The organism is Agromyces seonyuensis (assembly GCF_009789225.1).
Taxonomy (GTDB): domain Bacteria; phylum Actinomycetota; class Actinomycetes; order Actinomycetales; family Microbacteriaceae; genus Agromyces; species Agromyces seonyuensis.
This window is the reverse complement of the sequence record NZ_WSTA01000013.1, coordinates 1-55336: the sequence shown is the minus strand read 5'-3', so window position 1 is coordinate 55336 and position 55336 is coordinate 1. Positions and strand designations below refer to the sequence as shown.

The window sequence follows — 55336 nt, the reverse complement described above, 5'->3', positions numbered from 1 at the left end:
GTAGACGGCGTAGGCGAGGTCCCAGGCGCGCGGGCCGGGGGAGGCCGCGTCGAAGTCGATGAGTCCGGCGAAGCGGCCGTCGGCGCCCAGCAGCACGTTGTAGGGCGCGACGTCGTTGTGGCAGACGACTTCGGCCGGTTCGTGCGCGGCGAGGCGCCAGGGACCCGGATGCCCGGCGAGGCCGACGCTCGCCTCGTGCAGCCGGCCGAGCAGCGCGCCGAGATCGTCGAGCACCGCGGGCGCCCAGGCGTCGGGCGCGGCCTCGGCGAGTGCTCCCGGGAGGAACGCGAGCACCTCGCGGCCGTCCTCGTCGGTGCCGAGCGGTCGCGGCACGCCCTCGATGCCGACTCGGCCGTAGGCGTCGAGCAGTGCGTGCACCGACGGAGTCCATAGCGCGGCCGTGCGGCGGACGGTGTCGCTGACCCGCACGACGTCGCCGCTGTTCCCGCCGCTCAGGGGCGTCTCGTCGGCGTCGGTCATGCTGCGATCCTTCCGCACCGGGCCGACGCGCGGGCGGAACGCCCCCGGAAACGACGAACGGCCGGATCCGATGGGATCCGGCCGTTCCGTCGACGTGCGCGAGGGGGGACTTGAACCCCCACGCCCTTTCGGGCACTAGCACCTCAAGCTAGCGCGTCTGCCATTTCCGCCACCCGCGCGAGCACGTCCCCGAGTTTCGATTCCGAACAGAGAAAGAGGCCGGATCCATGGGACCCGGCCTCTTCCGTCAACGTGCGCGAGGGGGGACTTGAACCCCCACGCCCTTTCGGGCACTAGCACCTCAAGCTAGCGCGTCTGCCATTTCCGCCACCCGCGCATGCACGTTCCGGAGTCGAAACTCTGGGTTTGACCCTCCGGGCTTCCTTGCGGTGTCCCTCGGGCCGAAGAAGACTCTAGCACGCTTTTCCGGGGCGTTCGTCCACGAGCCACCCTGCCGACATGTCGAGGATGCCTCATCCGCACGGCCGTGCGGACGCCGCCCGCGCACCCGCGCGAACCCGCGCCGCACGGACGAGCGCCCCGCGGTCGGGCCCGGTCAGCCTGTGCATGGTCGTGACCCCCGTTCCGGGAGATCTGCCATCATCGGAGCCATGAGCGACCCGACCTCTCCTGCTTCCAACGCGCCTGCGGCCGGCTGGTACGACGACGGCACCGGCACGATCCGCTACTGGGACGGCGCGACCTGGACGGAGCACGTCGCGCCCGCACCGGCGGTCGCCGAGCCGGCCCCTGCTCCAATCCCCGTCTCGGAGGCGGCCCCCGCGCCGGCGGCCGAGGCCGCGCCCGCGTTCACGGCTCCCGCCGCCTCGGCTCCGGTCGCACCCGCTCCGTCGGAGGCCGGTCAGGGCGCGTCGTACGGTCCCGCCTACGGCGAGGCTCCCGCCGCGCCGACGCCGGCCGTCCCGTCCTACCCGGCGCCGCAGCCCTCCCCGGAGCCGCAGGCGTTCGCGGCGGCGGGGTACCCGGAGCCGCAGTACGCCGCGCCGGCCTACCCGGCTCCGCAGCCGTACGGCGCGACGCCCTACGGCGCCTCGCAGTACGGCGCCGCGCCGACCGGCGACTCGAAGCTCCTCGGCATCCTGGCCCTCGTCGCCGCGGGCGTCGGCGCCCTCGTCGCGTGGGTCCCGTACGTCGGCTTCCTCGGGTACCTGCTGTTGCTGACGGGCATCGTGCTCGGCATCATCTCGCTCGTCAAGCGCCAGCCGAAGTGGATGGGCATCACCGCGATCGCCGTCTCCGTCGGCGCGACGATCATCAGCGTGATCGTCTCGATCATCCTGGCGGTCGCGCTCATCGGCGGCGCGGTGGAGTCGTCCGACTCGTTCGTCGATCAGCTCGACGAGCTCGAGCAATCGCTCGAGGACGGCGGATCGGGCACCGGCGGCGACTCGCTCGGTTCGCAGATGCAGTCCGCCGAGTTCGGCGAGACGCTCGTCGGCGCCGAATACGAGATCGTCGTCAACTCGATCGAGCTCGGCGCGACCGAGGCCGTCCTCGCCGCCGACGAGTACAACGACGCGCCCGAGCCCGGCACGTCCTACGCGATCGTGAACGCGACTTACACGTACACGGGCGCAGGCGTCGGCGACGTGTACAGCGCCCCGATCACGGTCGTCGACGAAGAGGGCTGGCCCGTGTCCTACGCGTTCCTCACGGCGCCCGAGCCCGCGCTCGACTTCGTCGAACTGACCCCCGGCGTGCCTGTGACCGGCAACCTCGTCGTCGTCCTCGCGGACGACGCGGTCAACTCCCTGGAGATCCTGCCGGACGACTTCGACGGCGACGGCTACCTGATCGCCCTCGACTGACCGATCCGCCTCATCCGCCCGTCGGCGCTCCGCGTCGTCCGGGCGGATGAGGATGCCGCTTCGGATCGGGCGACCTGCGGGCTGGCACTAGCGTGGAAGCCATGCAGCGCCCCTCCGACCGTCATCCCGACGCCGAGCTCGAGGCGACGGCCCGCATCGCCCGGGACCTCATCCGGTTCGATACCACGAACCACGGCGAGGGCCGTTCCAACGGCGAGACCGAGGCGGCCGGGTACGTCGAAGCCGAACTACGGCGCATCGGCCTGACCCCGCAGGTGTTCGAGTCCGCTCCGGGGCGCACGAGCGTCGTCGCCCGCGTTCCGGGCGCGAATGCCGAGAAGCCGGCGCTCGTCCTCCACGGCCACCTCGACGTCGTGCCCGCCGACCCCCGCAACTGGAGCGTCGATCCCTTCGCGGGCGAGATCCGCGACGGGATGCTCTGGGGCCGCGGCGCCGTCGACATGAAGGACATGGACGCCATGATCCTGACCTCGCTCGGCGACATCCTCGGCTCCGGGCGGCTGCCCGAGCGCGAGCTCGTCGTCGGATTCTTCGCCGACGAGGAGGCCGGCGGTCTCGCCGGCGCCCACTGGCTGGTCGACCACCACCCCGATCTCTTCGCCGGGGCGACCGAGGCGATCAGCGAGGTCGGCGGCTACTCGATCCATGTCGGCGGGCAGCGCGCGTACCTCTTGCAGACGGGGGAGAAGTCGCTCATCTGGGTGCGGCTCGTCGCCCGCGGCACGGCCGCCCACGGCTCGCGCGTCATCCACGACAACGCCGTCACGAAGCTCGCGGAGGCCGTCGCGCGGCTCGGACGCACCGAGTGGCCCGTGCGGCTCACCCGCACGACGCGCGAGCTCGTCGCCGCGGTCGCGGGCGTGCTCGGGGTCGACCCCGAGACCTCCGACCCGGACGAGATCGTGCTCGCGACCGGTTCGGCGTCGGGCTTCATCACGGCCACGCTCCGCACCACGACCAACCCGACGGTGCTCGAAGCGGGCTACAAGCACAACGTCATCCCGGATCGGGCCGAGGCGCTCGTCGACATCCGCACGCTGCCCGGCGAGGAGGATGCGGTGCTCGCCGCTGTCGCCGAGATCGTCGGGCCCGACATCGAGATCGAGATCGTCCACCAGGACGTCGGCCTCGAAGCGCCGAGCCGTGGCCCGCTCGTCGACGCCGTCACCGCCGCGCTCGGCGCGCACGACCCCGGCGCGCAGGTCTTCCCGTACCTGCTCTCCGGCGGCACCGACAACAAGGCGCTCTCGAAGCTCGGCATCGCCGGCTACGGGTTCGCGCCGCTGCGGTTGCCCGCCGAACTCGACTTCCCGGCCATGTTCCACGGCGTCGACGAGCGCGTGCCCCTCGACTCGCTGTCCTTCGGGCGCGCGGTCCTGCGCGACCTGCTGCTGGCATACTGACCCGCGCCGGGCGGCGTCGCGCCCCCGGCCACTCCACGAGAATCCGGAGCACCGTGTTCGAAGCCTTCATCCTGGGTCTGGTCCAGGGCCTGACCGAGTTCCTCCCGATCTCCTCGAGTGCGCACCTGCGCATCGTCGGCGAGTTCTTCCCGAACGCCGAAGATCCGGGCGCGGCCTTCACCGCGATCACGCAGCTCGGCACGGAAACGGCCGTCGTCATCTTCTTCTGGCGCGACATCGTGCGAATCATCTCGCACTGGTGGCTGGCACTCTGGGGCCGCATCCCGCGCAACGACCCGGATGCCCGCATGGGCTGGCTCATCATCATCGGCTCGCTGCCGATCGGCATCCTCGGCCTGCTCTTCCAGGACCAGATCGAGACGACGTTCCGCTCGCTCTGGATCGTGGCGACGATGCTCATCGTCTTCGGCATCCTGCTCGGCGTCGCCGACTGGGTAGGCGCGAAGCGGCGCACGCTCGGCGACCTGACCTACGGCCACGGCATCCTCTACGGCCTCGCGCAGGCGCTCGCGCTCATCCCGGGCGTCTCGCGTTCGGGCGGCACGATCACGATGGGCCTCTTCCTCGGGTACAAGCGAGCGGATGCGGCGCGGTACGCGTTCCTGCTGGCCATCCCGGCCGTGTTCGCCTCCGGCCTGTTCCAGCTCGTGTCGAGCCTCGACGAGCCGTCGGTGTTCTCGGGCATCGAGACCGCCGTCGCGACGGTCGTCGCCTTCATCGTCGCGCTGCTCGTGATCGCCTTCTTCATGGGCTACATCTCGAAGCGCAGCTTCCTGCCGTTCGTGATCTACCGCATCCTGCTCGGCGGAACGTTGCTCGTGCTGCTGTCGATGGGGATCCTGCAGCCCTGAGGGCTCGGCCGCTGGTCGAGCTCTGCCCGCTGGTCGAGTAGCGACGAAGGAGCGTCTCGAGACCGGGCGCCGGGGTCTCGATACGCTTCGCTACTCGACCGACGAGGGTGCCGGGGTCTCGATACGCTTCGCTACTCGACCGACGAGGGTGCCGGGGTCTCGATACGCTTCGCTACTCGACCAGCGGGGGTGCCTGCGCTGGTCGAGGAGCGACGAAGGAGAGTATCGAGACCGGGGACCGCGAGCGGCCGCTCAGGAGCCGGGGCGCTGCCAGGGCTCGACCGGCCCGTCGCCGCGCCGGCGCAGGTACTGCTCGAACTCCTCGGCGATCGCGTCGCCGCTGGCCTCGGGGGAGTCGACCGCGTCCCGGTGGCGCTCGAGCTGCTCGATGTAGGCGGCCATGTCCTCGTCCTCCTCGGCGAGGGCGTCGACGTTGGCGACCCAGTCCTCGGCCTCGCGCTCGAGGTCGCCGCGGGGGATCGACCAGCCCGTGAGCTCCTCGATCTTCGACAGCAGCGCGAGCACGGCCTTCGGCGAGGGCGACTGGTGCACATAGTGGGGCACGGACGCCCAGAGGGTGAGCGTGGGCAGGCCGGCCTGCTCGGCGGCGGCGGCGAGCACGGAGAGGATGCCCACCGGGCCCTCGTACTCGCTGCGCTCGAGCCCGAACGAGCTGCGGACCTCGGGGTTCTCGCTCGAGGCGAAGACCGTGAGCGGGCGAGTGTGCGGCGCGTCGGCGAGCATCGCACCCAGGAAGAGGACGCCGTCGACGTCCGCGGCGAGCGCGGCGTCGACCAGCTCGGCGGCGAAACCCTTCCACGTGCGGGCGGGTTCCTGGCCGACGAGGAGGTGCGCGGCGTCGGCACCCGGGCCGGTGAGCTGCGGCTCGCCGGGCTCCGGCGTGGCGCCGGTCGGGCCGTACAGCACGGCCCCCGGCCACTCGAGGCTCCGGGTTCCGTCGGGCGCGGTCGTGACGGTCGGACGCGTGAACTGATAGTCGAAGTAGAGCTCCGGGTCGACGGCCGCGATCTCGACGAGGTCGAGCGAGCGCCGGATCGCGCGCAACGCACCCGTCGCGGCATCGCCGGCGTCGTTCCAGCCCTCGAATGCGACGATGAGCAGCCGCTTGCCGAATGCGCCGTTCGACTCCACGCGTCCTCCGTGTTCCCGGCCCGTCCGAGCCGTCGATCCAGATTAGTCCCGTGGGGCCCGCGGCGACCCCGTGGGCGGCGGGCGTCCGCCCTGAGCGGACAACGGCGGATGCGGTGCACGTGCAGCCGGGCGACCCGGGCGGCGCTCGCCCGGGGCGCGGCGTCCGGCGGTCCACGACGCTCAACGGCCGACGAAGATCGGAGCGCCGAGTTCGGCCCAGCAGGCGAGCAGGACGAAGACGGCGCCGATGATGCCGGCGGCGCGGAGGGCGATGCGACCGAGCCGTGCGAGGCGACTGCGCTCGCGCGGGGTTTCCGATGCGGATGAGGTGTCGGTGTCCATGCACCCCAGCGTGCGCTCGGACGCGATCGCGGTGCGCCGGTGCAACCCACTGGGCCCGTGCCCGGGCACGGCCCGGGGCCGTGGCCAGGGACCGGCACCGGTGCCTTCGAGCGGCCCGGCGCGGGATCGTCGGAGTGCGCCCGGAAGCACCGGTCGCCTCGCAGAAGGGAATGGCCATGCCCGTCATCCGATTCCACCTCGACTCCACCCTCAGCCCCGCCGAGGTCATCGGCGTGCTGACCGACTTCACGCCCGCCCGCGCTGAGGCGTGGCCGACGATCGACGCCGAGCACTTCGAAGTGCACGGCATCGGATCCAACTGGGCCGACATCACCGAGGGCACCGCGTCCGCGTGGGAGCACGCGCACTACGAGTGGGATGCCGAGGCCGGGCGCGTCGACATCACGACGCTCGATTCCAAGGTATTCGGCCCCGGCGGCGGTTGGTCGTTCACGGTCGTCCCGACGGACTCCGGGTCGCGGGTCGACGTCGAACTCACCCGGCATCCGGCGTCCGTCAAGGGCAAGCTCCTCGCGTCGCTGCTGCCCCTGGTCGCGCCGAACTCGCTGCGCAAAGCGTTCAGCGGCCCGCTGCACGCGACCGCCTGACCGATCCGGCGACCGGACGGGAGGCTGAACATGGCCACGGCGACGACGCACAGCGGCGCCCGCGCCCGAGTGCGGGGCTCCGCCGTTCCGACGCGCGCCGCCGACCGCACGACGCCGTTCGAGATCTTCTTCGACCTCGTGTTCGTGTTCGCCCTCACCCGCGTCGTCGCGCTGGTGGAGGCGAACCCGGGTGCCAAATCGCTCGTACGGGCGCTCGTCCTGCTCCTGATGCTCTGGTGGGCGTGGTGCGCCTTCATCTGGCTCGGCAACCAGGTGCGCCTCGACCGCGGGTTCGTGCGGGTCGGGATGCTCGTCGCGATGGCCGCGCTCTTCGTCGTCGGGCTCGTCATCCCCGAGGCCTGGCACGAGCTGCCGGGCCGGATCGCCCCCGCCGTCATCCTCGCCATCGCCTTCACGGTGGTGCGCGGCTGCTACCTCGTCCTGTTCGCGCTGATCGCCTGGCCGCATCGGCGGCTGCGCACGCAGATCCTGCTGGATGTCGTGCCGCAATCGGTGTCGATCGGCCTGGTGTTCATCGGCGCGGGGCTCGGCGGCACGTGGCAGACCGCGCTCTGGGCCACAGCGTTCGTCGTCGACTTCGTCGGCGGCCGTTCCGCTTCGCAGTACCGCGGCTGGCGGGTCGGCAGCGCCCGGCATTTCGCCGAACGGCACGACCTCGTGCTCATCATCGCCCTCGGGGAGACGGTCCTGGCCACCGGAGCCCGCGTGGACCTGTGGACGTCGGCTCCGGCGGCGCTCGCCGTGGCGCTGCTCGGATTCCTCACCACGGCGAGCCTGTGGTGGGCGTTCTTCGGGCGGCTCTCGGCCGACGCGGCCGTGGTGCTCGGCAGCAGCGACCGGGCGCGTCGATCGGCGCTCGCACGCGACGCCTACACCCTCGGCCATTTTCCGATCGTGGCCGGCGTCGTGCTCGTCGCCCTCGGGAGCGCGCTCGTCCTCGACGACGTCTCGGTCGCCCCGAACGCGCCGGCGGACGCCGTGTCCGTCGTCGCGCTCGCCGGCGGTGCCGTGTCGTTCCTGCTCGGCCTGGAGACGTTCCGGTGGGTCCTGTTCCGCAGGCGGCGCCGGGCCTCGATCGTCGCGGCCGCCGCCGTGCTGGTCGCCGCGGCGGCGTCGCCCTGGATTCCCGCGTGGACCGTCGCCGCAGCGATCGCGGCCATCGTGACCGTGGCATCCAGCCTCGTCGGCAGGACGACGCCGCCGACGGCCGCGCGCGGGCAGCATCCGCTGTCATGACGCTGAAATCGCAGCTCCGGCTGCAACCGGAAGGAGAAACCATGTCCATGTCCATCGAACCCGCCGTGCCGAACCCACCGACGGGCGGCGTCCGAGCGCAGGAGGAGTCGACCCGCACCGCACCGCTGCTCTTCGGACAGACCATGAGCTTCGTGGCGGGCACCGCCGTGCTGTTCACGGTCGGCGCCTACGCCGGTCGGGGATTGAACGGCGTCGCGGGCATCGTGGCGTTCGTCGGGGCCTTCATCGCCCTGATCGCGATGAACGCGACCTCGACCCGCTCGCGGAACGGCACGATCGCGTTGCTGGGCGCGGTCGGTCTGCTCCTCGGCCTGGCACTCGCGCCGACGCTCGCGTACTACGCATCCGTGAACCCGGATGCCGTGTGGCATGCGGGCGGGGCGACCGCGCTGTTCATCGCCGGGTTCGGCGCGTACGGGTATGCGACCAGTCGCGATCTCGCGCCGCTGGCCCGGGTCTCCTCCTGGGCCTTGCTCGCGCTGCTGGTGTTCGGGATCGTGATCATCTTCGTGAACCTCCCCGGTGCGGACGTGCTGTTCTCCGTGATCGGCCTCGCGATCTTCGCGGTCTACACGGCCTGGGACTTCCAGCGACTCCGGCGCTCGAGCGACGTCGACTCGGCCCCGCTGCTGGCGGCATCGATCTTCCTGGACATCCTGAACGTGTTCACGTTCTTCCTGTCCCTCTTCACCGGCGGCCGCGACTGACGCGGACGAGGACGGACGGACGCCCGCGCGCTGCCGGAGCAGCGCGCGGGCGTCCGTCCGTTCCGGTTCAGCGGTCGACGGCGGCGAGCGTCGTCGCGGTGGCGAGCCCGAAGATCGTGTGCGCCCCGAGATCGCGGGCGAGCGTTCGGGCGTCGTACTTCCAGATGGGTCGGTAGACGCCCAGGAGCGGCAGGGTCGCGTACGAGGTGAGCCAGGCGGCCGGACCGAGGGCGGCCGCGGCGGCCTCCGAGCGGACGACGGAGCGCCGTGCGAGCGCGTAGGCGACCCCCCAGCCGGCGCCCGTCGCCCAGTGCACGAGGTTCGTCGTCGGGCGCGCCCACGTGTCCGGCGGGGTGCGACGGAGTGCGACCCGGAATGCCCGCAGCCCGACCTGCCCGGGCGCAGACGCGGTCTCCCAGGAGGTCGTGTCCTCGGCGAACTCCCAGGCCAGGAAGCGCTCGGTCCCGCCGGAACGGCGGTAGCGCCGGTACCAGACGAGATCCATCGCGAGCGTGCCGACCGCGCCGGCGAGGACGCCGGCAGCGGCGGTCGTGACGAGTTTCATGGTGTTCCCTTTCTTCAGAGGTTGGTGCGTGCGAGATCGATGAGCTCGTCCGCGCGACCTGACAGCACGCTCCGCGTCGCGTAGAGGGCGAACCCCTCCGCCTGTCCGAACGAGATGTGCGGCGGCAGGGAGAGTTCCTGGCGCGCGGTCATGACTTCGACGAGCGCGGGGCCCTCGTGGGCGAATGCCGCCCGCATCGCCGGCCGGACCAGATCCGGCCGGTCGACGCGCTCGGCGTGGATGCCGATCGCCGCGGCGATCGCCGCGAAGCTCGGGTTGTCGAGGTCGGTGCCGAAATTGACGAATCCGGATGCCTTCATCTCGAGCTCCACGAATCCGAGGGCTCCGTTGTTGAAGACGACGACGTTCACAGGCAGCGCCGACTGCCGCAGCGTCAGCAGTTCGCCGAGGAGCATCGCGAGTCCGCCGTCGCCGGAGAGGGCGATGACCTGACGATGCGGCTCGGCGGACTGCACCCCGATCGCCTGGGGGAGCGCATTCGCCATGCTGCCGTGGGTGAACGAGCCGATCAGACGTCGGCGGCCGTTCATCCGCAGGTGCCGGGCCGCCCAGACGACCGGGGTTCCCACGTCGGGCACGAGCACGGCGTCGTCGGCGGCGAGTTCGTCGATCGTGCGCGCGACGAACTGCGGATGGATCCGACGACGCGATCCGCCGGACGCCGCCGCGTGCTCGAGCCCGTGGACGTCGTGCGCGTGGGCTCGGATGGCGGCGTCGAGATGGCTGCCGTCGGATTTGGCCGCGACGCTCGCCGACAGCGCGGCGAGGGTCTCCTTCGCGGTGCCGACCAGCGGCACGTCGACCGCGATGCGACGCCCGATCTGCTCGCCCCGGTCGTCGATCTGGATCACCGTCGCGTGCTCCGGGTAGAAGTCCCGGTACGGGAAGTCGGAGCCGACCATCAGCAGGGCCTCGGCGCGGCGCATGGCGTGGTAGCCCGCGGGCATCCCGAGCAGCCCCGTCATCCCCGCATCGAACGGGTTGTCCGCTTCGACCGCGTCCTTGCCGCGCAGCGTGTGCACGATCGGTGCCCGCAGCCGCGCCGCGAGCGCCACCAGTTCGTCGTGGGCGCCGGCGCAGCCCGCGCCCGCGAGGATCGTGACGCGATCGACCGCGTCGAGGGCCGCAGCGGCGGAAGCGATCTCGCGATCGCTCGGCCGAGCGGTCGACTCGCTCGCCCGGATCGGCGGGATCCTCGCCGGTTCGGCGATCCGGGCGAGGAGGACGTCGCCGGGGACGACGAGCACCGCGACGCCCTGCCGCTCCACGGCCGTGCGCACGGCGATGTTCAACACCTGCGGGAACTGCTCCGGGGTCGAGGCCAGCTCGCAGTACACGCTGCACTCGCGAAACAGCTCCTCGGGGTGCGTCTCCTGGAAGTAGCCCGTGCCGATCTCGGCCGACGGGATGTGGGCGGCGATCACGAGCATCGGGACACGGGAGCGCTGGGCGTCGAAGAGGCCGTTGACGAGGTGGAGGTTGCCCGGGCCGCAACTGGCCGCGACGACCGCGAGCCGACCCGTGAGAGCCGCTTCGCCCGCGGCGGCGAACGCCGCGGCCTCTTCGTGGCGCACGTGCACCCACGCGATGTCGGGACGTCGCCGCAACGCATCCGTGAAGCCGTTGAGCGAATCGCCGGGCAGGCCGTAGACGCGCTCGACACCGCAGGCGGCGAGCGTGTCGGCGATGAGATGGGCGACGGTGAACGACATGGTGGGCCTCCGATCGACTGGGTACCCCGTCAGGTTCGCGCTCGCCGGCGCGCGGGGGCACCCGTGGGACACCCGGGTCCGACGACGGGCTCCCGAGCACGCGCACGTGAACGGGGGTCGTCGCGCGTGGACGCAGGTCGGTGCACGTGGACGGGGGTGGTCGCACGGGGTCGGGCACGTGTATCCGACGGGCGCGCCCGGACCGGCGGTCGGCGCATCCTCGAAGCCTGATTCGAAAGGAGCACTCCCATGGTCGACACCACGATGCGCACCGCTGCCGCCGATGCGGCGACCCGAGACGAGGCGCCCGCGCTGAAGCTCGAAGTCGTCGTCATCCCGGTCTCCGACGTCGAACGCGCGAAGGCGTTCTACGCCGGGCTCGGCTGGACCCTCGACACCGACCTCCACGTCGCGGACGGCTTCCGCGTCGTCGAGTTCACCCCGCCCGGTTCGCCCGCCTCGATCATCTTCGGCGACGGGGTGACGGAGGCCGCCCCCGGCAGCAGCCGAGGCCTCCAGCTCGTCGCCTCCGACATCGGGGCCGCTCGCGCGGCACTGCTCGAAGGCGGCGCCGCGGTGAGCGAGGTCTTCCACGACGAGACCGGCATCTTCCACCACGCCGCCGGCGCCGCCAGAGTGCCCGGCCCCGGCACCGGTCGCCCGTCGTACGGCTCCTGGGTCGCGTTCGCCGATCCGGACGGGAACGAATGGCTCGTGCAGGAGGTCACGACCCGCCATCCCGGCCGCATCGTGCAGACGCGCTACGACTCGGTCGCGGAGCTCGCGGCCGCCCTGCGCGCGGCCGCTGCCGCCCATGGCGAGCACGAAACCCGCATCGGGCACGAGGACCCCGACTGGCCCGACTGGTACGCCGAGTACCTCGTGCGCGCGGCAGCCGGCCAGGAACTGCCCGAGTAGCGGTCCGGCCTCGGCGAACGGAGGGCAGCGGATGAGCGCCGAACGAGCTGGGACCGCGGCCGGCGGGCCGCCCGCGAGAGCGGACGTGCCGCTGACCGGGCGCCGGCGCCGGCAGGCCTACTGGGTGGCGGTGGCGGTGACGACGCTCACCATCCTCGACCTCTCGAAGGTCAACGTCGCCCTGCCGTCGATCGAGACGGCGCTCGGCGCCGGACCGACCGAACTGCAGCTCGTCGTCGCCGGGTACACCCTCACCTTCGGTCTCGTGGCCGTGGGCCTCGTGGATGCGGGTGCCCGACGGCGCTCCTCCCGTCTCGGCGGGCGGACAGTGCCCGCAGGCGTACGAACCGACGAAGGGATACCACGATGACGAACCGGACCAGTGAACGACCGAGGCCGCGGACATCGGGCGCCGCGCCCCGATTCCCCCTCATGGAGCGGCCGACGACCGCCGCGCTGCTCGCGGTGCTCTCCGGCTTGTTGGACGCGTGGAGCCTGACCCAGGTGCAGTCGTTCGCGACCGTGCAGTCGGGCAACATCGTCACCGCGGGCTACCGTCTCGCAGCCGGACAATGGCCGCAGTTCGCCGCGGCGATCATGTCGATCGTCGCGTTCGCCGCCGGTGCGTTCCTCTGCGCGCTCGCCGTGGCGCTCCTGGAGCGCCGCGGCCGCAACTACTCGCGCGTCGTCCTCGGCGTCGAAGCCGTGTCGCTCTCGGCACTCGCGGTGCTCGCCGCACTGCACGCCGTCGAGCCGATCTGGATCGCCTGCGGCCTCGGATTCCTGGCCGGTGCGCAAGGCAACGCCTTCCACCGCGATCGCGGGATGCTCTACGGCAACGTCGCCGTCACCTTCGTCCTGCAGGCGGCGTTCTCCTACTTCGCCCGCGCGCTGGCCGTGCGGCGGTACGACGACGGCGAAGAGCACCTTCGGCCCGGCCTCGTGTACGGCGGCGTCATCCTGGCCTTCGCCGGCGGGGCGGCCGCCGGGTTCGCCCTCGGCACGATCGCGGCGGAGCTTCCGCTCGTCGTCGCCGCGCTCCTCGCGGCCGGCATCGCCGTCCCCGCCGCCGCGCACGGCCCCGGCATCGATCCGAGCCAGGGCGCACCGACGCCCTGAGCATCGCCGCGGGCGTCGCCGCGTCGCGCGCCCCCGACGCCGTGGGGCTCGAGCGCCACTCCGGGCGGCGCCGCACCGCGCATGGGATGGGACGAGGCCCTCGCAGTACCCGAAACTGCGAGGGCCTCGTCGGCGCGGGATCAGCGGGCCGATCGGCCCGGGCTTCCTCCCGCGCACGGCCGGTCGGCGCGACGTCGAGCACCCGAACTGCGACGCGCACCGCCGGCCACCGCGCACCTCGACGCGGAGCCGTTCCCCCGAACGGCCCCGCGGTCCCGAAGGACCGAGCGGCGGAGTCCGAACACGGCGGGACCCGACGTCGACGCGGCGCCGGCGCCGCAGGAGCGGCGGGGCGAGGCTGCAATCGAGTTCATGGGTTCCTCCGTTCGGTACGGCAAGTACACCGCAGGCCCGCCGGCCGCCGCCTCGGTCGGATGACTCGATCCGTCGGCCGGCCGGAACCCCGGGACCATCCGCCGGGGCCCCGGGGCGACCTCGCCGGGCCCCCGGGCGTGTCACGGGGTCACTGGTCGAGCCGGTCCAGCACGTCTCGCAGGCCGGCCCGGCTCGTCACACCGAGCTTCGGGAACGCGCGGTAGAGGTGGCCGCCGACCGTACGGGGCGAGAGGAAGAGGCGCACCGAGATGTCGTGGTTGCTGAGGCCCTGGGCCGCGAGTTCGACCACCGCGCGCTCCTGGGCGGTCAGCGCCTCGCCGGTCGCGGTCCCGCGCACCTCCGGGTCGTACGCGGCCCGGAGCGACTCGTTCGCGCGCTCCGTCCAGGCACGTGCGCCCAGTCGTTCGAAGGCGTCGTGCGCGAGGTGGAGCTGGGGCCTGGCGGCTCGGCTCTCGCCGCCGCGGCGAAGTCGGTCGCCGTACGCGAGGCGCACTTTGGCGAGGTCGAAGATCCACCGCTCCGCGCTCGGCACCGAGACGGCCCGCTCGAACGCCGCGGCCGCCTCCTCGGGCTCGGCGACGAGCGAGCGGGCGCCGTGTGCGATGAGCGCCATGCGCGGCGACACGTGCTCGAGTCCGACGTCGTCCATGGCCCGAACATGCGCCTCGGCCTCGGCCCGGCGCCCCGTGCGGAGCGCGGCTTCGACGAGGTCGAAGGCCACCCACATCGCATGCGGCGTGTAGGCGCGGAACTCGCCGGCGGGGCTGAGCGCGGAGGCGTGCCGGAACGCGGCCTCCCAGTCGCCCTGCGCGATCGCCGCGAGGGTGCGGGCCTGATGCCCGAACCGTTCGCCGCCGAGTGCGTTCCGCGCCGCGGTGATCGCGGTGACCTCGTCGGCGAGCCGGAAGGCCTCGGCCGGTTCGCCCCGGACCGACTCGATGAGCGCCTGGTTGAACACGAAGTACCAGGCGATGTAGTCGTAGCCGCGGTCCCGGCTGACGGCGAGTCCTTCGTCGGCGAGGGCTCGCGCCTCCTCCCAGCGCCCGGTCACGAAGTCGTCGAGGCAGAGGTGCATGTAGCCGCCGATGCTCGAACGGACCGCGCCCCCGGCACGCCCGTCCTCGACGATGCGCCAGGCGGCAGCTCGGCAGCCGCCGAGCAGGTCGAGGTAGACCGCCGAGGTCTGCAACCGGATCATCTTCTGCGGCTCGTAGACCGACTGCTGGGTGTCGATCAGTGCGGCGAGCCGGTCCCGCACGGCGGCGCCCGTGCGGACGGTGTCGGGAAACGCCTTGCTCTGCACGTCGAGCAGTTCGGGCAGGTCGTCGCCGAAGCGCTCGAGTGCGCGGTGCAGCGGCTCCCAGAACTCGGGGCGGCCCGACCACCAGCACAGCAGCACGAGGGCGCTGATCGCTTCGACGAGTTGGTCGTTGCCCGAACTCCAGTCGTGGTCGCCGTGCTCGATCGCGGCGACCAGCAGGCGGTGGAGGGAGTCCACGTCGCCGTCGGCGTTGATGCCGGTGAGTGCGCCGGCGGTTGCGGCGAGCAGCGACGTCGCCGATTCCGGGCTCGCCTCCTCGGCGCGCGTGAGCAGCTGCGTGGCCTGGCCGATCTCGCCGGTGACGTGCGCGCCGAGGTAGGCGGCCTCGGCGAGGCGACTGCTCTCGACGGCCCGGGACTCGCTGAGGTGGGCGGCGCGGATGAGCGCGCGCACCGAGCTGCTGGCGTCGCCGCGTCGGAGCAGCCGATGCGCCAGTGCGGCGAGTTCGTCCGCGATGCGGTCATCCGGCCCCGTGGCGGCGTCCGCGAGATGCCAGGCCTGGCGGTCGGGGTATGCGGCGAGCGCCCGCGCGAGGTCGCCGTGGGCCGCGCGCCGGTCGGCGGGCTCCGCGCGCTCGACCACGGCGGCGCGCATGAGGGGATGCGTGAAGACGACGCTCATCCGGACCGTGTCGATGGTGACGAGGCCCACGCGCTGCGCGGCCTCGAGGTCGTCGGCCGTGATGCCGATCGATCGCAGCTCCCGGAGGCCGGTCCGGGCGTCGAGTGCCGCGGTGAGGAGGGCGCGGCGGGCATCCGCGGGCAGCGCGTCGATGCGATCGGCGAAGAGGGCGAGCAGGCGCTGGGGGAGGGTGCGGGTGCGGGGGAGCACGGCCGGCCAGCGGCGGTGTTCGTCGGATGCCCCGCGCGAGAGCTCGACGAGGGCGAGCGGATTGCCGCTGGCGTCGTCGAGGATCCGTGCGCGCAGATGCGCGGGTAGGTCGGGGCGGCGAGCGGCGAGCAATTGCCGGGCAGGATGCTCGTCGAGTGGCCCGACGTCGAGCACCTCGGCGTCGGGGAGCTCGACGCCCGGTCCGTCTTCGGAGCGGTGCGCGATGAGGATGCCGATGCGCGTCCCGTCCAACCGCCGCGACAGGAACGCGAGGATGCCGGCGCTGGCGGGGTCGACCCAGGGCAGGTCGTCGACGACGATGAGGATCGGGCGCCGCGCGGCGGCGAGCGTGAGCAGCGAGTGGACGGCCGAACCGAGCACGAGCGGTCGAGGGGTCGGGCCGTCGTGCAGTCCGAGGGCGACGCCGAGCGCTTCGGCATGGCCGGCCGGCAGCTCGGACCGGTGCTCGAGGTGCGGGGCGACGATGATCTGCAGCACCGCGAAGCCGATCTCGGCTTCGAACTCGACTCCCGAGGCCGAGATCACCGAGGAGTCGCGGGAGCGCGCGGCATCCGCCGCCTCGCCGAGGAGCCGCGACTTGCCGACGCCGGCCGGCCCGCGCACCACCATCGTGCCGCCGCCGCCGCGCACCACTCGGTCGACGAACTCGTCGAGGCGGGCGACTTCGGCGGCTCGTCCGAAGAGCGTGGCTCGACCCGGCCCTGAGACCCGAACGGCGCTCACGGGCGGAGCTCGGCTGCGAGGGCGGTTTCCGTTCGGGGGAACCTCGGAAAACGCATGCCTGTATTGGATCACCGGGCACGCCGCCGACCACGCACAGCGGGACATGATCAGCAACAAATGTCGGTTTCCCGCCGCTTTTCGTCCGATATCGGGAGCAGCCCTCCGAATCGGACCTCCGGCGTCACTGACCGCGCAGCGGCGTGATCCCCTGAGTCGTCCGCGGGAACGTCGCGAGCACCTCCGGCGGAATGTTCAGATGCGCGGCGGCGAGCGCCGGCGGGACGTGGGCGAGCCAATTCGCGAGCGAGACCTCCTCGTAGCGGCTCGACCGGAACGTCTCGAGGTAGACGAGCGGTTCGTCACCGGTGTTCTCGACGTAGTGCCCGAGATTGCGCCGCACCACACCGACGTCGCCGGCCCGGAAGTCGGTGGTGTTCGCGTGCGGACCCGTGTTGAACACGGTCATCCGCCCCTGCCCCTGCAGGTAGTACTGCCACTCGTCGGCGTTGGGATGCCAGTGCAGTTCGCGCATCGAGCCGGGATTGACGACCGTGAGCGCGGCGGCCACCGTGGTGGAGGCGAAGTTCGAGGAATCGGCGATGCGGATGCTGCCGCCGCTGTTCTCGAAGCGAGGAGCCGTCCGGGACATCCGGAAGATCACGGCTTCGGAGCCCCACTCGACGCCGGCGGCGGCCTGATCGTCCTCGAGCGGGCCGGGCTCGTCGCCGGGGAAGATCCAGAGGCCGTGCAAGGGGATGTCCTGGAAGGCTTCCTGGGCGACGCCGAAGTTCTTCGCGAGCACGTCCGGCGGAGTGTGGGCGAACCACTCCGAGAGCAGGAGGGTGTTGGATTCGGACTGGTCGCCGTCGTCGAAGGCGAGCACGAACTCGGCTCCGTCGGGGCCGAGGCCCTGCAGCGAGTGCGGGGTGCCGGCGGGGAAGAACCACAGGTCGCCCTCTTCGACGTCCTCCACGCTCGGCAGACCGGTGCGCCCCAGGGTGGTGACCCGGCACCGACCGCGGGTCATGATGGCCCACTCGGCGGTCTGATGCCAGTGGAGTTCGCGGATGCCGCCGGCCTCCAGGTACATGTTCACGCCGGCGATCTCGTCGGAGATCGCGAAGTCGTGCTGAGTGAGCTCTCGGGCCCAGCCGCCGCGCTGCACCCGCCTCGGGGAGATGTTGAACGAGGACCAGAAGAACGCCTGCGTGCCGACGTCCGTGGCCGGGGCGTCGATCTGGTTCGGGAACTGGGACTCGATCACCGGATTCTGCGGACCCGGCATCCTCAGGCTCTGCGGATCTCCAGCCGTGTTCACCTCGCCTTCCGGCGGCAGGTCGGGGTTGCCGAACGTGGGCGTCTCGTGATGGGGCGCATCGGTCATCGTCGGTGTCCTCTCTCCGTGGTCGGCCTCGATCGAGAACCGTTCGATGCCTGACAGTCAACGCGGCGCGGGGGCGATGGGGAAGGGCCGGACGACGCGACCAGTCGACTGGCACTCCCTGGTCGCTCCCCGGGGGGGTGTTCAGCCGGTTGCGGCGGCGGGGTCGCGCAGGGCTGCGGCGAGTTGGCGGCGGGAGGTGACGGCGAGTTTGCCGAACACTTTGCGCAGGTGCCATTCGACGGTGCGGGGGCTGAGGAAGAGTTGGGCGCCGATCTCGGGGTTGGTGGCGCCGCCGGCGGCCAGGCGGGCGATCTGGCGTTCCTGGGCGGTGAGTTCGTCGACGGGGCCGACGGCGGAGCGGTGCACGATCTCGCCGGTGGCGGACAGTTCGCGGGCGGCGCGTTCGGCGAAGGCGTGGGCGCCGTCGGCGACGAATCGTTCGTGGGCCAGGCGGAGGCTCTCGCGGGCTTCGACGCGACGGTTCTGCCGGCGCAGCCATTCGCCGTAGAGCAGGTGGGCGCGGGCTTGTGCGGTGCCGATGCGGGTGCGTGCGAGGGCGTCGATCGCGGCCAGGTAGAGGGCCTCGGCGTCCGCGTCATCGGCCAGCAGCGCCGCCGACCGCGCCGCAAGACCGACCGCCCAGTCGGTACCGGTCGCCTCGGCGATCTCCTGGAGGCGGCGCAGCGCCGCTCGCCCCGAGTCGGGTTCGCCCGACCGTGCGGCCGCCTCGACCTGCTCCGGCAGCACCCAACCGGCCAACCCGAGATCGAACGGATGCCCGTCGGCCGACGCCGTCGCTGCCAACGCCTCGGCATAGCGCGCCTGCGAGTTGTGCAGGATGCCGTCCTGCATGCGGTCCGAGAGCCGCCACTGGGCTTCGCCGCGCTCCGCGACGCGATGCGCGACCGCGGCGGCCGACTCCTGTTTGGCCGCATCGTCGCCGCGGTACGCGGCGAACCATCCGGCCCGGTCCGGTCCCTCCGGCACGTCGCTGGCCGCCATGATCTCGCGGACCGCGTCGTAGAGCTCCTCGGCCTCGGCGATCCGACCGCTCATGAGCAAGGCGGGGTAGTGCTCCGACATCGCCATGGCGAGCGTCGAGAGCGCACCGTTGCGGCGGGAGGAATCGACGAACCGCCGCGACGCATCGACATACGCGTCGTCGTCGAGCAGGATGCGGGCGAGCAGGCAGATGAGGGGCTGCCAGCGCATCTCCCAGACGTCCTCGCTGAGATCGGCGCCGTACCCGCGGACGTCGCTCGTGCGCTCCGGTGCGGTCGGGGCGACATCGACGAGGGAGCGCAGGGTCGCCAGCGCCGCCCGCAGGGAGGGTGCGGCTGCTCCGTACCCGTGGAGGACGACCGTCGCGATCCCGTGCAGCGCGTCGAACGCCGCCGCCGAACCGACGCTCATCGGCCGCGCCGGGGAGGCGGCGATGATCGCGGCGGCAGTCTCCCGGATGCCGACTTCGCCCGCGAGCGAACCGGCGAGGACCGCCGCGATGACCGCGTTCGCATACGTCGCCACGGCGGCGTCGCCATCGAAGGGCTCGAGACGTCGGGCGGCCTCGAGCAGCACGCGGGCGCCGTCCCGGCCGGGGGAGACGTAGAACCGACTGTGCCCGCGGACCAGGTCGGCACGCGCGCGCTGATGGTCGTCGAGCAGCTCCGGCTCCACTCCCTCGATCAGCCGCAGCGCGTCCTGCACCGCCCCGGACCGGAGCGTGTCCTCCGCCGCCATGAGCGTTCGGCGCGAGCGCATCCGACGATCCGGCGTCAGCTCGGCACCGCGGGCGTGGAAGCTCGCGGCCGCGAGCATGCCGCCCCGCACCCGGGCGCGGTCCGCCGAGCGGACGAGTTCGGCCGCCACCTCCTCGTCGTACCCGAGGGTGCTCTCCGCGAGGTGCCACGCCCGCCGGTCGGGGTCCGATTCGGGATCGGTGGCATCCGCGAGCGCGCGATGCGCCGCCCGGCGATCCGAGGCGGACTCCGCGGCGACGACCGTGGACCGCACGAGCGGGTGGCGGAACCGCAGCAGACCGGCGAACTCGATCAGGTCGTCCTCGATCGCCGGGGCGAGCGCGGCGGCATCGAGGTCGAACGAGGAGGCCGCCTCGAGCACGAGCCCGGGGTCGCCGACCGGTTCGAGTGCGGCGAGGAGCAGGATGCGGCGGGTGGCGGCCGGCAGCCGCCGGATGCGGCCGAGGAAGGCCTCCTCGAGCTGCGTGCCGATCCCGGCCCGGCCCGACGCCGACGGCTCGAACTCCCCGGCGCCCCGGTGCAGTTCGACGAGCGCCAACGGGTTCCCGCGAGCTTCGGCGACGATCCGTTCCCGCACCGCGCGGTCGAGCGGCCCCCGCGCCGAGGCATCCAGCAGGGTCCGCGCGTCGACGTCGTCGAGGGGCCGGACGACGAGTTCCTCGATCGCGGCGAAACGCTCGTCGACCGGCTCGCGCATGGCGAAGACGACCGCGACGGACTCGGCGTGGAGGCGGCGCGCGACGAACGCCAGCACTTGGGAGGACGCCTGGTCGAGCCACTGGGCGTCGTCGATCAGGCAGATCAGCGGCTGGGCCTCAGCCGCGTTGCTCAGCAGCCCGAGCACGGCCAGGCCCAGCACGAAGCGATCCGCGGCCGGCCCGGCGCGCAGGCCCAGGGCGACGCCGAGGGCGAGCGACTGCGGCTCGGGCAGCGCGTCGATGCCGTCGATGATCGGGCCGCAGAGCTGCTGCAGGCCCGCGAGGGCGAGCTCCATCTCGGATTCGACGCCGACGACCCGCAGCACGCGGCAGCCGGATGCCCGTTCCGCGAGCTGATCGAGCAGCATCGTCTTGCCGAGTCCCGCTGCAGCGCGCACCACGAGGGCACGGCTCTCACCGCCTCGGACGCTCGCGACCACCCGATCGAGTCGGTCCCGCTCGCGCCGACGGCCGATCAGACCGGGTCGGCGCTCGCCCGGCGTCGAGCTCGTCGAGTTCGAGGGGCGCGGCGGCAGCGCCCGCACGGTCGGCGTGCTCGCGCCGCTCAGAGACACCGGGGGTTCCGTCGCGCGCTGCGTCCAAGGCGACTCGGGGGTGGGGTGCATGGTCGGGGATCCCTTCCGGTCCGGGCGCAGTCGGGCGTCCGTGCGTGTTCTCCGGAAGTCAACTCCCGCACCGGGTGCGCGCACCAGGGACGAACGACTCGATTCCCCGAATCGTGCTCCCTGGTCGCTCCCCGGGGGTGTTCAGCCGGTTGCGGCGGCGGGGTCGCGCAGGGCTGCGGCGAGTTGGCGGCGGGAGGTGACGGCGAGTTTGCCGAACACTTTGCGCAGGTGCCATTCGACGGTGCGGGGGCTGAGGAAGAGTTGGGCGCCGATCTCGGGGTTGGTGGCGCCGCCGGCGGCCAGGCGGGCGATCTGGCGTTCCTGGGCGGTGAGTTCGTCGACGGGGCCGACGGCGGAGCGGTGCACGATCTCGCCGGTGGCGGACAGTTCGCGGGCGGCGCGTTCGGCGAAGGCGTGGGCGCCGTCGGCGACGAATCGTTCGTGGGCCAGGCGGAGGCTCTCGCGGGCTTCGACGCGACGGTTCTGCCGGCGCAGCCATTCGCCGTAGAGCAGGTGGGCGCGGGCTTGTGCGGTGCCGATGCGGGTGCGTGCGAGGGCGTCGATCGCGGCCAGGTAGAGGGCCTCGGCGTCCGCGTCATCGGCCAGCAGCGCCGCCGACCGCGCCGCAAGACCGACCGCCAGGTCGGTGCCGGACGCGGCCGCGATCTCGTCGAGGCGCTCGGCTGCGGCTCTGCCCAGTTCGGGGTCGCCCGACCGAACGGCGGCCTCGACCTGCTCCGGCAGCACCCAACCGGCCATGCCGAGGTCGAACGGATGCCCGTCCACCGTGGTCGTCGCCGCCAACGCCTCGGCATAGCGCGCTTGCGAGTTGTGCAGGACACCCGCCACCACGGCGTCCGCAAGCAACCACTGGCGCTCCCGCCGCGCGGCGACTCGGGCGTGCACCGCCTCCGACGAGCGACGCGCGGCCTCGTCGTCGCCGCGGTAGGCGGCGAACCAGCCGCCGCGGTCCGGGTGGGCCGGCACATCCGTCGCCGACATGACGTCGCGGACGCGTTCGTGCAGCCCTTCGGCTTCGGCGATCCGGCCGCTCATGAGCAGGACCGGATAGTACTCGGCCGTCGCCATCGCGAGCCTCGAGAGCACCCCGTCGGCCAGGCAGGCGTCGACGAACTCGCGCGAGCACTCCTCGAGCACGGCGTCATCGAGCAGGACTCGCGCGACCAGGCAGGTCAGCGGCATCCAGCTCATCGCCCGGATGCCCTCGCTCACGTCGGCGCCGAGTCCACGACGCGGGTCGGTTCGGCGCCCGCTCCCGGCGACCGCGGCCGGCGACCGGAGGGCTGCGAGCGCCGCGCGCAACGTCGGGGCGGCGGCCGCGTATCCGTCGCGGATGAGGATGGCGAGACCGCGAAGCGCCTCGAACGCGGCGCCCGAGCGGGCATCGAGGTCGCTCGGGTCCGCTGCGAGAATGCCCGCCGCGACCTGTTCGATGCCGGCGTCGCGATCGGTCGAACCGGCGAGCAGGGCGCGGATGAGCGCGTCCGAGTACGTCGCGACCGCGGCGTGGCCGTCATACGACTCCAGGCTTCGCGCGGCTTCGAGGAGGATGCCGACGCTGTCGGTCCCGCGGGTGTAGAACTGCGCATGCCCGCGGACCAGCTCGGCGCGAGCGCGTTGATGCGCGTCGAGCAGACCCGGCTCGATGCGGTCGAGCAGTCGGAGCGCCTCGTTCGCGGCGCCCGCACGGAGTGTGTCCTCCGCGGCCATGAGGGTGCGTCGGGAGCGGAGGCGTCGGTCGGGGGTCAGTTCGGCGCCCCTCGCGTGGAACCTCGCGGCCGCGACCATCCCACCGCGGAGGCGGGCGCGGTCGGCCGAGTGCACGAGCTCGGCGGCGATCTCCTCGTCGAACCCGATCGTGCTTTCGGCCAGGTGCCAGGCGCGCCGGTCGGGGTCGCGATCGGGGTCGGTGGCCTCGGCGATCGCCCGGTGCGCTGCTCGCCGATCCGCGGCCGATTCGGCGGCGAGCACGGCGGATCGGGCCATCGGGTGCCGGAAGCGCAATCGACCGCCGAGTTCGAGGAGCTCGGCTTCGATGGCGGGCACGATGGCCGAGTCGTCCAGGTCGAACTCGGCGCCTGCCGCGAGGACGAGCGCGGGGTCCCCGACCGGTTCGAGCGCCGCGATGAGCAGCATGCGCCGCGTCTCCGGCGAGAGCCGTTCGATGCGGCGACGGAATGCGTCCTCGAGCTTCGCGCCCATCCCGGTCCGCCCGATCGCCGGCGGTCCGAACTCGCCGACGCCGCGATGCAGTTCGACGAGGGCGAGCGGGTTCCCGTGCGCTTCGGCGATGATCCGATCGCGCACCGCGGGGTCGATCGGCCCGCTGAGGACCGAGCCGAGCAGCGTCCGTGCGGCGTCGTCATCGAGCGGTCGGACGACCAGGTCCTCGATCGCGGCGAAGCGTTCGTCGACCGGCTCGCGCACCGCGAAGACGAGTCCGACGGACTCGGCGACGAGGCGTCGGGCGGCGAACGTCAGTACTTGGGAGGAGGCCTGATCGAGCCACTGGGCGTCGTCGACGAGGCAGAGCAGCGGCTGCGCCTCGGCGGCATGGCTGAGCAGTCCGAGCACGGCCAGGCCCAGCAGGAAGCGGTCGGGCGCCGGCCCGGTGCGCAGGCCGAGCGCGACGCCGAGGGCGAGCGACTGCGGTTCGGGCAGCGCGTCGATGCCGTCGACGATCGGCGCGCAGAGCTGCTGCAGGCCCGCGTGGGCGAGTTCCATTTCGGACTCGACGCCGACGACCCGCAGCACGCGGCAGCCCCGGGCCTGCGCGGCGAGGTGATCCAGCAGCAGCGTCTTCCCGAGCCCGGCTTCGGCGCGGATCACCAGCGCGCGGCTCTCGCCGCCGCGGACGCTCGCGATGAGCCGATCGAGCCGCTCCTGCTCGCGGCGGCGCCCGATCAGACCGGGCCCGTGCTCCCTGGGCACCATGGGTAGGGAGTGTATCGGGCGCCGCAGCGGCGCGGGGAGCGCCTCAAGCCGGTTCACGTGCGGTCCTGGTGTACTCGGCGGTCGCGATCCTCCACTGTCCGTCCTCGCGTCGATACCCGAGCGCGAGCGACCCGGCGCCGTGCACCGCCCGATCGCCGTCGTCCGCGTACCAGGAGTCGTCGATCGTCCAGGTTCCGTCGGCGCGATCCTCGGCGAGCGCGTCGAGTTCCTCGTCGCTCGAGCTCAGGACGACCCGCCCAGCGCCGACCGCATGCTCGAGAGCCGCGCCGATGCCGGGGCTCGACGTGAAGCAGGCCAGTTCGCCTCCGATCTCGTACGCCCGGAAGCGGCCGTCGGCGCTGAACAGGGCGTCCACCTCGGTCCACTCGCGGGCGACGGCCGCGTCGCAGAGCCGCGCTTGCAGGCGACGCAGTTCTTCGAGCACGAGCAGCCGGTCGAGGGGCGGCAGCGCTTCGGTCATCCGTGTTCCGCCGACGAGAACGTGGGGGTGGTCATCATCGGGTGGTTCCTTTCCATGGGGGCCCGCCACGGCGTCCCGGGCGGCTCGTTCGAGCCTGCCGTCCCGAACGCACGCAGTCACCAGGGCAACCCACTGGTCGACTCCCTGGTCGTCGTGGCCGTCGGCCGATGACCGCGGCGGGTGCGCGAGCCCCCGGGGGCGCCCCGGGATCGGCCCGCGTCGACCACGGGCGCGGCCGGCCGGCCCTCGGACGGAGCATGGAGGCCGGTACGGCCATGAGGTCGGCGCGAACGACGAATCGACGGCGCGCGGCCGAGACCGGAGAAAGCGGAGGAGTGCGGACATGAGCGACGTCGGCGGAGGATCGTCGGGACGGACACGGTGGACCGGACCCGAGCTCGGCGCATTCCAGGCGGCGTTCTCGCTGCATCTCACCGCGGGCGCGAGCGGTCCGGACGCCCCCGAGGTGGAGATCGGGATGGTGGTCTCGGGCGGCGAGGTCTACGTCCGCGCCCAGCGCGGAATCGCTTCGCAGTGGTATCGGGCCTCGAAGCGGCACGGCTCCGGGAGGGTCCGGCTCGGCGACGTGTCGTTCGACGTGCTGCTGAGCGATGCGGCACCGTCGGCGTTGCCGGCGATCGACGACGCCTACCGGCGCAAGTACGGGGGGCTCGCCTCCTTCGGGCCCGGCGCACGCGCCGCGACCTTGCGCCTCGACCCGCGACGTCCGGCCGGCGCGATCTGACGTGCGGGCTCACGGCCCGCTCCGCCGATGCGTCGATCCGCGTTCCCGCGACCGCGCGATCCGGGTCGGGGGTTCACCGGCTGCCCGAGCCGTGGGAGTCTGGCCTCCGCGCAGAGGGGATGGAACCAGCATGGATGCCGCAGCACGGGCGGACGGAATCGACGCGGCCCTCAGCAACGCCGTACGCGACGGGCTGGTGCCCGGCGTCGCCGCGGCCGTGACCGATCGGAGCGGGACGATCTACGAGGGAGCCTTCGGTAGCCGCGTGCTGGGTCGCCCCGAGGCGATGACGCCCGACTCGGTGGTGTGGCTCGCCTCCATGACCAAGGCGATCACCGCGGTCGCGGCGATGCAGCTCGTCGAGCGAGGCCGGCTGCACCTCGACGAAGCGGCATCCGTCATGGTGCCCGACCTTGGGGCCGTGCAGGTGCTGGAAGGGTTCGACGACGAGGGGATGCCGCGAACGCGGCCGCCCCGGAGGCCCGTCACGCTCCGCCATCTGCTGACGCACACGGCGGGCTTCGCCGACGAGATCTGGGCCGCGGACATCACGCGCTTTCGTGTCGCGCGGGACGTGCCGCCCCTCATCTCGGGCCTGGATGCCGCACTCGCCACGCCGCTCCTGTTCGATCCCGGCGACGAGTGGCGCTACGGAATCGGCATCGACTGGGCGGGCAAGATGATCGAGGCCGCCAGCGGACAGTGCCTCGGTCACTACCTCGAGGAGCACGTGTTCGGGCCCATCGGCATGGGCAGCACGGCATTCAGGCTGACCTCGGACATGCGGTCCCGCCTCGCCGCCGTGCATCAGCGGGAGGCCGCCGACGTCCTCGCTCCGCAGCTCGAGTTCGAGATCCCCCAGGATCCGGAGTTCGAGATGGGCGGGGGCGGCCTGTACAGCACCGCCCGGGACTACCTCGGCTTCGTTCGCATGATCCTCGACGGCGGACGCGCGGCGGGCGCTCAGGTGCTCGCTCCGGAGACCGTGCACGCGATGTCGAGGAATGCGATCGGGCGGACACGGGTGCGGGCCATGAGGTCGGCCAACCCGGGGTACTCGCTCGACGCCGAGTTCTTCCCCGGGGTCGACAAGACATGGGGGCTGAGCTTCCAGATCAACGAGCAGCCTGCGCCGACCGGCCGCCCCGCGGGCGGACTGATGTGGGCGGGCTTGGCCAACACCTACTTCTGGATCGATCGGACGAGCGGCATCGCCGGAGTCTTCATGACGCAGATCCTCCCGTTCGCCGACCCCGCGGCACTCCGGCTCTACTACGACTTCGAGCGCGCGTTCTACGCCTGAGCCGCCGCGACCCCCGTGCGCCCTGCCCAGTGGGATGCCCGTAAGGCCGACGGGCGCATCGGGTCCGGGCCTGCGGTCATCCTCGAGTGGTGGGAAGCACGTCCTCGCACCGGAGCACCGAGCACCGGTCGCTGCTCCGGCAGGTCGTCGCGGCCGTCGACCGCGGCGGATCGCCCCTCGTCGTGCGCGCCCGCGGCGAGCACCGGGTCACGACCCTCGAACTGTTCTTCGATCTGCTCTTCGTCTTCGCATTCACGCAGGTGACGCACCTCGTCGTCGAGCAGCCGGATGCGATCGGCCTGATCCATGCGGTCACCGTCCTCGGCCTGCTCTGGTGGACGTGGGAGTCGTTCGTGTGGCTCTGCAACGAGGCGCGAGCCGATCGCGGCGTCATCCGTATCGGATTGATCGTCGCGATGGTCCTCGTCCTCGTCATCGCGCTCACGATCTCGCAGGCGTTCGAGCAGTCGTCGTCGAGCCGGGGCGCGGCGCTGGCGATCGCGGTCGGGTACACGGCCGTGAAGATCGTGCACGCGGCGTGCTTCCTCGTCGCTGCCGGCGACAGCCCGCTTCGCCGGCAGCTCGTCATCTCGCTCGTCGCCTCGGTGATGCCGACCGGGACGTTGCTGGTCGTGGGTGCGGTCGTCGGCGGCGACGCGCAGACCTGGTTGTGGCTCGCGGCCTTCGCCGCCGATGTGATCGCCGCCTACGCGACCTCGGCGCTGGGCGGTGAGCATCTCGCCGCAGCCGGCCATTTCGCCGAGCGCCACGGCCTCATCGTCCTCCTCGCACTGGGGGAGACGCTCCTGGCGATCGGCACGAGCGCAGTCGGCGAGCTGAGCGCGCCGGTCGTGCTCGTCGTGGCGCTGAGCCTCCTCATCTCGCTCGCCCTGTGGCGGTGGTACTTCGCGTCGTTCGCCGATGCCCTGCGCGCCCGCCTCGCGCGGCTCGGCGGTCCGGCGCGCTCCCACCTCGGTCGGGACGCGTACGCCTACGGGCACTTCCCACTGATCGTCGGCATACTCGCCACGGCCGTCGGCGGCGAGCGCCTCGTCGAACTGGTCGGCGCAGGCGAGGGCCGCACGGGATGGTTCGCCGCGGCGGCACTCGCCCTGGGCCCGGCGCTCTTCCTGCTGGCCGGCGCCGCCGTGGCCGCACGCGCATCCGCCGGCGCCATCCGCATCCGCATCTCCGCGGCGGCGTTTCTCCTGGCGCTCGTCCCCGTGATCTCACTGCTGCCACCGGCCGCGACGGCGGCAGCGGTCGCCGCAGCGCTCGCCCTCGCGGCTCTCGCCGACCGGCGGCCGGGTCGCAGTGCAGACTTCGAGCTCGGATGACCCGCAGCCGGAGTACGACCGCCGCAGCGCGGCCCCCGATCCTGGCGCACCGTGACGGGATGCCGACTCACCGCGTGCGGGAGGACGATCGAACTGTTCGCGGCCCCGACCAGCCGCTTGCGCCGTGCCGGCCGGTTCCGACGAGGTCGTGATCCTGGTCGCGATAGTGTGGTTCGTCATACCCCGGAGGTGCACCGGCGGCTTCGCCCGACATCCACTCGCCGCCCAACGCGCGGCCGTGAGCGGGACTGCTTCCAATGCACGCGACCCCCGATCTCGGGTGGAGAGTCGCACGGATCGTCACCCGGAACACTTCGAAAGGCATCGTGAGCACCGCCGAATCTCCTGAAACCGCCGGTCAGCAGTCGCACGCACCGCGCCGCCTCCCCGCCGCCGTCCTGTGGGACATGGACGGCACCCTCGTCGACACGGAGCCCTACTGGATCCGCGCCGAGACCGAGCTCATCGAGTCGTACGGCGGCACTTGGACTCATGAGGACGCCCTCGAGATGGTCGGCAAGGGCCTGTGGGATTCCGCGGCGATCATCCAAGCGAAGGGGGTCGAGCTTTCCGCCGACGAGATCGTCCACCGGCTGACCTCCGAGGTGCGCACGCAGATCGAGCAGTACGGCGCCCCCTGGCGCCCCGGTGCGCTTGAGCTCCTCCGCGCTGCGCGCGAGGCGGGCATCCGCGCCGCCCTCGTGACCATGTCGATCCGATCGATGGCGCAGGATGTCGTCGACGCGGCGGGCTTCGACGCCTTCGATCTCCTCGTCACCGGTGACGAGGTCGCCGAGCCGAAGCCGCATCCGGCCGCGTATCTGAAGGCGGCCGACGAGCTCGGCGTCGACATCGCCGACTGCATCGCGATCGAGGACTCGGTGACCGGCGTGACGAGCGCGCACCGCGCCGGCGCGATCGTCATCGGCGTGCCGAACGTCGTCTCACTGCACGACGCCCCGACCGACGTGCTGCTGCCGAGCCTGACCGAGATCGACGTCGACGGCCTGATCCGCCTGGCGAGCGAGCGAGCGGCCGGCACGGCCGCCGCAGAGAACGTAGAGAAGGAGCGCGCATGAGCGCCCACCGATCCGGCCCGTTCGCCGACGGCGACAAGGTCCAGCTGACCGGCCCCAAGGGCAAACTGCACACCATCACGCTCACCCCGGGGGCCGAGTTCCACTCGCACCGCGGCGCGATCAAGCACGACGACCTCATCGGCCTGCCCGACGGCTCGGTCGTCACAAACCACGTGGGGGAGTCGTACCTCGCCCTTCGCCCGCTGCTGAGCGACTTCGTCATGTCGATGCCGCGCGGCGCCGCGATCATCTACCCGAAGGACGCCGCCCAGATCCTGGCGAAGGCCGACATCTTCCCCGGCGCGACGGTCGTGGAGGCCGGTGTCGGCTCCGGCGCGCTCTCGCTGTGGCTGCTGCGCGCCCTCGGCGGGCAGGGCAGGCTGCTCTCCTTCGAGCGCCGCGAGGAGTTCGCCGACGTCGCCCGCGGCAACGTGATCTCCTTCAACGGCTTCGAGCCCGAGAACTGGTCGATCGGCATCGGCGATCTCCAGGATGCCCTCCCGGCCGCGGCGCCCGAGGGGACCGTGGACCGCGTCATCCTCGACATGCTCGCGCCGTGGGAGTGCCTCGACGTCGTGGCGACGGCGATGAAGCCGGGCGGCGTGCTGCTCTGCTACGTCGCGACGGTCACGCAGCTCTCCCGCGTCGCCGAGGCGATCCGCGCGACGGACGCGTTCACTGAACCGTCCTCCGACGAGACGATCGTGCGCGGCTGGCATGTCGAGGGCCTCGCTGTTCGCCCCGATCACCGCATGGTCGGCCACACGGCGTTCCTCATCACCGCCCGTCGTCTGGCGCCCGGTGCCGTGCTGCCCGAGCTCAAGCGCCGCGCGTCGAAGAGCGATTTCAGCGACGAGGATGTGGAGCTCTGGACTCCGGGGGCCCTCGGCGAACGCGAGGTCAGCGCGAAGAGCCTCCGCAAGCGCGTGCGGGCCGCCGGGGCGGCCGCCCGCCGCGCGCTCGGCGACGAGGATGCGGCTCCGGCGGACGTCGAGGATGCCTCGACCGAGCAGTGAACCCGTGGCCGATCGGCGGCGCATCGAGGCGCGGTGCGCTGCCGGTAGGCTGTGACCTTGGTCGGCCCAGCCGGCCTGCCCGATGCGTCGTCGTAGGAATCGAGGATCCGTGCGCAAGTACTTCGCGCTCATCGCCACCGGCGGGCTGATCGCCGTCGCCCTGACCGGTTGCGCGGCCCCCGCCGAGCCGCAGGCGACGAGCGGTGCGACGGTCGACGCGGTCCACGTGAGCGGCGAGTTCGGGGAGACGCCCGATGTGGAGTTCCCGACGCCGCTGACCGCGCAGGACACCCAGTGCCGAGAGGTCATCGAGGGGGAGGGCGACTACCTCTCGCCCGGCCAGTTCCTCGAGCTCGGCCTGTACTGGGCCAACGGCACGACCGGCGAGGTCATCGCGACCGCCGGTTTCGACGACGAGCAGACCCAGGTGCTCACCCCGAGCGCCTCGACGACCCCGGCCCCGCTCGTCGAGGGCCTCAGCTGCGCCCGCGACGGCAGCCGCGTCGTGGTGACGACGACCGCCGAGGAGTTCTACGGCCCCGACCGCGGCAACGACGCGCAGGGCATCGCCCCCGGCGACACCCTCGTGTTCGTGATGGACGTCATCAAGGCCTACCCCGATCGCGCCGACGGCGCCGTGCGGCTCTCGCGCGACGGCTTCCCGGCCGTCGTGCTCGACGGTGACGGGCGCCCCGGCGTGACCGTCCCGAGCTCCGGCCCGTTCGAGGACCTCGAGGTCGAGACGCTCAAGCAGGGCTCCGGCGCGACCGTCGAAGACGGCGACCTCGTCGTCGTCAACTTCACCGGCGTCCTCTGGGACGACAACACCGTGTTCGACACCACGTGGAAGGACGAGGGCACCTCGCCCACCGTGTGGAGCGTCGGCGAGGGCGGGAACATCCCCACGGGCCTCTCCGATGCGCTCATCGGCAAGACCGTCGGGTCGCAGGTCGTCGTCGTCGTGCCGCCGGACCAGGGCTACGGCTCGAGCGGCTCGGGCGAGATCCCGGCGGACGCGACGCTCGTGTACGTCGTCGACATCCTCGGGATCTACGGCGACGAGTGATCGGCGTCCGGGCGACGGGCGCGTGCGCCCGGGTCCGGCTCCCCGTGCGCTCGCTATGATCGCTGACGTGCCCGACGAGCGAGCTTCGCAGGACCGAGTCCCCAACGAGGACCGGCTCTTCAATCTGGTCCTCGCCCTCGTGGAGACGCGCGGCGGACTGCTGAAGTCCGACCTCTTCGCGCGGGTCCGCGGGTATCGCGGACGCGCCGGCGCAGGCGTGTCCACGGAAGCCCTCGACAAGCAGTTCGAACGCGACAAGGCCCTCCTGCGCGACCTCGGTATCCCGCTCGAGACCGCGGACTCGCCCGACCACGTCGGGGACGGGCGCTACACGCGCTACCGCATCCCGCGCGAGGCGTTCGAGCTCCCGGCCTCCGTGCGGTTCACGGCCGACGAACTGCCGCTCCTGCTGCTCGCCGCCCAGACGTGGTCCGGCGTCGGCGCGCTCTCCGCGCCCGCGCGCCGCGCCGTCATGAAGCTGCGCGCGTTCGGCGTGGAGGGTGCCTCGCCGCTCGTCGGCTACGCCCCGCGCATCCGCGTGCGCGACACCGCGTTCGACCCGCTGCAGCAGGCGCTCGATCGCGGCCAGGCGGTCTCGTTCCTGTACTTCACCCCCGGCACCGACGGCCCCCGGCTCCGCCGGGTCGACCCGATCGCCCTCGTCGAGCACGAGGGTCGCTGGCACCTTCACGGTCGTGACCGCGATCGCGACGCCGAGCGCACCTATCTGCTCAGCCGCATCAGCGGCGAGGTCAAGCCGATCCGCGGGGCGAGCTCGCCGCCCGCGCCCGAGGGCGCCGGCGAAGCCGTGAAGGAACGTCTCCGCGCGCTCCGCGCCGCGCAGTCCGCGACGGTCGAGGTCGCCGCCGGCAGCGAAGCCGCACTCCGGCTCGGACGCCGTGCGTACGCGCGGGACGGCGACCTGGTGCGACTGCACTACACCGACCTGCTCGTGCTCGCCGACGAGCTCGCGGGCTACGGGCCGGAGGTGCGCGTGCTCGAGCCCGCGGCTCTCGTGGACCGCGTCGTCGACCGGCTGCGCCTCGTGGCGAGCGCCCACGGGGCATCCGCCCCCGACCCGGAGGGAGCCCGCTGATGGCCGGCCGCGCCGACGACAAGCTCTCCGTGCTGCTCGCGCTCGTGCCCTATCTCGTGGCGCAGCGTGTCGTCGCCGTCGAGGAGGCCGCCGAACAGCTCGGTCTCACCCCCGAAGCGATCCGCGAGGCGGTGCGGCTCATCGCGCTGACCGGCATTGCGGCTACCGCGGGGGAGGAGCCGATGCACGACGAGATGTTCGACATCGATTGGGACGCGTTCCTCGACGAGGACGTCATCGTGCTCTCCAACGCCGTCGGCATCGGCGAGTACTTGCGCTTCTCCTCCAGCGAGTCCGCCGCGCTCATCAGCGGCCTCACCTACCTTTCGCGCCTGCAGCTCGGCGAGCGGGCCGCGATGGACGACCTCGCCGCACGGCTGCGCGAAGGAACCGTCGGCGACCCGATGCCGCTGCTCGTGTCCTCCGCGACGAACGGGGTCGGCACTGCCGACCCGGACCCCGACGACGGCGTACTGGCGCTCGTCGTCGCGGCGCGCGACGCCGGGCGGCGCCTCGAGTTCGAGTACCGCAGCGGCAAGGACGAGACCCTGCGCCGTCAGGTCGACCCGTTGCAGGTCTACTCCGACGGCCCGGACTGGTACGTCCGCGGCTACTGCCACCTCCGCGAGGGCCTGCGCAACTTCCGGCTCGATCGCATGATCGGACCGGTCATGACCGACGTGCCGGTCGACGACCACAGCGATCTGCCGCTCGAGGACGGCCTGTTCCACCCGTCCGACTCCGACCTCCAGGTCGTCGTCGACGTCGCCGCGGGCGGTCTGCCGTTCCTCGTCGACTACCTCGCCGACGACGAGCGCGCAGTGGTCGGCGATCGCACCCGCGTGACCCTGCGCATCGCTCACCTGCCGGGCCTCGTGCGCCTCGTCTCGAGCCTGCCGGGTCTCGTGCGCGTCGTCGCTCCGGAGCCTGCGCGCCTCGCCGTCGAGCACTGGGCCGCCGCCGCTGCGGCGCGCTATCCGAGCGAGGATGCCGGGACGGCAGCCGCGGGCGACTCCGCCCGCTAGACTGCCGCAGACCGCTTATTCACTCAGGAACGGATCCCGCCTGATGTTCGCAAATCTCACCGGATGGCACTTCCTCATCATCCTGGTCATCATCCTGCTGCTCTTCGGAGCGCCCAAGCTGCCCGCACTGGCGCGGAGCCTGGGGCAGTCGATGAAGATCCTCAAGAGCGAAGTCCGCGAGAACGACGGCGCCAAGGACGGCACCGCCACCTCCACGAACCCCGACTCGACCGCCAAGGACGCCGCACCGAGCACCGCCGACGACACGTCGAAGCCCTCGGCCGGCGGACCGTCGGCCTGAACGGATGACCGCCACCGCGGCCCGCTCCGACGGTAGGAACCGCGAGCGGCGCATGTCGCTCGGCGAGCACCTCCGCGAGCTGCGCAAACGGCTCTTCATCGCCGCGATCGGACTCGTGGTCGGCATGGTCGCCGGCTTCATCGTCTCCGACTGGGTGTGGTACGCGCTGCAGGGTCCGATCCGCCTCATCGCCGAGGCGCAGAACGCCGAGCTCGTCTTCCCGACGATCACCGGTGCGTTCGACCTGCGACTGAAGATCTCGCTCTACATCGGCGTCGTCGTCTCGGCGCCGGTCTGGCTCTACCAGATCTTCGCCTTCCTCGTCCCGGGGCTCACGAAGCGCGAGCGCGGCTACGTGTTCGGCTTCTTCTTCTCGGCCGTGCCGCTCTTCGCGGCCGGTTGCGTCGCCGCCTGGTACGTCCTGCCGCACATCGTCGAGCTCATGACGAGCTTCGTGCCGACGGGCGCCTCCTCGTACCTGTCGGCCGACTACTACGTCGACTTCGTGCTGAAGCTCATGATCGCCGTCGGCGTCGCCTTCGTGGTGCCGGTGTTCCTCGTGCTGCTGAACTTCGCGAGCATCCTCTCGGCCGAGACGATCATCAAGTCCTGGCGCATCGCGGTGCTCGTCATCGCGCTGTTCTCCGCGATCGCGACGCCGGCCGCCGACGTGTTCTCGATGTTCCTCCTCGCGGTGCCGATGGTGGTGCTCTACTTCGTCGCGTGGTTCATCGCGTTCCTCCACGACCGACGTGCGGCCCGCAAGCTGGCGCAGGAGCTCGGCACCGAGATCGAAGCGACCTGACGAGACGGCGGGTCGGCATCGCCGCCGACCCGCCGTCTCCGTCGGTCCGGCGGCTTAGGCTGAACGGGTGACCGACCTCTCCCCGGCCGAACGCTACGCCCGCTCGCGGCAGCAGCGCCGGCAGCCCCGTCTCGAGTCCTTCGCCGCAGGGCAGCGCTTCGACCTCGACGAGTTCCAGCGCGCCTCGTGCACCGCGCTCGACGAGGACCGCAGCGTGCTCGTCGCGGCGCCGACGGGCGCGGGCAAGACGGTCGTCGCCGAGTTCGCGGTCTACCTCGCGATGCAGGAGACCGACGCGAAGGTCTTCTACACGACGCCGATCAAGGCGCTCTCGAACCAGAAGTACCAGGAGTTCGTCGAGACGTGGGGCGCCGAGCACGTCGGCCTGCTCACGGGCGACACCAACGTCAACTCGACGGCGCGGATCGTCGTCATGACGACCGAGGTGCTGCGCAACATGCTCTACGCCGAGTCGCCGCTGCTCGACCGGCTCGCCTACGTGGTCATGGACGAAGTGCACTACCTCGCCGACCGCTTCCGCGGCGCCGTGTGGGAGGAAGTGATCATCCACCTGCCGGAGCGAGTGCGGCTCGTGTCGCTGTCGGCGACGGTCTCCAACGCCGAGGAGTTCGGCGATTGGCTCCAGGCCGTGCGCGGCGACACCGACGTCATCGTCTCGGAAGACCGGCCCGTGCCGCTCGAACAGCACGTGCTGCTCGACCGCAAGCTCGTCGACCTGTTCGACTCGTCGGGTCAGGCCGCGACGCATCGCGTCAACCCGGAGCTGAAGCGCCTGGCATCCGGTCGCAACCTCGGCGAGCGCTCGCGCCGCGGGCGCCGCGGCGGCGACCGGTCCCAGCGTCAACGCCCCACCGCCCATCGGGCCGACCGCGTCGAGATCACCGGGATGCTCGCACAGGCGAACCTGCTGCCCGCGATCTGCTTCATCTTCTCCCGCGCCGGCTGCGACCAGGCCGTCCGGCAATTGCTCCGGGCCGACGTGCGCCTCACCGACCGCGAGGAGCGCGATCAGATCCGCGAAGTGGTCGAAGCCCGAGCCCGGATGCTCCGCGACGAGGATCTCGCCGTCCTCGGCTTCTGGGAGTGGCGCGACGGGCTCGAGCGCGGCATCGCCGCGCACCACGCCGGGCTCCTGCCCGCGTTCAAGGAGACGGTCGAGGAGCTCTTCCAGAAGAAGCTCGTGAAGATGGTCTTCGCCACCGAGACGCTCGCGCTCGGGGTGAACATGCCGGCCCGCACCGTCGTGCTCGAGAAGCTCGAGAAGTTCAACGGCGAGGCCCGCGTGCCGATCACGCCGGGGGAGTACACGCAGCTCACCGGCCGCGCCGGCCGCCGCGGCATCGACGTCGAGGGCCATTCGGTCATCCAGTGGGTCGACGGACTCGACCCCGAAGCGGTCGCATCGCTCGCATCGCGCCGTTCGTACCCCATGAACTCGTCGTTCCGGCCGACCTACAACATGGCGGTCAATCTCATCGACCAGTTCGGGCGCGAGCGCACGCGGCAGATCCTCGAGCAGTCGTTCGCGCAGTTCCAGGCCGACCGGGCCGTCGTCGACCTCGCCCGCACGCTCCGCAAGCAGGAGGAGTCGCTCGCCGGCTACGCCGAGGCCATGCGCTGCCATTTGGGCGACTTCGGCGAGTTCGCCGCGATCCGCCGCGACATCGGGCGGCTCGAGAAGGAGAACACCCGCGGCAACCTGTCGCACGTGCAGCGCGAGCGCATCCAGCACGAGCTCGGCGTGAAGCGCAAGGCGATGCGGGCGCATCCCTGCCAGGGCTGCGCCGAGCGGGAGCAGCACGCCCGCTGGGCCGAGCGCTGGTGGCGTCTCGAGCAGGACCACGACAAGCTGCGGGGGCAAATCCGCTCGCGCACGGGGCAGGTCGCGAAGATCTTCGACCGCGTCGTCGATGTGCTGCTGGAGTGCGGCTACCTCGAGCGCGACGAGCACGGCGTCGTCCGTCCGACCTCGGCCGGTCGCGCGCTCAAGCGCATCTACGGCGAACGCGATCTCCTCGTCGCCGAATGCCTGCGCCGCGGAATCTGGGACGGCCTGGACGTGCCGCAGATCGCGGCGATGGCGGCGACGATCGTCTACGAGCCGCGGCGCGACGACGCCTTCGACCCGCGCGACCTGCCCCGAGGACGCTTCCGCACGGCGCTCGACGCCACCCTCGACGCATGGAGCGACCTCGACGACGTCGAGCACGACGCGAAGCTGCCCGGCACCGACCAGCCGACCCCGTCCCTCGCCGGCCCCATGCACGCGTGGGCGCGCGGCCTCGGCCTCGGCCAGGTCCTCGAGCTCGCGGGCCTCGCCGCCGGCGACTTCGTGCGCGTCACGAAGCAGGTCATCGACCTCCTCGACCAGATCTCGATCGTCGCCGAGCCCGAGCTCGCGACGAACGCCCGGGCGGCGATCGACGCGATCCGACGCGGCGTGGTCGTCGACGTCGTCGACGCGTACGCGGGGTGAGGGGGATGACGGCCACGACCACGCTCTCGGCGAATCCATCGGCGCCGCGGCCTAGGATTTCCCCCGTGCTCCCGACGCCCCAGGTGCTGCGCACCGATTCGCGGCTGCCGCTCTGGCTCGCCGTCCTCCTCGCCTTCGCGGCCGGTATCGCGTTCGACGCGAGCACGCCCGACCGCTCGTGGTGGATGCTCGCCCCCGTCGCGCTCGTCGCGCTGTTCGCGGCGCTCGTCGGACGCGGCTTCTGGTCCGGGGCGCTCGTGGGACTCGTCGCGGGCGGCGCCTTCTGGCTCACGCACATCGAGTGGCTGACGCTCTACCTCGGGCCGCTCCCGTGGGCTGCGCTGGCCGGCGTGATGATGCTCTGGTGGGGGCTCGGGCTCGGCCTCACCGCGCTCGCCCTCGATCGCGGACCCCGGGCGTGGCCGACGCGGTTCGGCCGCCTCGTGCTCGTGCCCGCGGTCGTCGCGGGACTCTGGGTCGCCCGCGAGGGCATCCAGTCGACGTGGCCGTACGGCGGGTTCGCCTGGGGGCGCCTCGCCATTGCACAGGCGAACGGCGAGCTCGCGCAACTCGTCGCCTGGGTCGGCGCCGCCGGCGTCGGTTTCCTCCTGGCGTTCCTCGGTGCGTTCGCGCTGCAGCTCGGTCGCGAAGGCCTCGACCGGCAGCCCGCGTGGGCGCAGTCGCCGTTCGTGCAGCAGTCGTTCGGCCGGGTGCGCTCGAGCAGCCGGGTCGGCCGACTCTTCGACACGGGCCTCGGCAGGGTGACGGCCCTCGTCGGTGCGACGGCGATCCTGCTCGTCTTCCCGGCCTGGCCGGCCCCGACCGCCGACGAGCTGAAGGTGGCCGCGATCCAGGGCGGCGCCGATGCGTCGCTCTTCACCGAGGTCCGCCAGGGCGAGGTCATGCAGGCCCACATCGACGAGACCGTCCGCGCGCTCGAGGGCGACGGCGTGATCGAGGACGTCGACCTCGTGGTCTGGCCGGAGAACGGCGCCGACCTTGATCCGCTCCGCTCGGAAGCGTCGTCGCGCGTGCTGAACTCGCTCGCCGAGCGCTACGACGCGCCGTTCGTCGTCGGCACCATCACGGCCCGCGGCGACGACTTCTACAACACTTCGCTCGTCTGGGAGGCCGGCGTCGGCGTCACGGACTGGTACGACAAGGCGCATCCCGTGCCGTTCGCCGAGTACATGCCCGACCGGGCGTTCTGGCGGCCGTTCGCGCCCGACCTCATCGACCTCGTCAGCCGCGACTACACGGCGGGCACCCGCGACGCCGTCTTCGACGTCGCCGGCACGGTCGTGAGCTCGGCGATCTGCTTCGACATCAGCGACGACCAGCTCATGTACGAGATGATCGGCGACGGCTCGCAGCTCATCCTGGCGCAGACCAACAACGCCGACTTCGGGCACACGGACGAGAGTCTCCAGCAGCTCGCGATCGCGCGGATGCGCGCGGTGGAGACCGGCCGCACCGTCGTGAACATCTCGACGGTCGGCACGAGCGCGATCATCCTTCCGGACGGCACGATCGAGGATCAGGTGCCGACCTGGCGAGCCGAGTCCATGGTCGACTCCGTGCCGCTGGCCACGGCGATCACGCCGGCGTCGGCCGCGGGCCGTCAGCTCGAGTGGCTCGCCGCGGGCATCGGACTCGCGGGGCTCGGCGTCGCACTCTGGTTCGGCCGCCGCCCGAAGCGCTCCTGACGCCGACTCCGCCCCGTTCCGGGCGCACGAAAACGGCCGATGCGCCATGCGCGCTCTGGTCCAGGCCCGGGGATCCGGGGCGCACGAAATCGGCCGATGCGCCATGCGCACCGGCCGGGATCGTACAGGGGGACTTACGCGCTCTGCTTGGCAGTCTCGCCGCGGCGGGCGCGCAGGTACTGGAGTCGCTCCTCGAGGATCTCCTCGAGCTCGGCGCGCGTGCGGCGCTCGAGCAGCATGTCCCAGTGGGTGCGGGCGACCTTGTCGCCCGAGTGGTCCACGACCAGCGGTGCGTCGCCGACGACGAGGGAAGCGGTGCCGTTGCACTGCTTGCATTCCCAGGTCTCAGGAGTGTCCGCCTCGGTCGCGAAGACCAGGACCGTGTCCTTGCCGCAGTCCTCGCATCGGTAGGTGAACTGCGCGCGGTCGGCGAACACGACGCCGTCCTCGCTCTGCATGCTCTGTGCGCCGATGCGCATGCCTCGAAGGCTCCGCTCTGCCATTTCGCTCTCGCTCCTTCCGCTTTCGAACGTCACTCTGTATAACGGATCAAGCTGTGGGGATCCTTGCCGCAAGCCGAACGATTGGCGGGGATTTCTCAGTTTCGCGCGCGCCTCGGCAGCGGTGGAACTGCAGTCAGGCTCGCGGCGTGCGAAGCGGACGGACGTCGAGGACGCCGCTCAGCCGCCGTCGGATCGTCTGCCGCGTCGTGCGGCGACCAACGGTACCGCGAGATCGCAGCGGTCGGTGACGAGACCGTCGACGCCGAGGTCGAGCAGCCGCCGCATGTCCTCCGGGTCGTTGACGGTCCACACGTGGACCTCGGCGCCGGCGCGGTGCACGATGCGGAGGAACCGCGCGCTCACGATGCGCAGGAATCCCGCCCGCTCCGGCACTTGGAGCGCGCCCGCGCCGCGGAGCCCGGCACGGACGAGCGCGGTGCTCCCGAACCAGGAGCCGACGAGGCACAGGATGACCGCGCGCCGGCCGCCGGAGGTGGCGACGCCCGGGAGCCGCTCGGCGAGACGCATCCGACGGCCGTCGTCGAACGAGGTCAGCAGCACGCGATCGGCTGCATCAGCGGCCAGCACCGCCTCGATCGCCGGCCCGAGCGCGGCCTCCTGTTTGACGTCGATGTTGAAGCGCGCGTCGGGGAAGCGCACGAGGACGTCCTCGAGTCGCTCCGGATGCTCGCCGCCGCCGAGGTCGATGGACGCCAACTGGATGACCGTGAAGTCGCCGATGCGGCCGCGCCGACCGGCGACCCGCTCGAGGTCGGGGTCGTGGGAGACGATCGCGACGCCGTCGCGGCTCGCGTGGACGTCGGTCTCGAGGGAGTCGGCGCCGGCCGACAGCGCGGCCGCGAAGGCGCCGACCGTGTTCTCGGGGGACTCGAGCGCGAGGCCGCGATGGGCCAGCACGCGAGGAGTCGGTCCGTCGAAGTACCGCGAGCGCACGTCGCCGCTCACGCCGCCGGCGGCTTGGGGGTGAACGCCGAGCCGATGCCTTTGAGCGCCTCGGTGAGCTCGCTCGGGATGATCCAGAGCTTGTTCGCGTCGCCCTTCGCGAGCTCGGGCAGGGTCTGCAGGTACTGGTAGGCGAGCAACGGCGAGTCGGGACCGCCCTCGTGGATCGCGGCGAACACCGTCTGGATGGCTTCGGCCTCGCCCTGGGCGCGGAGCACGGCGGCCTTCGCGTCGCCCTCGGCGCGGAGGATCTCGGCCTGCCGGAGGCCTTCGGCCTGGAGGATCGCCGACTGCTTCGTGCCCTCGGCCGTGAGGATCGCCGCGCGGCGGTCTCGCTCGGCGCGCATCTGCTTCTCCATCGAGTCCTGGATGGAGACGGGCGGGTCGATCGCCTTGAGCTCGACGCGTCCGACGCGGATGCCCCACTTGCCGGTGGCTTCGTCGAGCACGATGCGGAGCTGCCCGTTGATGTTGTCGCGGCTCGTGAGCGCCTCTTCGAGGTTCATGCCGCCGACTACGTTTCGGAGCGTCGTGGTCGTGAGCTGCTCGACCGCCCCGAGGTAGTCGGCGATCTCGTACGTCGCGGCACGGGAGTCGGTGACCTGGAAGTAGACGACGGTGTCGATCGAGACGACGAGGTTGTCCTCGGTGATCACCGGCTGCGGCGGGAACGAGACGACCTGCTCGCGCATGTCGACGTGCGCACGGATGTGGTCGATGAACGGCACGAGGATGTTCAGTCCGGGCTGGAGGGTCTTGTGGTACCGGCCGAGCCGCTCGACGACGCCCGTCTGCGCCTGCGGGATGATGCGGATCGATCTCGAGATGACGACGATCACGAAGATGACGATCGCGACGACCGCGATGATGACGATGACAGTGCCGGCTTCCATTACGACGCACTCCGTTCGAGCGGGACGACGACGGCGGTCGCGCCGTCGATGGCGGTGACGAGCACGGCTTCGCCGACTGGGACGTCGCGCTGCTCGGTGATGGGGGAGAGGCGAGCGGTCCAGATGTCGCCGTTGCGCAGCTTCACCTGGCCGCCGGACGTGCCGATCGTGCGCACGACGCTGCCGGACTCGCCGACGAGCGCGTCGACGTTTGATTTCGTCGGATCACCGCTCTTCTGGAGGGCGCGCAAGAGCCTCGGGCGCAACGTGAAGATGAGGAGGAGGGCGAGCGCGGCGGCCACGACGACCTGCGCCCACCACGGGATGCCCGCGAGCCCGGAGAGGAGCCCGCCGACGCTGCCGATCGCGAGCATGAGGAACGTCATCTCGAGCGTGAAGATCTCGATCACGGCGAAGACGAGGATGAGGACCAGCCAACCGATCCAGGCGTACTGGGTCAAGACGTCCAACGCGACTCCTTCGTTCCGGGCTGCCTCGAACCTAGCAGTCGGCACCCCGGTGCCGGAGGCGCAACGGCGGCATATCCGGGCCGGTAATGTCGAAGCGGCGCCGGGGGCAGGCCCTCGCCGCCGACGACCTGCTCGAACCGTCTGGAGTTCCCACGTGACCAACCCCCTCGCCCCCGATTCCCTCGCCGGCCGTGTCGCCGTCGTCACCGGCTCCTCGCGCGGGATCGGTGCCGACACCGCGAAGTACCTGGCCGCCGCCGGTGCCGCGGTCGTCATCAACTACCGCAACAAGGAGGCGCGCGCGCTGAAAGTCGTCGGCGAGATCGAAGCGGCCGGCGGCCGGGCGATCGCCGTCGGCGCCGACCTCACCGATGCGGCATCCGTCGCGGCGATGTTCGAGGCCGCGGAGACCGCGTTCGGCCACGTCGACCTGCTGGTCCTGAACGCCTCGGGCGGCATGGAGACCGGCATGGGCGAGGACTACGCCATGCGGCTCAACCGCGACGCGCAGCTCAACGTGGTCGAGCAGGCACTGCCGCACCTCGGCGCCGGCTCGCGCATCGTCTTCGTGACGAGCCACCAGGCGCACTTCATCCGCACCACCCCGACCATGCCGGAGTACGAGCCGGTCGCCCTCTCCAAGCGGGCCGGCGAGGACGCGCTGCGCGAGAAGCTGCCCGAGTACGAGGCCGCCGGCGTCGAGTTCGTCGTGGTCTCGGGCGACATGATCGAGGGCACGATCACCGCGACGCTCCTCGAGCGGGCGAACCCGGGTGCCATCGCCCTCCGCAAGGAGGAGGCGGGCAAGCTCTTCAACGTCGCCGAGTTCGCCGCCGAGGTCGCGTTGGCAGCCGTCGACCCGATCCCGGCGGAGCACACCCGCTACGTCGGCGACGTCTCGGGATTCAGCCCCGCGACCCTCGACTAACTGGCCGACGTCCGAAGACGTCGAGCGGGGCGGATGCGATGCATCCGCCCCGCTCGTCTCGTCGGGCCGGTCGCGCGGCTCAGACCGTCGTCGCGCCGCGTCCGAACGTGAACGCGCGCACGATCTGGAAGATGCCGAACACGATCAGGCTGATGCCGGTGAAGATGAAGAGGAACGTGAAGCCCCAGATCGGGGAGAAGAGCAGCACGAGGCCGGCGAGGATGCCGAGGATGCCGAAGAAGATCGACCAGCCCTTGGATGCGGCATCGCCCGCGGTCGCGAGCGAGACGATTCCCTCCACGATCCAGAGGATGCCGACGAGGATACCGATGAAGGCGGCCAGGGCGACGGCCGAGGACTGCAGGTTCATGAAGACGACGATCGACCCGACGATGAAGAGCACGCCGAGCACGAGGTCGAGGGCTCTCGCACCGCCCGAGATCCCTCGGGCGAAGATGCCCATGCCGAGGTAGATCAGTCCCGCGATGATGAGGTAGAACGCGAGCAGCCAGGTGAAGACCGTGATCGCGCTCTTCGGCGCGAACGTCATCCAGATGCCGATGACGAGCATGAGCACGCCCGAGATGCCGAGCCCGATGCGGATCGAGTTGATCGCGGACTTCGCGAGACCCGCGGAATCGATGGCGAACCCCGAGAACGGGGACGATGAGGTGGACATGGCGCTCCTTCCAAGGGGGAGCGACCGGTCGCCCCCACGACACGGCGTTCCGGCGTCGCCGGTTCGCATCTCTGATTCTGGCCCTGATCGGGGTCGATGCGCGAGACCCGAGTGCTCGTGTCGCGAAGCCGGCCTCGGATCGTCGCCCGCCCCGCGATCGGCCCGGGCGCTGCAGCGCGTTCTGGCATTCTGGCCTGACGGGGCGGCGGGGCGCGGGGAGTGTCCGTGCCGTCCGGATCGGGGGAGACGTGCTCGGACTCGAAATGGTCGTCGTCGTCGGGATCGCGGTGCTCGCGGCGGCGGCGGGCGAACGCCGAACGCGCATCGCGTCGCCGGTGCTGCTCGTCGCGGTCGGCATCCTGCTCGCCTTCGCCCCGATGCTGGACGGCTTCCACCTCGATCCCGACGTCGTGCTGCTCTGGTTCCTGCCCGTGCTGCTCTACTGGGAGTCCCTCACGATCTCGCTGCGCGGCATCCGCCGCGATCTCTGGACCATCGTGCTCGCGAGCACGGTGCTCGTCGTGCTGAGCGCCGCGGTCGTTGCCGTCATCGCCCACGCGTTCGGTCTACCGTGGGGTCCGGCGTGGGTGCTCGGCGCCGCGGTCGCTCCGACCGACGCGACGGCGACTGCCGCCCTGGCCAAGGCGCTCCCGCAGCGCAACCTCACGCTGCTGCGCGCCGAGAGCCTCGTCAACGACGGCACGGCACTCGTGCTCTACGGCATCGCGATCGCCGCGACCGTGAGCGAGCACGCGCTCGGTCCGCTTGAGATCTCGGGGATGTTCGTGCTCGCGTATGCCGGCGGCGCGATCGTCGGCTTCGCGATCGGATGGGTGGGGCTGCGGGTGCGCAACCGCTTCGTCGATCCGTCGCTGAATACGGTCGCCCATGTGCTCGTGCCGTTCACGGCGTACCTGGTCGCCGAACTCATCAGCGCATCCGGCGTCATCGCCGTCGTGGTCGCCGGCATCTTCATGGGTCGGGCCGGCCCACGGCGCAACACCCCGGAGGCCCGGCAGCAGACCACGAGCGTCTTCGTGTTCGCGAGCCTCGTGATCAACGGGTCGCTGTTCGTGCTCGTCGGGCTCGAGATGAACGCCGACACCCGCGCAGTGCCCGCCGCCTCGCTCGGAACCGCGTGCTTGCTCGCCGTCGCCGTCTGGCTCGCGTTGGTACTCGTGCGGATGGCGTTCCAGTTCCTCAGCGGACTGCTCATCGGCGCCTTCGATCACGGCCCGCATCGCGAGGACCACCGGCTCGGTCCGCGTGCTCGCGTCGTCAGCGGACTGGCCGGGTTCCGGGGCGCGGTCTCCCTCGCGGCCGCCCTCGGCATCCCGATGGTGCTCGACGACGGCTCGGCCTTCCCCGATCGGGCCGTCATCGTGTTCGCGGCAGCGGGCGTCATCCTGCTCACGCTCGCCGTGCAGGCACCCCTGCTGCCGTGGCTCGTGCGCTGGGCTCGGTTCCCCGCCGACAACCTCGCGCTCGAGGAGCGCCGTCTTGCGCAGTCGACCGCGATCGCGGAGACCCTCGCCGCCCTCCCGGAACTCGTCGCCGGACTCGGGGTCGGCGACGCCGCTCGCGAGCGCGTGCAGCGAGAACTCGAGCGGCAACGGCGCGTGCTCGACGCGCAGGGCGTCGAGCGGCCCGCTGACGACGACGTCGAACTCGTCCGAGGTCATGAGGACTACCGCAGGCTCAAGCTCGCCGTGCTGGAGCAGCAGCGAGCCGTCGTGCTCCGACTCCGGGACCAGCAGACGATCGACGACACCGTGCTGCGGCGCATTCAGGCACAACTCGATGCCGAGGAGGTCCGCTTCACCGGACGCACCATCCTCGACTGACGTTGTCGGTGCGCACGTCGAGCCGGGGCCGCGGGCCCCGACGGCGGCGGCATCCGTCGATCCAGTCTTGAATCGCCTAGAAACCCCTGATCAGCGCGATATCTGGGCGCTGTGCCCTTTGATGGTTGCAGACCCGGAATGGGGCCGCAGAACGGCGCAGAGCGGCGCCCGGGGGAGTCGTCAGTCGAGGGCCTTGTGGAGGTTGATCGCCGTCGGTTCGAAGCCGAGCGAGCCGTACAGGGCGCGGGCGACGGCGTTGTCGCCGAAGACGTTGAGCGCGATGCCATGGCCCCCGGATGCGCGGATGCGCTCCTCGGCGAGCAGCATCGCCGCGCGGCCGAGGCCGCGACCGCGGTCGGCGGCGAAAATCTCGACGTCGTACACCCAGGTCACGCCCCGGACACCGTGCGGATGCGGACCCAGCCACAGCACGCCGACCGGATGCCCGTCGGCGACGACGTGGAAGACCTCGTGGCCGGGGCCCGGGCGGCCGTCCGGGAAGTGCTGCGCGGTCGACTCCGCAGCCGTACGGGCGGCGGTCTCCGCATCCTCGCCGGCCCGCTGGCGGGAAGCCGCGTACTCGCGCTGCTGCTCCGCGAGCCACGGGCCGAGTTCGTCGGGCGGCATGGGGGAGAGGGAGGCATCCATTCGAGCAGTATCGCAGTGCCGGTCGGATCCGGCGTCCGTCCCTGCCGGTGCCTGTCGACTGCGACCAAGCTCCCACCGTATGCAACAGAGACGCTACAGATGTTGCGGAGTGCGCCGAGGGGCGACCGAGCCGGGGGAGCGGGATTATGTCAGTTTCCATCCCGCGGTGAAGGGGGGCATCCTGAACGCATGACCGAGTGGATGCTCCGTGCCGCAGAACCTTCCGACCTCGCCGACGTCGTGGCGCTCAAGGCGGCGACGATGCGGGCCGATCTGGAGCGCCTCGGACGCTGGGACGACGAACGATCAGCTGCCCGGGTCGCCGGCGCGTTCGCGCCGGATCGGACGCGCGTCATTCAGATCGACGGCCGGACCGCCGGCAGCATCTCGCTGCGCCGCGACGGCGAGAGCGTCTGGCTCGAGCTGTTCTACGTCGATCCGGCGTTGCAGGGCCGCGGTATCGGCGCCGGCGTGCTGCGGAGCATCCTGACCGAGTTCGACGACCGCGAGCTGCGACTCGACGTGCTGCAGGGCAGTCGCGCGCGCGGTCTCTACGAGCGGCACGGATTCGTCTTCGAGTCCGAGGACGAGATCGACGTCATCCTGGTGCGCAGGCCGTCCCCGGCTGTTCTCGGTGAATGACCGATAATGCACATTATGTCAGTTCACTGAGCGGAGCACCTCGAGACCGCTCCCCGTCGGAACGTTGCCGAGCTTCCCCGCTGCGGTGCAACTCGGGCTGATCGGGCGTTACATCTGCGCGCATTCGCAGCCTCCGGACCGCTGCAACTCGCCTCGGCGCGCTGTGGACAACCATGTGGACGCAGCGGTGGACGCGAGTGGACAGCGCTGGACGTTCGGCACGCCCCGATCGGAGCCCTTCCGGCCCACCGCTCCCCCGGACGGCTCGGCCGGACGACCTAGCCCTCGACGCGCGCGCGGTGCAGGTCGGTGACCGCCGTCATGCGTTCGAACAGCGCCCCCATTGCGACGATCTGCTCGGTGTCGATGCCCTCGAGCAGGACCGCACCCTCCTCGACGAGCGGCCCGTAGGCCGCCCAGACCTGCGCCCGCCCCTCGGGCGTGAGCTCGACGAGCACCCGGCGCCGGTCCTCCGGTGACGTCCTCCGGCGCACGAGGCCCCGCTCGCTCAGGCGGTCCACGAGCGCGGTCGTCGCCGCCGGCCGTAGGCCCGTGGCGGCCGCGAGCTCCCCCGCGGTGCACGAGCCCTCGCTCAGTCGATCGAGACTGCGCATGTCGGCGGCGTTCACGCCGAGCGCCCGTCCGACCGCGTCGTCGAACCGCTGCACGCTCCGCTGGTAGCGCTGCAAGGCCGCGCCGGCCGCGCTGATCGCGGCTTGACGGGATTCCGTCATCGGCTTATCCTTTCGATATTCGAAAGATACGAGATTCGTAAGAACTGGAGACGATTCTATGCGCGCGATCGTGGTGGGCGGCGGTATTGCCGGACCGGCCCTCGGCATGGCCCTCGTCGCGGTCGGCGCCGAGCCGATCGTGCTCGAGGCGGCTTCCACCGACCGGGCGGCTGGATCGTGGTTCACGATCGCGCCGAACGGACTCGCCGCCCTCGACGAACTGGACGCCCTCGATCCGGTGCGCCGCTACGGCGTGCCGACGCGGGCCAACGTCATGGTCGGCGCGACCGGCTCCGTGCTCGGACGGCTCCCCCTCGGCCGCCCGCTCGACGACGGCACCCCGGCGCTCTCGTTCCGGCGCCCCGACCTCTCCGCCGCGCTCATGGCCGAGGCTGCGCATCGCGGCGTCGACGTGCGCCACGGCGCGCGCGCCGTCGCGGCGGAGACGGCGGACTCCGGGGCCGCCGTGGTGCTCGCCGACGGTACCCGCGTCGAGGGCGACATCGTGATCGGCGCCGACGGCATCCGCTCGATCGTGCGGACCGCGATCGACCCGCAGGCGGCCGCCGCGCGGTACGTCGGCCTGGCGAACTTCGGCGGCGTCACGCGCGGTGGGGCAGCGTCGGCGGGCCTCGACCTCGAGGCGTGGACGTTCGTATTCGGGCGGCGCGCGTTCTTCGGCGGACTGCCGACGCCCGACGGGGACGTGGTCTGGTTCGTCAACGAGCCGCGCGAGCCGGTCTCCCGTGAGGAACGCGCCGGCACGTCGTCCACGGAATGGCGCGATCACCTCGTCGACCTGGCGCGCCCCGACGCCGGACCGTTCGCCGACCTGATCGCCGCCGGCGAGCTCGACCTCGCCGGCGACAGCACCTACGACCTTCCGACGGTGCGCACCTGGCATCGCGGTCGGCTCGCCCTCATCGGCGACGCGCTGCACGCGCCGTCGCCGAGTTCCGGGCAGGGCGCGTCGATGGCGCTCGAGGACGCCGTCGTCCTCGCGGCGCGCCTCCGCGACGAGGCGACGCTGGCTGCCGCCTTCGCCTCGTTCGAGACCGCGCGACGGGCGCGCGTCGAGCGGATCGTGGCGGATGGCGCGCGGTCGAGCAGCTCGAAGACCGCGGGACCGATCGCCCGGATCTTCCAGGACGCGATGCTGCGTTGGGTGTTCCGCCACCTCGTGACCGAACGGTCGACGGCCGCGACCTACGACCACCGGGTATCGCTCGGCCGGGCCTGAGCCCGAGCCGCTCGACCGCGGCATCCCGGTCGCGCCTTCCGGCGGGAATGCGTTCCCGCTACCGTGAACCGTCCTTCGGTCTGCAACACCGAACTCAGAGGAGCCCGCCATGGACGGCGCCGCGCACCCGACACTGCTCGAATCGATCGCGGCGTGGGCGCTCACCGTCGCGTGCGTCTACTCGATCGCCTACGAGTTCTGGCGCTCGACCGCGAAGGCGGGCACCTCGCGCCACGACACGATGCGCGGCTTCGTCGCGCAACTGTGGCAGTACGCGCTCGGCGCGGTCGTGATCGTGCTGCTCTTCCTGGGTGTGCCGTTCGCGGCGTGGATCGGCCTCGGTTTCTCCGCGATCGTCATCGTCGTCTCGATCTTCTTCTACAACCCGACGATCATGCTCGAACGGCAACCGACGATCGCCGACTGGATCGAGGACCTCGTGTTCACCGGGCTCCAGTTCGTCGTCGTGACGCTCTTGGTGTTCGAAGTCTCGGGGCTCCTGTTGTCCTGAGGCTGCCGCCTCTGAGGGGCGTTGCGCTGCAAGCGGAACCGTCCGTTCGTCGATCCCGACGCGGTCTAGGTTGACCTCCATGTCGAATTCCGTCACCGGCGTGGGCGTGACCGCGGTGGCCGTCGCGGCCGCCCGAGCGCTCGAATCCGACCGCCCCGACTCCCTCGTCGCCGATCCATGGGCGGCACGGCTCGTCCGCGCCTCCGGAGTGGCGGTCCCGTTCCCGGAACGTTGGCCGGACCGGCTCGAGGACGTCCCCGAGATCGAGCGGTCGCTGCTCATCGGTGCCGGCTACATCGGATTGCGTACGCGATTCATCGACGACGAGCTCCGCTCCGGCGGTCTGACCCAGGCGGTCATCCTCGGCAGCGGCCTCGACACGCGCGCCTGGCGCCTCGATTGGCCGGCGGGCGCCCGGGTCTTCGAACTGGATGACGCGGAGGTCGTCGGTTTCCTCGAGGCGGCCATGGCCGCCGCCGGCGCCGTCCCGGCGTGCGAGCGAAGCGCAGTTCCGGGTGACGTGACACTGGCGTGGGCCGCGAAGCTCGTCACCGCGGGCTTCCGGCTCGGCGAGCCGACCCACTGGGTGCTCGAGGGCCTGCTCCCCTATCTCACCGCCCACGACCAGCGAGCGCTGCTCGACGATGTCATCGCGCTGTCCGGCCCCGGATCGCGGGCGGTGATCGAGCGCGCGCCGGCCCTCGTCGACACCCCGGAGACCCGGGAGCGTCTCGAGACGTATGCGCTGGCGACGGGCATCCCGCTCGACGAACTGCTCCAGCGCACCGATCCGCCCGACCCAGTCGAAGTGCTCGGCGATGCGGGCTGGCGGGCCGAAGAGGTCCAGGTCTCGGGTCTGGAGCGCCGCTACGGGCGAGCGCTCCGGATCGACGCAGCCGACGAGCCTGCGGACGGCGGCCGCGGCGGGTTCGTCACCGCGATCGCGCCGCCTCGACGGCCTCGGCCGTGATCCGGTTCGCCATGCCGGCGAAGATCACGCCGTGGAACGGGAGGATCGCCCACCGGTAGGCGCGCCCGGCCAGCCCGCGGGGGAAGAACACCGCGCGCTGCGCGTACCGCGAGCCGTCGGCCCAGTCCGGGTCGCTCGGCAGCGGGTCGCTCGGGGCGCCCGGCACTCCCCCGTCGCGCCAGCCCGTCTCGATCCGGCCCTCGCGCTCGCGGGTGAGGGCGAGTCGAACGGCCCGCCGGTAGGACGTCAGGCCCGCGATCGGCGGCGGGATGACCGCGTCCACCTCGTGATCGTGCACGACGCAGTCGAACTGCAGCGACTCGATGATCGGTACCGCGAGCCGACGCGGGATCGGCGTGACGAGATTCACCCACTGACCGGCGAGCCACGGCGTGAGCACGGGCAGCTGCGGCGGCCGACTGGTTCCCCTCGAACCCGTGGCGGCTGCGACCCGGCCCCTCGATGGTGGCCGTTCTCGAAGGCGCCGACGATTTCGGCACGGCGTCGACGGAGCTCTGGCTGCCGGTCGAGCGGGCGCAGTCGCCTCGCGCCGAGGCGGTGCGGACGAGGAAGATGGACCCATGCCCGCCGTCCACCGCCCAGGCCTCCGCGTCGACTCCAGGATCACGATCCCCGAGTCCGAGCTGTCGTGGCGCTTCTCCCGCTCGTCGGGGCCGGGCGGCCAGGGCGTGAACACGGCCGACTCGCGCGTCGAGCTGAGTTGGGACGTCGCGGGATCGGGCATCCTCCTGCCCGTCGATCGCGACCGCCTGCTCGGCCGTCTCGGCGATCGTCTCGTCGACGGCGTGCTGACGATCGCCGCTTCGGAGCATCGGGAGCAGCTGCGCAATCGCGAGGCGGCGCGCGACCGGCTCGCGGCCGTCGTGGCGGCGGCTCTGCGCCCCCCGGCGCCGCCGCGGAGGGCGACGAAGCCGACGAAGGGCTCGGCCGAGCGACGGCTGCGGGCGAAGACCCAGCGCTCCGACGTGAAGCAGTTGCGGCGTCGACCGATCGATTGATCGCCGCGGAGCGGCCGCGCTCACTGGATGGGCGCCCCGCCGTCCCTCCGCCCGTGCGCGAGGTCCCGCAGTGTCACGAGGCTCCGGCCGTGCGTGGAGACGCGGTCGACCTCACCCGTCTCGACGAAACCCAGCTTGGCGAGCACGCGCCGGGAGGCGGTGTTCCAGTCCCAGACGCTCGCCCGGAGGGTCGCGAGCGACGCGTCCTGCGCCCGGTCGAGCACAGCTCGGGCGGCCTCCGTGGCGTACCCCCGGCCGTGCACGGCGCGCAGCAGCTCGAACGCGATCTCCGGAGCTTCGTGCGCCCGCTCGGCGTCGGCGACGATCCCGCAGTATCCGAGGACCGCGCCGTCCTTCTTCCGAACCACGGTGCGCAGCCCCGACCGGCCGCTCCACGCGGGGTCCGCGAGCTCCGCGGCGATGTCGTCCTCGGTCGGCCGCCCGTCGGCGTCGATGCGGCGGTGCGGCGGGACGCGCGGGTCGCGCTCGGTCCAGAGTCGGCGGTAGACGGCCGCATCCTCGCTGCTCGGAGTGCGCAGGACGAGCCGCTCCGTCTCCAGCTCCTCGGGCAACGGCGGAATCGCGGTCATGGGTCCACCCTGCCCGACCCCGTGCGGATGCGTGCCGCCGATGCGAACCTGAGCGAATCCTGAACGGGGCCCGACCGCCCGCTCCTCCGCCGCTCGCGTGACCGCATGCGAGACCTCGACTGGGGCGGCAACCCGAACGTGCGCGACCTGGGCGGCCTGCCGACCGACCTCTCCCCGACGGGCGTTGCCGGATGCGCTGCGGCGGAGCATCCTGAACCCATGAGCGACGACGACGAGTTCCTCGGCTGGCTGGACACCGAGTACACGGAGGCGGAACGCGAGCTGCTCAGCGGCGACGCCCGCGCCCGTGCGGCCATCTGGTCGCGCACCGATCCCGTGAGCGTCCTCGGCGCGTGGCGCAATGGCCTCGGCCGCGCCGGCGTCGTCGAGGCCTTCGAGGAGATCGCGCGGAGTTTCACGGACTGCCGGGAGTTCGCGTTCGACCTGATCGCCCACGACGTCATCGGCGACATGGCGTACACGGTCGGGTACGAGCGCTTCACGACCTCGATCGACGGCTCGCCGCGCACCCTGACGCTCCGGGTGACGCAGGTGTACCGCCGGGAGGACGGCGCCTGGCGGGTCGCACATCGGCACGCAGACTCGACCTGAGCGCGCGTCAGCGCAGCGGCGTCCATCCCGGCGGCAGCGGCCCGTCGACGTCGGCGCGCTCGAGGTCGACGGCCGCCGACCAGCCCTGCGCAGCATCCTCGGCGTCGAACCCGCCGCGCGCGATGCGGAAGCCGACGTCCTCGTGGTGCATCCGCGGAGCACCGCCCCGGCGGGCCGACGCCCGGACGTTCCAGGCGTCGTCGGCGTATCCGCCGCCCCGGAACACGCGGTAGTCGCCGTAGCGGGCCGGGTCGAGCAGGTCCCAGCACCACTCCCACACGTTGCCGAGCGTGTCGAAGAGGCCGTTGAGGTTCGGATGCCTCCCGCCGACGTCCTGCGGATGGGTCACGCCGTCGGCGGCCGTCCAGGCGACCTCGTCGAGCGGGCCGTAGTGCGGGCCGGTCGAGCCGGCGCGGCAGGCGAACTCCCACTCGGCCTCGGTCGGCAGCCGGAACCCGTCCGCGTCGACGTGCCAGGTGACGACCTCGCCGTCGTACGCATACGCGGGCTCGAGCCCCTCCCATTCGGAGGCGGCGTTGCAGAAACGGATCGCGCGCAGCCAACTGACATCGGTCGCGGGCCGGCGCGGGTGGTGCGCGGTCTCGCCCAGCAGCTCGCCGACCTGCTCCTCGGTCACCGGGTACACCCCCAGCTCGAACGGCTCGAGTTCGACGGTGCGGCGAGCCTTCCGTCGCGCATCGTGCAGCACGACCGTGCCCCCTGGGATGACCGCGAGCTCGAGTTCCGTCACCGGGACAGCCTCCCACGGCGCCGTCGCGCGACGGGATGCCGGCGGCGGTCTCCTCGACTCGACTCCGGAGTCGGGCCGCCGGGTCCGCCGCTTCAGGCGGACGAGGACGCCTCGCCGTCGGCCGGCGACTCGGCGAGCCGCTTGATGAGCGCGAGCCGCCGCTCCCATTCCGCGCCGATCCGGTCGAGCTCCCGCGCAGTGCGTCCCAGCTCGCTCCCGAGGGCGCGGTAGCGCAGTTCGCGTCCGACGCGCACGGGTTCGACGAGGCCGGCCTCCTCGAGCACGGCGAGGTGCTTGGCGATGGCCTGCCGCGTCACGGGGAGGCGCCCGGCGAGGGCGGAGGCCGAGGCCTCGCCCTCGCCGAGCGCGATGAGGATGCGCCACCGGGTGTCGTCGCCGAGCGCGGCGAACACGGCGACGAGTCCGGGTTCGCTCACGCCGCGCCTTCGACGAGTGCGACGAGTTCGTCGAGTTCGCTCGTCCAGCCCTGGCGGTGGTCCTCGACGACCGCATCAGGACGTTCGTGGGACTCGAAGCCGGTCTCGACGACGGTGAGCCGGGTGCCGCCGGGCCGTTCCTCGAGGGTGAAGCGGAAGAGCGTGGAGTGCGCGTCGACGACCTGGAGGGGGTCGAGTGCGCCTGCGACGGCATTGCTCCAGCGATAGGCGATGGCGCGGGGCGGGTCGAACTCCTCGATGCGGAACGGGAAGTCCCCGGCGTCGTCCCAGCCGAACGCGCCGCCGGCGCCGACCTCGAGCGAGTCGAGCCGGCACCGATCGCCGAACCACTGCGCGATGAGGTCGGGTTGCGTGACGGCGGCCCAGACGCGATCGATCCCTGCGGCGATGTCGATCGAGCGCCGCACGACGAAGCCGTCGGCGACGGCGGGCGGGTTGTCGGTCATGGTCATGATGCTGCTCCCTTCGAGCATTGACTGCAACCTCACGGTTGCACTCGAAGACAGCAATTGCAACCGCGTGGTTGCAGTTCGTCCCGCGGGGCCAGCACCGCGCCGAGGTCCCCGGGCTCAGCCGGTCGTCGCGAGCTCCTGCTCGTAGCGTTCTCGGCGACGCCCGCTGAGCGGCATCCCGAACTCGTTGAGCGGCGAATGCGTCGAGGCCAACGGCAGGCGCTCCGACGTCGGGCACTCGAGCACCGTGTCGTATTCGGAACGCTCGATCGCGTGCTCCGTCATCGGATGCCCGCAGACGGGGCAGGGTGCGGCGCCGATGGGACCGACGTCGCGGTCCGCGTCGTGCAGCACGGGAGCCTCGAACACGGGCAGGAGAACCCGGTCCACACGCTCCCAGAAGTGCGTGAATCCATTGCCGGCGGGTCGGCCCGCCATCGTGCGTGCCATGGCGGCAACCTAACCCCGGCCCCCGGAGGCGGCCCGGCGAACGGGACGCGCGGCACGGCACGCGCCGCTGCCTAGGCTGTCGGGATGACCGACTCCCCCGCATCCCGGCCCGTCACGATCGTCACGGGAGGCAGTCGCGGCATCGGCGCGGCGATCGCCGAACGCCTCGCCTCCGACGGCCACGACCTGGTCCTCACCTACCGCGTCGCCGCCGACGAAGCGGCGATCGTCGCCGAGTCCTGCCGCGCCCGCGGCGCCCGGGTGCTCCTCGTGCGGGCCGACCTCGCGGATGCGGACGCCGCGCGATCCGTCGTCCCGGCCGCGCTCGCCGAGTTCGGCCGCATCACCGGCCTCGTGAACAACGCCGGCGTGACCATGCGCATCGGCGGCTACCTCGACCTCGACCTCGACGAGGTCGAGCGGATGCTCCGCATCAACGTCCTCGCCCCGATCGCCGTCACGCGCGACGCGCTCGAGGCCATGTCGACCGAGCGCGGTGGCGAGGGCGGGGTCGTCGTCAACATCTCCTCGGGCGCCGCGACCACCGGCTCGCCGGACACCTACGTGCCGTACGCCATGAGCAAGGCCGCGATCAACGCCATGACGATCGGCCTGTCCAAGGAGTTCGGGCCGCAGGGCGTGCGGATCAACACCGTGTCGCCGGGGACCGCGTACACCGACATCCACGCGGCGGGCGGCCGTCCGAACGCCCCGGCGGAACGCGCCCCCGGTATCCCGCTGCGCCGCGCGGCGCACCCGCACGAGATCGCCGACGCCGTCGCGTACTTCTTCGGAGCGGGCGCCGCGTTCACCACCGGCGCCGACCTCCGCGTCGCCGGAGGCAGTTGAGCCGCGACCGCGCACGCTGCGCCCGCACGACGTCGGGCGGCCGGATGCGGCGCATCCGACCGCCCGGCGCGTCGTCTCAGACCTCGCCGAATCCCGTCTCGATGAGATCCGCGAGCGCGTCCACGGCGTCGCGCCCTTCGGCGTCGACGCTCGCGACCTCGACCACGGCGCCCTTGACGAGCCCCATCGACATGATGCCGAGGAGGCTCTTCGCGTTCGTGCCGTTCACCGTCACGGCAGCCGGGAAGGTGCCCGCGAGCTTGACCAGCTCCGCCGCGGGACGCGCGTGCAGCCCCGTCTCGTTGATGAGCGTCACCGTGCGGCGGTAGCCGCCCTCGGCGGGTGCCGCCGGTGCCGCAACAGCCGATTCCGGCGGGGCGGCGCCCGAGTCCGGTCCGAGGGAGGCCGCGGCGTCCTCGGCGGCGCGCAGCACGACGTCGAGCGGATCGCCGGACTCCGCCGCCACTGCGGCGGCCACCCCGCCCTCGACGAACGGCGCCGACGCGATCCGCGTGCGAGCCCGCTCCTCGTCGCCCAGGAACTCGAGCGCCGTCTCCGAGGTGAGGATCGCCGAACCCAGGTCGCAGACCACGACGACGCCGGCACCCGAGTCCGCGCGGGCGATGGCGGCCCCGACCTTCTCGAAGCTCGTGCCGATCCGGCCGTCGTCGGTACCGCCGGCCGATTCGAGCGCGGTCGCCACCGCCATCTGGCCGGCGAGCTCCACGAGCCCGTCGGCGAGCTTCTCGGAGTGCGACACGAACACCAGCCCGACCTTGCCGGGCACACCGCCCACGATCAGGCCCCGGCCGCCGAGGCCGCGGCGTCGGCCGCCGCGCGCAGCAGCAGCGCGCTCGACTGCGCCCCCGGGTCGCGGTGGCCCACGGCGCGCTCGCCGAGGTAGCTCGCCCGGCCCTTGCGCGCCACGAGC

The 55336-nt window shown here is 72.0% G+C and carries 54 protein-coding genes, 2 tRNA genes and 2 pseudogenes (1 of these 58 cut by a window edge); 31 read left to right on the top strand and 27 right to left on the bottom strand.

Going from position 1 to position 55336, the window contains the following annotated elements; translation table 11 throughout:
• From GB864_RS04730 to GB864_RS04720, 3 genes are all read right to left on the bottom strand, one after another.
• Window positions 1-480: the 5' portion of a phosphotransferase gene (locus tag GB864_RS04730; protein ID WP_160423192.1), read on the bottom strand. 303 nt of this gene lie to the left of the window's left edge; 480 of the gene's 783 nt are visible here — the first part of the coding sequence; its start codon is at window positions 478-480; its stop codon lies beyond the left edge, outside the window.
• A gap of 95 nt (window positions 481-575) precedes the next feature.
• Window positions 576-659 (bottom strand) — tRNA-Leu (locus GB864_RS04725).
• 74 nt (window positions 660-733) lie between these two features.
• A tRNA-Leu gene (locus tag GB864_RS04720) sits at window positions 734-817 on the bottom strand.
• 274 nt (window positions 818-1091) lie between these two features.
• Here GB864_RS04720 and GB864_RS04715 point away from each other — a divergent pair.
• The 3 genes from GB864_RS04715 to GB864_RS04705 all read left to right on the top strand — a co-directional run bounded on the left by GB864_RS04715 (window position 1092) and on the right by GB864_RS04705 (window position 4605).
• Window positions 1092-2309 carry a DUF2510 domain-containing protein gene (locus GB864_RS04715; protein ID WP_160423191.1) on the top strand — a complete coding sequence of 406 codons (1218 nt, stop codon included), beginning with the start codon at window positions 1092-1094 and terminating at the stop codon, window positions 2307-2309.
• Window positions 2310-2410: 101 nt separating this feature from the next.
• Window positions 2411-3733 carry a M20/M25/M40 family metallo-hydrolase gene (locus GB864_RS04710; RefSeq protein ID WP_160423190.1) on the top strand — a complete coding sequence of 441 codons (1323 nt, stop codon included), beginning with the start codon at window positions 2411-2413 and terminating at the stop codon, window positions 3731-3733.
• Between the two features lie 53 nt (window positions 3734-3786).
• Window positions 3787-4605, top strand: coding sequence for an undecaprenyl-diphosphate phosphatase (locus tag GB864_RS04705; RefSeq protein WP_160423189.1), 819 nt, complete (start codon window positions 3787-3789; stop codon window positions 4603-4605).
• 252 nt (window positions 4606-4857) lie between these two features.
• Here GB864_RS04705 and GB864_RS04700 read toward each other — a convergent pair whose 3' ends face one another.
• Together GB864_RS04700 and GB864_RS04695 are read right to left on the bottom strand one after the other, a co-directional pair.
• On the bottom strand, window positions 4858-5757 hold the full coding sequence (locus GB864_RS04700; protein WP_336603878.1) for a proteasome assembly chaperone family protein: 900 nt from the start codon (window positions 5755-5757) through the stop codon (window positions 4858-4860).
• 180 nt (window positions 5758-5937) lie between these two features.
• Window positions 5938-6099, bottom strand: coding sequence for a hypothetical protein (locus GB864_RS04695; RefSeq protein ID WP_160423188.1), 162 nt, complete (start codon window positions 6097-6099; stop codon window positions 5938-5940).
• Window positions 6100-6275: 176 nt separating this feature from the next.
• On the opposite strand from GB864_RS04695, the gene GB864_RS04690 reads away from it, so the two are divergent.
• Genes GB864_RS04690 through GB864_RS04680 form a run of 3 tightly spaced genes read left to right on the top strand, consistent with a single transcriptional unit; the run spans window position 6276 to window position 8692 of the window.
• Entirely contained in the window at window positions 6276-6707 is a 432-nt protein-coding gene (locus GB864_RS04690; RefSeq protein ID WP_160423187.1) for a hypothetical protein, read from the top strand.
• Window positions 6708-6737: 30 nt separating this feature from the next.
• Complete coding sequence (locus tag GB864_RS04685; protein ID WP_160423186.1) at window positions 6738-7964, top strand: low temperature requirement protein A; 1227 nt, start codon at window positions 6738-6740, stop codon at window positions 7962-7964.
• Between the two features lie 47 nt (window positions 7965-8011).
• Entirely contained in the window at window positions 8012-8692 is a 681-nt protein-coding gene (locus tag GB864_RS04680) for a Bax inhibitor-1/YccA family protein (RefSeq protein WP_160423185.1), read from the top strand.
• 67 nt (window positions 8693-8759) lie between these two features.
• Here the strand turns inward: GB864_RS04680 and GB864_RS04675 are convergent, their stop codons facing one another.
• Complete coding sequence (locus tag GB864_RS04675; protein WP_160423184.1) at window positions 8760-9257, bottom strand: hypothetical protein; 498 nt, start codon at window positions 9255-9257, stop codon at window positions 8760-8762.
• A gap of 14 nt (window positions 9258-9271) precedes the next feature.
• Window positions 9272-10990: a ubiquinone-dependent pyruvate dehydrogenase gene (gene poxB, locus GB864_RS04670; protein ID WP_160423183.1), complete on the bottom strand. Its 1719-nt coding sequence runs from the start codon at window positions 10988-10990 to the stop codon at window positions 9272-9274.
• Between the two features lie 249 nt (window positions 10991-11239).
• On the opposite strand from poxB, the gene GB864_RS04665 reads away from it, so the two are divergent.
• From GB864_RS04665 to GB864_RS04655, 3 genes are all read left to right on the top strand, one after another.
• Window positions 11240-11908, top strand: coding sequence for a VOC family protein (locus GB864_RS04665; RefSeq protein ID WP_236778881.1), 669 nt, complete (start codon window positions 11240-11242; stop codon window positions 11906-11908).
• 31 nt (window positions 11909-11939) lie between these two features.
• A complete protein-coding gene (locus GB864_RS04660; protein ID WP_419672769.1) occupies window positions 11940-12278 on the top strand; it encodes a hypothetical protein in 339 nt (112 codons plus the stop codon).
• Between the two features lie 62 nt (window positions 12279-12340).
• Window positions 12341-13027 (top strand): DUF1275 family protein, encoded by a 687-nt coding sequence (locus GB864_RS04655; protein ID WP_160423182.1) that lies wholly within the window; start codon window positions 12341-12343, stop codon window positions 13025-13027.
• Between the two features lie 523 nt (window positions 13028-13550).
• Here the strand turns inward: GB864_RS04655 and GB864_RS04650 are convergent.
• From GB864_RS04650 to GB864_RS04630, 5 genes are all read right to left on the bottom strand, one after another.
• Window positions 13551-16319, bottom strand: coding sequence for an AAA family ATPase (locus GB864_RS04650; RefSeq protein WP_160423181.1), 2769 nt, complete (start codon window positions 16317-16319; stop codon window positions 13551-13553).
• 181 nt (window positions 16320-16500) lie between these two features.
• The gene (locus GB864_RS04645) at window positions 16501-17703 is read right to left on the bottom strand and encodes a cupin domain-containing protein (RefSeq protein WP_160423180.1); all 1203 of its coding nucleotides are present in this window, start codon (window positions 17701-17703) and stop codon (window positions 16501-16503) included.
• 141 nt (window positions 17704-17844) lie between these two features.
• Window positions 17845-20736 (bottom strand): AAA family ATPase, encoded by a 2892-nt coding sequence (locus GB864_RS04640; RefSeq protein ID WP_202106983.1) that lies wholly within the window; start codon window positions 20734-20736, stop codon window positions 17845-17847.
• Window positions 20737-20928: 192 nt separating this feature from the next.
• Window positions 20929-23742: a helix-turn-helix transcriptional regulator gene (locus GB864_RS04635; protein WP_160423178.1), complete on the bottom strand. Its 2814-nt coding sequence runs from the start codon at window positions 23740-23742 to the stop codon at window positions 20929-20931.
• A gap of 43 nt (window positions 23743-23785) precedes the next feature.
• Window positions 23786-24223: a nuclear transport factor 2 family protein gene (locus GB864_RS04630; protein ID WP_160423177.1), complete on the bottom strand. Its 438-nt coding sequence runs from the start codon at window positions 24221-24223 to the stop codon at window positions 23786-23788.
• A 343-nt stretch (window positions 24224-24566) separates the two neighbouring features.
• Here GB864_RS04630 and GB864_RS04625 point away from each other — a divergent pair, with 343 nt between their 5' ends.
• The 12 genes from GB864_RS04625 (at window position 24567) to lnt (ending at window position 38199) form a co-directional block, all read left to right on the top strand.
• Complete coding sequence (locus GB864_RS04625) at window positions 24567-24968, top strand: DUF2255 family protein (protein ID WP_160423176.1); 402 nt, start codon at window positions 24567-24569, stop codon at window positions 24966-24968.
• 130 nt (window positions 24969-25098) lie between these two features.
• The gene (locus tag GB864_RS04620; protein ID WP_160423175.1) at window positions 25099-26271 is read left to right on the top strand and encodes a serine hydrolase domain-containing protein; all 1173 of its coding nucleotides are present in this window, start codon (window positions 25099-25101) and stop codon (window positions 26269-26271) included.
• 89 nt (window positions 26272-26360) lie between these two features.
• Entirely contained in the window at window positions 26361-27608 is a 1248-nt protein-coding gene (locus GB864_RS04615) for a low temperature requirement protein A (RefSeq protein ID WP_160423174.1), read from the top strand.
• Between the two features lie 326 nt (window positions 27609-27934).
• On the top strand, window positions 27935-28687 hold the full coding sequence (locus GB864_RS04610; RefSeq protein ID WP_336603877.1) for an HAD family hydrolase: 753 nt from the start codon (window positions 27935-27937) through the stop codon (window positions 28685-28687).
• Window positions 28684-29703: a tRNA (adenine-N1)-methyltransferase gene (locus GB864_RS04605; protein WP_160423173.1), complete on the top strand. Its 1020-nt coding sequence runs from the start codon at window positions 28684-28686 to the stop codon at window positions 29701-29703. Before GB864_RS04610 ends, GB864_RS04605 begins: the two co-directional genes overlap by 4 nt.
• 109 nt (window positions 29704-29812) lie before the next feature.
• Window positions 29813-30769, top strand: coding sequence for an FKBP-type peptidyl-prolyl cis-trans isomerase (locus GB864_RS18915; RefSeq protein WP_160423172.1), 957 nt, complete (start codon window positions 29813-29815; stop codon window positions 30767-30769).
• A gap of 67 nt (window positions 30770-30836) precedes the next feature.
• Window positions 30837-31865: a WYL domain-containing protein gene (locus GB864_RS18910; RefSeq protein ID WP_160423171.1), complete on the top strand. Its 1029-nt coding sequence runs from the start codon at window positions 30837-30839 to the stop codon at window positions 31863-31865.
• Entirely contained in the window at window positions 31865-32890 is a 1026-nt protein-coding gene (locus GB864_RS04590) for a helix-turn-helix transcriptional regulator (RefSeq protein ID WP_160423170.1), read from the top strand. Before GB864_RS18910 ends, GB864_RS04590 begins: the two co-directional genes overlap by 1 nt.
• A 43-nt stretch (window positions 32891-32933) precedes the next feature.
• Window positions 32934-33191, top strand: coding sequence for a twin-arginine translocase TatA/TatE family subunit (gene tatA, locus GB864_RS04585; protein WP_160423169.1), 258 nt, complete (start codon window positions 32934-32936; stop codon window positions 33189-33191).
• A gap of 52 nt (window positions 33192-33243) precedes the next feature.
• Entirely contained in the window at window positions 33244-33996 is a 753-nt protein-coding gene (gene tatC / locus GB864_RS04580; RefSeq protein WP_160423199.1) for a twin-arginine translocase subunit TatC, read from the top strand.
• Window positions 33997-34063: 67 nt separating this feature from the next.
• A complete protein-coding gene (locus GB864_RS04575) occupies window positions 34064-36493 on the top strand; it encodes a DEAD/DEAH box helicase (RefSeq protein WP_160423168.1) in 2430 nt (809 codons plus the stop codon).
• 65 nt (window positions 36494-36558) lie between these two features.
• Window positions 36559-38199: an apolipoprotein N-acyltransferase gene (gene lnt / locus GB864_RS04570; RefSeq protein WP_336603876.1), complete on the top strand. Its 1641-nt coding sequence runs from the start codon at window positions 36559-36561 to the stop codon at window positions 38197-38199.
• A gap of 134 nt (window positions 38200-38333) precedes the next feature.
• Here the strand turns inward: lnt and GB864_RS04565 are convergent, their stop codons facing one another.
• The 4 genes from GB864_RS04565 to GB864_RS04550 all read right to left on the bottom strand — a co-directional run bounded on the left by GB864_RS04565 (window position 38334) and on the right by GB864_RS04550 (window position 41028).
• Window positions 38334-38702, bottom strand: coding sequence for an RNA polymerase-binding protein RbpA (locus GB864_RS04565; protein ID WP_160423167.1), 369 nt, complete (start codon window positions 38700-38702; stop codon window positions 38334-38336).
• A gap of 177 nt (window positions 38703-38879) precedes the next feature.
• Window positions 38880-39668: a glycerophosphodiester phosphodiesterase family protein gene (locus GB864_RS04560; RefSeq protein WP_336603875.1), complete on the bottom strand. Its 789-nt coding sequence runs from the start codon at window positions 39666-39668 to the stop codon at window positions 38880-38882.
• Window positions 39665-40558 (bottom strand): SPFH domain-containing protein, encoded by an 894-nt coding sequence (locus tag GB864_RS04555; RefSeq protein ID WP_160423166.1) that lies wholly within the window; start codon window positions 40556-40558, stop codon window positions 39665-39667. The genes GB864_RS04560 and GB864_RS04555 overlap by 4 nt, the downstream gene beginning before the upstream one ends.
• Complete coding sequence (locus GB864_RS04550) at window positions 40558-41028, bottom strand: NfeD family protein (RefSeq protein ID WP_236778879.1); 471 nt, start codon at window positions 41026-41028, stop codon at window positions 40558-40560. Before GB864_RS04550 ends, GB864_RS04555 begins: the two co-directional genes overlap by 1 nt.
• A gap of 154 nt (window positions 41029-41182) precedes the next feature.
• On the opposite strand from GB864_RS04550, the gene GB864_RS04545 reads away from it, so the two are divergent.
• Complete coding sequence (locus GB864_RS04545; RefSeq protein WP_160423165.1) at window positions 41183-41956, top strand: SDR family oxidoreductase; 774 nt, start codon at window positions 41183-41185, stop codon at window positions 41954-41956.
• A 79-nt stretch (window positions 41957-42035) separates the two neighbouring features.
• Here the strand turns inward: GB864_RS04545 and GB864_RS04540 are convergent, their stop codons facing one another.
• Window positions 42036-42635 carry an HdeD family acid-resistance protein gene (locus GB864_RS04540; protein WP_160423164.1) on the bottom strand — a complete coding sequence of 200 codons (600 nt, stop codon included), beginning with the start codon at window positions 42633-42635 and terminating at the stop codon, window positions 42036-42038.
• A 248-nt stretch (window positions 42636-42883) separates the two neighbouring features.
• On the opposite strand from GB864_RS04540, the gene GB864_RS04535 reads away from it, so the two are divergent.
• A complete protein-coding gene (locus tag GB864_RS04535; protein ID WP_202106981.1) occupies window positions 42884-44479 on the top strand; it encodes a Na+/H+ antiporter in 1596 nt (531 codons plus the stop codon).
• Between the two features lie 180 nt (window positions 44480-44659).
• Here the strand turns inward: GB864_RS04535 and GB864_RS04530 are convergent, their stop codons facing one another.
• Window positions 44660-45127, bottom strand: a complete 468-nt coding sequence (locus GB864_RS04530; RefSeq protein WP_160423163.1) for a GNAT family N-acetyltransferase — start codon at window positions 45125-45127, stop codon at window positions 44660-44662.
• A gap of 189 nt (window positions 45128-45316) precedes the next feature.
• On the opposite strand from GB864_RS04530, the gene GB864_RS04525 reads away from it, so the two are divergent.
• A complete protein-coding gene (locus tag GB864_RS04525; RefSeq protein WP_160423162.1) occupies window positions 45317-45769 on the top strand; it encodes a GNAT family N-acetyltransferase in 453 nt (150 codons plus the stop codon).
• A gap of 278 nt (window positions 45770-46047) precedes the next feature.
• Here the strand turns inward: GB864_RS04525 and GB864_RS04520 are convergent, their stop codons facing one another.
• Window positions 46048-46503: a MarR family winged helix-turn-helix transcriptional regulator gene (locus tag GB864_RS04520; RefSeq protein WP_160423161.1), complete on the bottom strand. Its 456-nt coding sequence runs from the start codon at window positions 46501-46503 to the stop codon at window positions 46048-46050.
• A 58-nt stretch (window positions 46504-46561) separates the two neighbouring features.
• Between GB864_RS04520 and GB864_RS04515 the strand changes: the two genes are divergently transcribed.
• From GB864_RS04515 to GB864_RS04505, 3 genes are all read left to right on the top strand, one after another.
• Complete coding sequence (locus GB864_RS04515) at window positions 46562-47743, top strand: FAD-dependent monooxygenase (protein WP_160423160.1); 1182 nt, start codon at window positions 46562-46564, stop codon at window positions 47741-47743.
• A 109-nt stretch (window positions 47744-47852) separates the two neighbouring features.
• Complete coding sequence (locus GB864_RS04510) at window positions 47853-48254, top strand: hypothetical protein (protein ID WP_160423159.1); 402 nt, start codon at window positions 47853-47855, stop codon at window positions 48252-48254.
• A 79-nt stretch (window positions 48255-48333) separates the two neighbouring features.
• Entirely contained in the window at window positions 48334-49224 is an 891-nt protein-coding gene (locus GB864_RS04505; protein ID WP_160423158.1) for an SAM-dependent methyltransferase, read from the top strand.
• Here GB864_RS04505 and GB864_RS04500 read toward each other — a convergent pair.
• Window positions 49187-49630: pseudogene (locus GB864_RS04500) on the bottom strand (DUF2867 domain-containing protein); the annotation flags it as partial. The gene GB864_RS04505 and the pseudogene GB864_RS04500 overlap by 38 nt on opposite strands.
• Here GB864_RS04500 and GB864_RS18375 point away from each other — a divergent pair.
• Window positions 49627-49761 (top strand): annotated as a pseudogene (locus GB864_RS18375) (AraC family transcriptional regulator); the annotation flags it as partial. The pseudogenes GB864_RS04500 and GB864_RS18375 overlap by 4 nt on opposite strands.
• A gap of 44 nt (window positions 49762-49805) precedes the next feature.
• A complete protein-coding gene (arfB, locus tag GB864_RS04495) occupies window positions 49806-50243 on the top strand; it encodes an alternative ribosome rescue aminoacyl-tRNA hydrolase ArfB (RefSeq protein ID WP_160423156.1) in 438 nt (145 codons plus the stop codon).
• Window positions 50244-50263: 20 nt separating this feature from the next.
• Here arfB and GB864_RS04490 read toward each other — a convergent pair whose 3' ends face one another.
• Entirely contained in the window at window positions 50264-50833 is a 570-nt protein-coding gene (locus GB864_RS04490; protein ID WP_160423155.1) for a GNAT family N-acetyltransferase, read from the bottom strand.
• A 105-nt stretch (window positions 50834-50938) separates the two neighbouring features.
• On the opposite strand from GB864_RS04490, the gene GB864_RS04485 reads away from it, so the two are divergent.
• Window positions 50939-51445, top strand: a complete 507-nt coding sequence (locus GB864_RS04485; RefSeq protein ID WP_236778878.1) for a YybH family protein — start codon at window positions 50939-50941, stop codon at window positions 51443-51445.
• Window positions 51446-51452: 7 nt separating this feature from the next.
• Here the strand turns inward: GB864_RS04485 and GB864_RS04480 are convergent, their stop codons facing one another.
• The 4 genes from GB864_RS04480 to GB864_RS04465 all read right to left on the bottom strand — a co-directional run bounded on the left by GB864_RS04480 (window position 51453) and on the right by GB864_RS04465 (window position 53556).
• A complete protein-coding gene (locus GB864_RS04480; protein ID WP_336603874.1) occupies window positions 51453-52196 on the bottom strand; it encodes a formylglycine-generating enzyme family protein in 744 nt (247 codons plus the stop codon).
• A gap of 92 nt (window positions 52197-52288) precedes the next feature.
• Complete coding sequence (locus GB864_RS04475) at window positions 52289-52633, bottom strand: metalloregulator ArsR/SmtB family transcription factor (protein ID WP_160423153.1); 345 nt, start codon at window positions 52631-52633, stop codon at window positions 52289-52291.
• Entirely contained in the window at window positions 52630-53100 is a 471-nt protein-coding gene (locus GB864_RS04470) for an SRPBCC family protein (protein WP_236778877.1), read from the bottom strand. The genes GB864_RS04475 and GB864_RS04470 overlap by 4 nt, the downstream gene beginning before the upstream one ends.
• Before the next feature lie 123 nt (window positions 53101-53223).
• Window positions 53224-53556 (bottom strand): hypothetical protein, encoded by a 333-nt coding sequence (locus GB864_RS04465; protein WP_160423151.1) that lies wholly within the window; start codon window positions 53554-53556, stop codon window positions 53224-53226.
• Between the two features lie 84 nt (window positions 53557-53640).
• Between GB864_RS04465 and GB864_RS04460 the strand changes: the two genes are divergently transcribed.
• The gene (locus tag GB864_RS04460) at window positions 53641-54405 is read left to right on the top strand and encodes an SDR family NAD(P)-dependent oxidoreductase (protein ID WP_160423150.1); all 765 of its coding nucleotides are present in this window, start codon (window positions 53641-53643) and stop codon (window positions 54403-54405) included.
• A gap of 76 nt (window positions 54406-54481) precedes the next feature.
• On the opposite strand, the gene dhaM is transcribed toward GB864_RS04460, so the two are convergent.
• Together dhaM and GB864_RS04450 are read right to left on the bottom strand one after the other, a co-directional pair.
• Window positions 54482-55192 (bottom strand): dihydroxyacetone kinase phosphoryl donor subunit DhaM, encoded by a 711-nt coding sequence (gene dhaM, locus GB864_RS04455; RefSeq protein WP_160423149.1) that lies wholly within the window; start codon window positions 55190-55192, stop codon window positions 54482-54484.
• 11 nt (window positions 55193-55203) lie between these two features.
• The coding region (locus GB864_RS04450) for a DAK2 domain-containing protein (protein ID WP_160423148.1) at window positions 55204-55336 on the bottom strand (133 nt) is incomplete at its 5' end.

What these genes read in the sequence shown, in the direction of transcription:
- GB864_RS04715 (WP_160423191.1), top strand. Translation starts at nt 1,092, where the DNA reads ATGAGCGACCCGACCTCTCCTGCTTCCAACGCGCCTGCGGCCGGCTGG.
- GB864_RS04710 (WP_160423190.1), top strand. Translation starts at nt 2,411, where the DNA reads ATGCAGCGCCCCTCCGACCGTCATCCCGACGCCGAGCTCGAGGCGACG.
- GB864_RS04695 (WP_160423188.1), bottom strand. Translation starts at nt 6,099, where the DNA reads ATGGACACCGACACCTCATCCGCATCGGAAACCCCGCGCGAGCGCAGT.
- GB864_RS04690 (WP_160423187.1), top strand. Translation starts at nt 6,276, where the DNA reads ATGCCCGTCATCCGATTCCACCTCGACTCCACCCTCAGCCCCGCCGAG.
- GB864_RS04685 (WP_160423186.1), top strand. Translation starts at nt 6,738, where the DNA reads ATGGCCACGGCGACGACGCACAGCGGCGCCCGCGCCCGAGTGCGGGGC.
- GB864_RS04680 (WP_160423185.1), top strand. Translation starts at nt 8,012, where the DNA reads ATGTCCATCGAACCCGCCGTGCCGAACCCACCGACGGGCGGCGTCCGA.
- GB864_RS04675 (WP_160423184.1), bottom strand. Translation starts at nt 9,257, where the DNA reads ATGAAACTCGTCACGACCGCCGCTGCCGGCGTCCTCGCCGGCGCGGTC.
- poxB (WP_160423183.1), bottom strand. Translation starts at nt 10,990, where the DNA reads ATGTCGTTCACCGTCGCCCATCTCATCGCCGACACGCTCGCCGCCTGC.
- GB864_RS04665 (WP_236778881.1), top strand. Translation starts at nt 11,240, where the DNA reads ATGGTCGACACCACGATGCGCACCGCTGCCGCCGATGCGGCGACCCGA.
- GB864_RS04660 (WP_419672769.1), top strand. Translation starts at nt 11,940, where the DNA reads ATGAGCGCCGAACGAGCTGGGACCGCGGCCGGCGGGCCGCCCGCGAGA.
- GB864_RS04655 (WP_160423182.1), top strand. Translation starts at nt 12,341, where the DNA reads ATGGAGCGGCCGACGACCGCCGCGCTGCTCGCGGTGCTCTCCGGCTTG.
- GB864_RS04645 (WP_160423180.1), bottom strand. Translation starts at nt 17,703, where the DNA reads ATGACCGATGCGCCCCATCACGAGACGCCCACGTTCGGCAACCCCGAC.
- GB864_RS04635 (WP_160423178.1), bottom strand. Translation starts at nt 23,742, where the DNA reads ATGGTGCCCAGGGAGCACGGGCCCGGTCTGATCGGGCGCCGCCGCGAG.
- GB864_RS04630 (WP_160423177.1), bottom strand. Translation starts at nt 24,223, where the DNA reads ATGACCGAAGCGCTGCCGCCCCTCGACCGGCTGCTCGTGCTCGAAGAA.
- GB864_RS04625 (WP_160423176.1), top strand. Translation starts at nt 24,567, where the DNA reads ATGAGCGACGTCGGCGGAGGATCGTCGGGACGGACACGGTGGACCGGA.
- GB864_RS04620 (WP_160423175.1), top strand. Translation starts at nt 25,099, where the DNA reads ATGGATGCCGCAGCACGGGCGGACGGAATCGACGCGGCCCTCAGCAAC.
- GB864_RS04605 (WP_160423173.1), top strand. Translation starts at nt 28,684, where the DNA reads ATGAGCGCCCACCGATCCGGCCCGTTCGCCGACGGCGACAAGGTCCAG.
- GB864_RS04590 (WP_160423170.1), top strand. Translation starts at nt 31,865, where the DNA reads ATGGCCGGCCGCGCCGACGACAAGCTCTCCGTGCTGCTCGCGCTCGTG.
- tatA (WP_160423169.1), top strand. Translation starts at nt 32,934, where the DNA reads ATGTTCGCAAATCTCACCGGATGGCACTTCCTCATCATCCTGGTCATC.
- tatC (WP_160423199.1), top strand. Translation starts at nt 33,244, where the DNA reads ATGTCGCTCGGCGAGCACCTCCGCGAGCTGCGCAAACGGCTCTTCATC.
- GB864_RS04565 (WP_160423167.1), bottom strand. Translation starts at nt 38,702, where the DNA reads ATGGCAGAGCGGAGCCTTCGAGGCATGCGCATCGGCGCACAGAGCATG.
- GB864_RS04555 (WP_160423166.1), bottom strand. Translation starts at nt 40,558, where the DNA reads ATGGAAGCCGGCACTGTCATCGTCATCATCGCGGTCGTCGCGATCGTC.
- GB864_RS04540 (WP_160423164.1), bottom strand. Translation starts at nt 42,635, where the DNA reads ATGTCCACCTCATCGTCCCCGTTCTCGGGGTTCGCCATCGATTCCGCG.
- GB864_RS04530 (WP_160423163.1), bottom strand. Translation starts at nt 45,127, where the DNA reads ATGGATGCCTCCCTCTCCCCCATGCCGCCCGACGAACTCGGCCCGTGG.
- GB864_RS04525 (WP_160423162.1), top strand. Translation starts at nt 45,317, where the DNA reads ATGACCGAGTGGATGCTCCGTGCCGCAGAACCTTCCGACCTCGCCGAC.
- GB864_RS04520 (WP_160423161.1), bottom strand. Translation starts at nt 46,503, where the DNA reads ATGACGGAATCCCGTCAAGCCGCGATCAGCGCGGCCGGCGCGGCCTTG.
- GB864_RS04515 (WP_160423160.1), top strand. Translation starts at nt 46,562, where the DNA reads ATGCGCGCGATCGTGGTGGGCGGCGGTATTGCCGGACCGGCCCTCGGC.
- GB864_RS04510 (WP_160423159.1), top strand. Translation starts at nt 47,853, where the DNA reads ATGGACGGCGCCGCGCACCCGACACTGCTCGAATCGATCGCGGCGTGG.
- GB864_RS04505 (WP_160423158.1), top strand. Translation starts at nt 48,334, where the DNA reads ATGTCGAATTCCGTCACCGGCGTGGGCGTGACCGCGGTGGCCGTCGCG.
- arfB (WP_160423156.1), top strand. Translation starts at nt 49,806, where the DNA reads ATGCCCGCCGTCCACCGCCCAGGCCTCCGCGTCGACTCCAGGATCACG.
- GB864_RS04490 (WP_160423155.1), bottom strand. Translation starts at nt 50,833, where the DNA reads ATGACCGCGATTCCGCCGTTGCCCGAGGAGCTGGAGACGGAGCGGCTC.
- GB864_RS04485 (WP_236778878.1), top strand. Translation starts at nt 50,939, where the DNA reads ATGCGAGACCTCGACTGGGGCGGCAACCCGAACGTGCGCGACCTGGGC.
- GB864_RS04470 (WP_236778877.1), bottom strand. Translation starts at nt 53,100, where the DNA reads ATGACCGACAACCCGCCCGCCGTCGCCGACGGCTTCGTCGTGCGGCGC.
- GB864_RS04465 (WP_160423151.1), bottom strand. Translation starts at nt 53,556, where the DNA reads ATGGCACGCACGATGGCGGGCCGACCCGCCGGCAATGGATTCACGCAC.
- GB864_RS04460 (WP_160423150.1), top strand. Translation starts at nt 53,641, where the DNA reads ATGACCGACTCCCCCGCATCCCGGCCCGTCACGATCGTCACGGGAGGC.